The sequence below is a fragment of the Pseudomonas synxantha genome (assembly GCF_900105675.1).
In the GTDB taxonomy this organism is placed as follows: Bacteria; Pseudomonadota; Gammaproteobacteria; order Pseudomonadales; family Pseudomonadaceae; genus Aquipseudomonas; species Aquipseudomonas synxantha.
The window spans coordinates 2436458-2493907 of sequence record NZ_LT629786.1; the positions used below are offsets into that span (position 1 = coordinate 2436458).

The window sequence follows — 57450 nt, forward strand, 5'->3', positions numbered from 1 at the left end:
TGCCGGAACAGACCGACTCGCTGAAATTGTTCCAGATGGCCTTGGCCCAAGGCATCAGCATTGCCCCGGGGCCGATTTTCTCGGCGACCCGACGGTTCAGCAATTGCATTCGCTTGAACTATGGCAGCCCGTGGACCGAGGCGTCGGAAAAGGCCATGGAAACGCTGGGGCGGATTGTGCGGTCGTTTTAACGATGGGATACACAGCCTTAGGAACCCTGCGCCCCAAGGAGACACTCAGGTGTGTGTATCTTCACTTCGAGACCGCCATGCGCATCAACATGCTTCCCGCATCGACCGCCTACCAGCTTGGCGAAGGGCGCCCGGAAAACAACTGGCTTGCGGTGCCTGCAGCGCCCGAAGAACCGCCTTTCGCGGATCGTCGCTCCGCCAGGCAAATCATCAACGCCAATCCAGGGTTGAAACACCTGCTCAGGCGCAGGGACAGCTATCCGGTGACCGACTTGCTCAAGCGACAACTGGGCGACTGGACATCCGCCAACCCTGATGCCAAAGCCAGGGCGCACGCGGCCTATAACCTGGCGCGAGTGATCAATGTCCTCGACAACGTAAATGATCGTCGCGTCGGTAACAGTGAACGGCATGACGGCAAGATCAACGGCTTTTACAACGCGGGCTATTCCACCCGTAAAAATTCCGAGGCGCGCCTACTCGTAGCATTCGCGCAAGACGGCTATGACGTACTGCAAAGCCTGGGGCGCTAGCCAGGAGATTTAACGTCCTCCACCCAGATCCAGGAAGGTTCCGGTGGCGTATGAAGCCTTGTCCGACAGCAGCCAGATAATCGCCTCCGCCACCTCATCCGGGCGCCCACCACGAGCCATGGGAATGCCGGACTCCAGCTTGCTGACCCGGTCCGGGTCACCGCTGAGGGCGTGAAAATCGGTAAAGATGTAGCCGGGGCGTACTGCGTTGACACGAATGCCTTCACCCGCGACCTCTTTCGACAGGCCAATCGTGAAGGTGTCCAGGGCCCCCTTGGACGCAGCATAGTCGACATACTCACCCGGCGATCCCAGGCGCGCCGCCACCGACGATACGTTGACAATGCTGCCACCCTGCCCGCCATGCCGGGGCGACATGCGCAGCACTGCGTGCTTTGCGCACAGGATCGGGCCCAGCACATTGGTCTTCATGATTTTCAGGAGGCGAAATTCGGACATTTCATCGACCCGCGACTTCTGCCCGACGGTGCCAGCGTTATTGACCAGCGCCGTGACACGGCCCAGTTCGGCATCCACGCGATTGAACAACGCGATCACCTCATCTTCGCTGCTGACATCGGCGCGCACCGCAATGGCCTGGGCGCCCAAACCGCGCACCTGTTCAAGCATGCCCTGGGCGGCCTTCTCGTCAGACTGGTAATTAATGCAGATGCGATACCCCTCGCGAGCGGCCAGCAACGCCGTCTCGGCGCCAATTCCACGGCTACCTCCGGTGATGATGACGACTTTATCCATGGCTGCGGTCTCCAGATTCAACCTGATGTTTAGGGTTGGATCCAAGAATACCCGTCACTCATAGCTTTTGTCAGGCGCTACCGTTTGTTCGGCGCTGCGGATATCTGCCATGAAGCTATCGGCTGGCAATGGGTGCCCCAACAAGTAGCCTTGCAACGAATCACATCCCAGGCGAGTGAGAAAATCCTGCTGCACATCGGTTTCCACGCCTTCGGCCACAATCCGCAAGCCCAGGGCCTGGCCGAGCGCCACGATGGCCGAAACGATCGCCGCGTCGTCGCTGTCATGTTCCAGGTCACGCACGAAGCCGCGATCAATCTTCAACTCGTTGGCCGGCAGGCGCTTGAGGTACATCAGGCTGGAGTAGCCGGTGCCAAAGTCATCGATGGACAGGTCGACGCCCATGTCCGAGAGCTGCTGCAACACCGTCATGCTCGCGTCGGCATCGCTCATGGCGGTGGTCTCGGTAATTTCCAGGGTCAGGCTGTTGGCGGGCAATTGGTGACGCTCCAGGGCGGCCGCTACGCTGTTGACCAACCCGGCGTGACAGAACTGCAACGCCGAGAGATTTACGGCAATGCGCCAACTCTCATAACCCTGTGCATACCACAGGCTCATCTGGCGGCAGGCTTCGTTGAGTACCCACTCGCCGATGGGAATGATCAGCCCGGTTTTCTCTGCCAGTGCGATAAAAGTCGCCGGCAGCAACAGGCCCTGCTGCGGGTGCTCCCAACGCAGCAACGCCTCGGCGCCCACCGCAATACCGCTCACTGCGTCGAACTTTGGCTGGTAATACAAGCGAAACTGCCCCTGTTCGAGGGCATTGCGCAGATCCTGCAACAGCTGCAATTGCTTGCGCGCATTGGTATTCATCGATACATCGAAGAAGCTGTAGCCGTTCTTGCCCATGCCCTTGGCGTGGTACATCGCCGCATCGGCGTTCATCAACAATTCCTGAGGGCTGCTGCCGTTGCCCGGGAACAGGGCGATGCCGATGCTGGCAGAGATGTTCAACTCATGCTCGGCGACCTTGAAGGTGCGGTTGATCAGGCCAACCTGTCGTTCGGCCAAGCCCATGGCATCGTCCGGCTGGGTCAATTGCACCAGCAACACAAATTCGTCGCCACCGATACGGGCGAGGGTGTCCTGGCTGCGCAAGTCCTCGCGCAAGCGCAGGCCGACCTCGCGCAGCAACTGATCGCCCATGTGATGACCAAATGCATCATTGACCGGCTTGAAGCCATCCAGGTCGATAAACATTAAGGCAAAGCAGCCGCCCCGCTCATTCACCGCCTGGATACCTTGCTGGATGCGATCCGCCAGCAGCGTGCGATTGGGCAGGCCGGTGAGCATGTCATGCAGCGCCAGATGGGTCAGCTCCCGGTTGGCCAGGGTCAGGGAATCGGCGAGCACGGCAGTGCGCGCTTCCAGGCGTGCGTCGAGCAGCGAGGTCAATAGCGCAATGACCAGCACCGCCAAAGAGGTCACCAAAACCAGGTTATCCAGGCCCCTGCCGCTCAGGCCCGTCAGTGCGGCACCGCAAAAGCTGTCGTCGGCAAAACGCGCCGCGGCCATCCCGGTGTAGTGCATGCCGACGATAGCCACGCCCATCACCACCGCCGCCCCACCCCGTGCCAGGCGCACATAAGGCGTGTTGCGCCGCAGGTTGAAGGCGATCCACAGTGCCGCACCGGAAGCCACCACTGCAATCAATAATGAGGCGCCAAACAAAGTGGGATCGTAGTCGATACCCGGCGTCATGCGCATCGCAGCCATGCCGGTGTAATGCATGCTGGCGATACCGGCGCCCATGATCAACGCACCGAATGCCAACTGCCAGGCCGGCAGGCGTGGCTGACTGACCAGCCACAAGGCGAAGCCACTGGATAACACCGCGATCAACAGCGACAGCGCAGTGATGCCCAGGTCAAACCCGAGGGCAAACGGCAGGCGCAGGGCCAACATGCCGATAAAGTGCATGGACCAGACACCGACGCCCATCGCCAATGCACCGCCGCTGATCCATAGATAAACGGCGCGCCCCTTGGCGGTAGCGATACGCCCGGCCAGGTCCAACGCGGTATAGGACGCCAGTACAGCGACGCACAGGGAAATCACGACAAGGGAGGTTGAATAGCTACCGATCAGCATAGGACTTCTCGCGGGCTACCGGGGTGTAAAAGCCCGTGCCAAGTGGCAAAGCGGGCGATTGTAGCGAGAATGAATCTGGGGCAGGTGATTAATTATCAGAAGGCCATTAGTGATTTTTTTGCGTCAATCGGATGGCCTCATGAGGCATTTTCTGGTCACCACGGAGATCAAAATGTGGGAGAGGCGGTGCTACGATTCGACTCGCCCCCCGAGGGCCATGGGTAGCTACACAGCTGTGTAGCAGCCGACGGTAACCACGATGCGAAGCGAGCCGCTCTTGATCTTGCTTTTGATCTTAGGCGCCCCGTCAAACCACGCTGGCCGGAATTCGACAGGGATTTGGGGGGTAAACCGGCAGGGATGCCGGTTTAGCCGCCCCGCGCCATGGATGGCGCGTGGCGGCGGCCCCCCAAATCCATGGCGGATTACGGGCACACCGAGCCTGGGCGAGGTGCCGAGTGGTGGGGCAAGAGCCTTTTGGTTACTTTTGGGTCTTTTCAAAAGTGACCCGCTGTAAAATAGTGGCCGTTACCGCAGGAATGGATATGTACAGGGTCTGATCCAACATCCTGGGCGGCTGTCAGGCCGCCATCGGGAGCAAGCCCCCTCCCACATTTGGACCGAGACCATCAGTCAAATACTGGTCGGCTGTCAGGCCGCCATCGGGGGCAGGCCCCCTCCCACATTTGGGCCGGGTCACTCCTTTTCGGCCAGGGAGGTCTGGCCGTCCCAGCCGCCCCCGAGTGCGGCAATCAGCTGCACACTTGCCACCAAGCGCGACTGCAGCAAGTTCAACACCGTACGCTCGTTACTCAGGGCCGTCGCTTGCACGGTGACCACGTCCAGGTAGGCAATCAGCCCCGCCTTGTACTGGTTCTCGGTCAGGCGCAACGACTCACGCGCTGACTCCAGCGCTTCATTGCTGACCACCGCCTCGTCCGCCAGTACCTTGAGTTGCACCATGTAGTTTTCCACCTCACGGAAACCATCCAGCACCGTCTGGCGGTACTTGGCCACGGTCTCGTCATAGCTGGCCACGGTGCGGTCGACTTCCGCCGAGCGCTGGCCGCCATCAAAGAGGGTCATCGCCAGTTTGGGCCCCACCGACCAGAAGCGGTTCGGCAGGCTGATCCAATCCTCATAGGTGCTGCTGGAATAGCCGCCCTGCAGGCTCAGGCTGAGGTCCGGGTAGTACGCCGCCTTGGCAACGCCGATATTGGCGTTGGCGGCGATCACCGAGCGCTCCGCCGAAGCAATGTCGGGGCGGCGTTCGAGCAACTGGGATGGCAGGCTCACCGGTATCTGTGGCAGTGCCGGGATTTCCTTGCTCACGGCCAGGTTGAAGTTGTCCGGGGCTTCCCCGATCAATACGGCGATGGCGTTTTCCAGTTGGGCGCGCTGCCAGATCAGGTCGATCAGACTGGCCTGGGTAGTCTTGAGCTGGGTTTGCGCCTGGGCAATGGCGTCCTTGCCGGCTACACCGGCGCGGTATTGGTTTTCGGTCATCTTCAATGAGCGTTGGTAGGTGTCCAGCGTGGCTTGCAGCAGGCGTGTCTGTTCGTCCATGACCCGCAGTTGCAGGTAGCTTTGCACCAGTTCCGATTGTTGGCTCAGGCGCATCGCGGCCAGATCGGCTGAGCTGGCCTCGGCGCTGGCTTCATTGGCCTCCAGACCACGGCGCAACTTGCCCCAGATATCGGCCTCCCAACTCACGCCCAACTGCGCATTGAGGGTGTCGCGAATACCGCTGCTGGAGCTGCTGAGGCTCGCGCTGCTGCTGCCGGTGCCCTGGCTGGCGCGGGTTTTACCGACGCTCAGGTCGACGCTGGGGTAGAACGCCCCGCGTGAACTGCGCACCAGTGCCTGGGCCTGGCGAAAACGTGCTTCGGCCTGGGCGACGGTCTGGTTGGACGTGTTGAGGCGCACCACCAGGTCATTCAGTTGGCGGTCGCCGTACAGCTCCCACCAGGCTCCGCGGGCCAGGGAGTCACTCGGATTAGCCTGACGCCAGCCTTGGGCTTCCTTGAATTGCGCCGGTTCGATGACCTCCGGACGCTGGTAGTCGGGCCCGATGGCACAGGCGCCGAGCATGACTGCGCACACCATTACGGCCAATGACTTCATGCCATTGCCGAAGATTTTATTTGGGGTTGAATCGGTCATAGCGCAGTGTCCAGGGCAGCATCGGTACGCACGCCGCGCCAGGCGTTGAAACGATGGCGTGCGCGGTCGAGATAGAGGTAGACCACCGGAGTGGTGTAGAGGGTCAGGATCTGGCTGAAAACCAGGCCGCCAATGATGGTCAGGCCCAGGGGGCGACGCATTTCCGCACCATCGCCGGTGCCGAGCAACAATGGCAAGGCGCCGAGGATCGCGGCGAGCGTTGTCATCAGGATCGGTCGCAGACGCAGCAGGCAGGCGCTGCGGATTGATTCCAGCGGGCCCATACCGTCGTTGCGTTCCAGTTGCAGCGCCAGGTCGATCATCAGGATCGCGTTCTTCTTCACCACTCCGATCAGCAGGAACAAGCCCAGCAATGAGATCAGGCTGAACTCGCCCCCCGTCAGGTAGATGGCCAGCATGGCGCCCACCCCGGCCGAAGGCAGCGTCGACAGGATCGTCAGCGGATGGATATAGCTTTCATACAAAATGCCCAGCACCAGGTACACCGCGACCAATGCGCCCAGGATCATGAACGGCTGACCCTTCTGCGTGGCCGCAAAGGCATCGGCGGTGCCGGCCATCTTGGCGATCACATCTTCGGGCAAGCCGACCTTGGCAATCGCCCGCTCGATAGCGGCCGTGCCCTGCTCTACCGTGACGCCGGGGGCCATGTCGAAGGCGATATTCTCCGAAGCGAATTGGCCTTCATGGCTGACGCGATCATCTGCGAGACTGTTTTCATAATGGGCGATGGTCGACAACGGCACCCGCGCACCATCGGCAGTGATCACCTGTACCTGATTGAGGGTGATCGGGTCCTGGGCATATTTGGGGTTGACCTCCATTACCACCTGATACTGGTTGAGGCTGTCGTAGATGGTGGAAATCTGCCGCTGGCTGTAGGCGTTGTTCAGCACGGCGGTGACCATGTTCATGTCGATACCCAGGCGCTTGGCCTGGTCACGGTCGACAATCAGCGTGACCTGGGCCGCGCCCCGACCCTCACGGGCGTCGATGGCGGTCAGCTCCGGCAACTCGCGCATGGCCGCAACCACTTTCGGGTACCACAGGCGCAACGCGGCCAAATCACCACTTTGCAGGATGTAGGAGTACTGCGCGCTGGTCTGGTCGCGGCTGCCACCAAACTGCAGGTCCTGGTCGGCCATCAGGAACAGACGCCCGCCCGGCACCAGCGGCACGTCCTTGCGCAAGCGCTCGATTACCGCCTGGGCGGAGATCTTGCGCTCGCTGATCGGCTTGAGGCGCACCAGCATCACCGCATTGTTGGTGCCGTTGTTGCCGCCGATAAATCCGGCTACGCTGAGCACTGCCGGGTCCTTGAGCACCGCCTGGCGGAAGATCTCCATCTTCGGCTGCATCACGCTGAACGACAGGCCATCGTCGCCACGCACGAAACCGATCAGTTGGCCGGTGTCCTGCTGCGGCATAAAGGTCTTTGGCACCACCACGTACAACGCGACGTTCAAACCAATAGTCAGTAACAGGCTGAGCAGGGTCAGACGCCGATGGCGCAAGATCCAATCCAGGCTGATGGCGTAGCCGGCGACCATACGGTCGTTGATCTTCTGGCTCCAGCGCTGCAAACCGGTCTGCTGGTTTTTGTCGTGGGGCTTGAGCCAGCGGGCGCAGAGCATCGGCGTCAGGGTCAACGAGACGATCAGCGAGACAATGATCGCCGCCGACAAGGTGATGGAAAACTCGCGGAACAGGTTGGTGACAATTCCGCCCATGAACAGGATGGACAGGAACACCGCCACCAGCGACACGTTCATCGACAGCAAGGTAAAGCCGACTTCCTGGGCTCCCAGGTACGCGGCCTTCATCGGCGGCACACCTTCATCGATATGCCGGGAAATGTTCTCCAGCACCACAATGGCGTCGTCCACCACGAGCCCGGTGGCCAGGATCAGCGCCATCAGCGAAAAGTTGTTCAGCGAAAAACCGTACAGGTACATCACCGCAAAGGTGCCCACCAGCGACACTGGCACCGCCAGGGTCGGGATCAGCGAAGCGCGGAAGTTGCCCAGGAACAGGTACACCACCAGGATCACCAGGCCTACGGCAATCAGCAAGGTCATCTCGGCTTCGTGCAGGGTGGCGGCGATCACCGGCGAGCGGTCCATGGCCAGGCTGAGCTTGACGCTGGACGGCAGCACCGCCTGCAACGCTGGCAACTGGGCCTTGATCTGCCTGACCGTCTCGATGATGTTGGCGCCGGACTGGCGGTTGATCACCAGCAGCACCGCCGAGTCATTGTTGAAGAAACCGCTGTTGTAGCGGTCCTCCACGCCATCGGTGATCTTCGCTATGTCCCGCAGGCGCAGGGCCGCGCCATCCTGGTAGCGAATCAACAGCGGCTCGTAGTCCTTGGCCTTTTCCAGTTGGTCGTTGGCCTGGATCTGCCAGTTACGCTCACCGTCCTCCAGGGAACCCTTGGGTCGGCGCTGGTTGGCGTTGGCGATGGTGTTGCGCACATCGTCCAGGGCGACGCCGTACTGGTCGAGGGCCTTGGGCTCCAGCTCGATGCGCACCGCCGGCAGCGAACTGCCGCCGATCTGCACTTCGCCTACGCCGGGTACCTGGGACAGGCTCTGGGACAGGATGGTCGAGGCCAGGTCGTACAACTGGCCCTTCTGCAACACGTCAGAGGTCAGCGACAACACCATAATCGGTGCCTGGGACGGGTTGATCTTCTTGTAGGTCGGCATGCTGCGCATGCCGCTGGGCAGCAGGTTGCGCGAAGCGTTGATGGCCGCCTGCACTTCCCGCGCCGCGCCGTTGATATCACGGTCGGAATCGAACGCCAGGATCACTCGCGTGGAACCCTGGCTCGACGAACTGCTCATGGTGGTGATGCCGGCAATCGAACCGAATGAACGCTCCAGCGGCGTCGCTACGCTGGACGCCATCACCTCGGGGCTGGCGCCGGGCAAGCTGGCCGACACCACGATCACCGGGAAGTCGATCTGCGGCAGCGGCGACACCGGCAACAGGTTGAAGCTGACGCCACCGAGCAACATGATCGCCAGGCTCAGCAGCATGGTGGCTACCGGCCGGCGAATGAAAGGTCCGGACAGGTTCATGGTTCAACCGGCTCCAGGCGTTGCGGTTCTTTGCGCCAGCGCCGGCCAAGACGATCGAAGTACAGGTAGATCACCGGCGTGGTGAACAGCGTCAACACCTGGCTCACCAGCAAGCCCCCTACCATCACCAGGCCCAGCGGTTGGCGCAGCTCTGCACCGGAACCGCTGGCGAGCATCAGCGGCACTGCGCCGAACAACGCGGCCAGGGTGGTCATCAGGATCGGCCGGAAGCGCAGCAGTGCCGCCTGGTAGATCGCCGTCTGTGGATCAAGGCCCTGGTTGCGCTCGGCGTCGAGGGCAAAGTCGATCATCATGATCGCGTTCTTTTTCACGATACCGATCAGCAGGATGATGCCGATGATCGCGATCATGCCCAGGTCGTTGCCACTGAGCAGCAACGCGAGCAACGCCCCCACCGCTGCCGACGGCAAGGTCGAGAGGATGGTGATCGGGTGGATATAGCTCTCGTAGAGCACACCGAGCACGATATACATGGTGACCACCGCGGCCAGGATCAGCAGCAAGGTGCTCGACAGCGACGCCTCGAACGCCTGGGCCGCACCCTGGAACTGGGTCTGCACGCCCACCGGCATGCCGATGTCCTTCTGGGTCTGGTTGATCAGCTCCACGCCTTTGCCCAGGGCGACGCCGGGGGCCAGGTTGAACGACATCATCACCGCCGGGAACTGGCCGATATGGGCAATCGCCAGCTGCGCCTGGCGCTGCTCCACATGGGCCAGGCTCGACAGCCGCACCTGGCCGCCATCGGTAGTCTTCACATGGATCTGGTTGAGGGCAGCCGGGCCGAGGGTCTCGCCGGACTGGGCCTGCAACACCACGCGGTATTGGCTGGCCTGGGTGTAGATAGTGGAAATCTGCCGCTGGCCGAAGGCGTCATACAGCGCGTCAGTGATGGTCGCGACGTTGACGCCCAGGCGTGAGGCCGCATCGCGATCGATCACCAGGTACACCTGCAAGCCCTTGTCCTGCAAGTCGCTGGCGACGTCGGTGAGTTCCGGCAACTGGCTGAGGGCATGCACCAGCTTGCCACTCCACAGCGCCAGCAACTCGGCGTCCGGGGACGACATGCTGAACTGGTACTGGGTGCGGCTGACACGGTCTTCGATGGTCAGGTCCTGCACCGGCTGCATGAACAGGCGGATGCCCACCAGCTTGTCGATTTCAGGTTGCAGTCGTGTAATCACCTGCGCTGCGGTCAAATCGCGCTGGCCGTGGGCCTTGAGGTTGATCAACAGGCGGCCGCTGTTGAGGGTGGCGTTATCGCCATCCACGCCAATGTAGGACGACAGGCTTTCCACCGCCGGATCGGCGAGGATGATCTTCGCCAGCTCCTGCTGGCGCTGGCTCATCGCCGCAAACGAAATCGACTGCGGCGCCTCGGAAATCCCCTGGATCACCCCGGTGTCCTGCACCGGGAAAAAGCCCTTGGGCACCACCAGGTACAGCACCACCGTGAGGCCCAGGGTAGCGATGGCCACCAGCAGGGTCAGCGGTTGGTGCTTGAGCACCCATTGCAATTTGCGGCCATAGGCTTCGATCAGCCAATCGATCCAGGCGCCGCTGGCCTTGTAGAAGCGCCCCTGCTCTTCTTCCTTGGGTTCACGTTTGAGCAGGCGTGCACACATCATTGGCGTCAGGGTCAGGGACACCACCAGGGAAATCAGGATCGCCACCGCCAGGGTGATGGCAAATTCACGGAACAGCCGCCCGACCACGTCGGCCATGAACAGCAGCGGAATCAACACCGCGATCAACGACAGGGTCAGGGACACCAGGGTAAAGCCAATCTGCTTGGCGCCCTTGAGCGCGGCCGCCATCGGCGTCTCACCCTCCTCGATATAGCGGGAGATGTTTTCCAGCATGACGATGGCGTCATCCACCACAAAGCCGGTGGCAATGGTCAGGGCCATCAGCGTCAGGTTATTGATGGAGAACCCCGCCAGGTACATCACGCCAAAGGTGCCGACCAGGGACAGCGGCACGGCGATAGACGGAATGATGGTGGCGCTGACCCGACGCAGGAACAGGAAGGTCACCATCACCACCAGGGCAATGGCGATCAGCAGTTCATGCTGCACATCCTTGACCGAGGCGCGAATGGTCTGGGTACGGTCGGTGAGCACGGTCACATCGAGCCCGGCCGGCAGGTTGTCGGTGATGCTCGGCAGCAGCGCCTTGATGCGATCGACCACCTCGATCACGTTGGCGCCGGGTTGGCGCTGGATATTCAACAGCACCGCCTGGTTCTCATTGGCCCAGGCCGCGAGGCGTTCGTTTTCGGCGCCGTCGACGATCTGCGCCACATCCTTGAGGCGCAGCGGTGCGCCATTGTTGTAGGCCAGGATCAGTTCGGCATATTGCTCGGGCGAGACCAACTGGTCGTTGGCATCGAGCATCGACACGCGAGTGGGACCGTCAAAGTTGCCCTTGGGCTGGTTGACGTTGGAAGCGGCGATCAGGCTGCGCACATCCGACAGGTTCAAACCATTGGCCGCCAGGGCCTCGGGGTTGACCTTGATGCGCACAGCCTGGCGCTGGCCACCGGCGATGCTGACCATGCCGACGCCGCTGATCTGCGCGATTTTCTGCGCCATACGCGTGTCGACCAGGTCATTGAGCTTGGGCAACAGCATGGTCTTGGAAGTGATTGCCAGGGTCAGCACCGGGGTATCAGCCGGGTTGACCTTGTTGTACACCGGCGGTGCCGGCAAATCCTTGGGCAGCAGGTTGGTGGCCGCGTTGATCGCGGCTTGCACCTGTTGCTCGGCGACATCCATATTGATGTCGAGATTGAAACGCAGGGTCAGCACCGAGGCGCCGCCGGAGCTGGTGGACGCCATCTGGGTCAGCCCGGGCATCTGCCCGAACTGGCGCTCAAGGGGTGCGGTGACCGCGCTGGTCATCACATCAGGGCTGGCGCCGGGGTACAGGGTCATCACCCGGATCGTCGGGTAGTCCACCTGAGGCAAGGCCGACACCGGCAGCAAGCGGTACGAAATGATACCGGCCAGCACAATGGCCAGCATGCTCAGCGTGGTGGCGACCGGGCGAAGGATGAACAGGCGTGACAGGTTCATGAACCGACCTTTTGCGCCTTGCCGGCGTCAGCGCCGGTCTCCCCTTTTGCCGCAGGTTTGCCTTGTAGGTGTTCGGTCGGCGTGGTCGGCACTTCGCTGCTGTCATTGACCACTTCGATTTCGCTGCCGTCCTTGAGGCGGTCGGTGCCTTCCAGTACCACGCGGTCGCCGGCGACCAGGCCCTCCTTGATCACGGTGTTGTCGCCGTCGGTGTCACCGAGCACCAAAGGCTGGACCTTGACCTTATTGTCGCCGTCGAGCTTGTAGACAAAGGTGCCGGTATTGCCGAACTGGATCGCCGCAGACGGTGCCAGCACCACGTTATGCAGGGTGTCGGCGAGCAAGTGCACATTGACGAACTGGTTGGGGAACAGCGCCTGGTCCTTGTTATCGAAGCGCGCCTTGAATTTCAGGGTGCCGGTGGTGACATCGATCTGGTTGTCCAGGCTCTGCAGCACGCCGACGGCCTGCTTTTTCGTGTCGCCACGGTCCCAGGCTTCCACCGGCAGCCTGTTGCCAGCGTGGTAACGAGCGAGCACGGTTTCCAGGGTATTTTCCGGCAGGGTGAAGGCCACGCTGATCGGCTGGGTCTGGGTGATCACCGCCAGGGCCGTGGTGTCGTTGGCGGCGACCAGGTTGCCGACGTCAAGCTGGCGCAAGCCGACGCGGCCGCTGATCGGAGCGCGGATCTTGGTGAATTCAAGGTTGAGCTTGGCGTCGTCTACCGCGCCCTGGTTGGTCTTGACCGTGCCCTGGTATTGCAAGACCAGCGCTTCGGCGGTGTCCAGCGTCTGCTTGGCGATACTGTCCTGGGCATACAGGCCGCGATAACGCTCGACGTCGACCTGGGCGTTTTTCAGCTGGGCCTGGTTCTGCAGCAGCGTGCCCTGGGCCTGGAGCAAGGCGTTCTGGTAGCTGCGCGGGTCGATTTCCGCCAGCAGGTCGCCGGCCTTGACCATCTGCCCTTCTTCAAAGGCGATCTTCATCAGCTCACCGCCCACCCGGCTGCGCACATTAATAGTGTTGAGCGCCGTGACCGTGCCCAGGGCCTTGTAGTACACCGGGAACTCCCCCAGCACCGCTGGCGCCACACGCACCGGCACCGGGCCGGTGGAACCGCCGAAGCCCGGGCGTGCCATGCCGGTTTTACCGGTGTGCCCGGCCGGCGCGTCTTTATGGGCCGCGCCGCTGGGCCAGAATTTCCAGCACAGGCCGGCGATAACCAGCAGCACGAGCAGGCCAAACAGCCAGCGACGGGAGTTGCGGGGGGAGGATTGCATGGAGTGATCAACCATTGGGCGCGAGAGCTTCTACTTGGGGAGGCTGAAAGATAAGCACTGGGATGCGTTAAGAAAAGCACCTTTACCGGCTATTTACCTTGGGCTTACAACTTTTAACTTCTATGGCTTAGTCCGACGGCTGTTTCGCTAAGCATTTGAGCTGCAAATAAAAACGGCCTGGACTAGGCCAGGCCGCAATCATGCATCATACGTGTTACTGCCAAACGACAGTTACGCGCAGAAACAGTTACTTCAACACAGCCAGGGCTGCATCGTAGTTCGGTTCTTCAGCGATTTCCTTGACCAACTCGCTGTGCAGCACGTTGTCGTTTTCGTCCAGCACTACGACAGCACGAGCGGTCAGGCCCTGCAGCGGGCCGTCGGCGATGGAAACACCATAGTCAACGGCGAAGTCGGCGTTGCGGAAGTCCGACAGGTTCTTCACGTTTTCCAGGCCTTCGGAACCACAGAAGCGTGCCTGGGCGAATGGCAGGTCGGAGGAGATGCACAGCACCACGGTGTTGGCCACATCGTTGGCCTGGGCGTTGAACTTGCGCACGGAAGTGGCGCAGGTTGGGGTGTCAACGCTTGGGAAGATGTTCAGCACTTTGCGCTTGCCGGCAAAGGTAGCCAGGGTGGCGTTGGACAGGTCGCCGGCGGTCAGGGTGAAGTCTGCGGCTTTGGCGCCGACTTTCGGCAGTTCGCCTTCAACCTGGACCGGGTTGCCTTTAAGGGTGACTTGAGCCATGAACGGAATCCTTATGCTGGTTTTTGGTTAAACGAATTCGAGAGGCCGAAGTTAACCACAAAGTGCCGATGCTACCTACCGCCAGACACAAATTGTCATGTCGCCAGGTTGTGGTTTAATTGCGCGCTTTTCGCCTGCCCTTCAAGGAAACCGTCGTCGATGAATCAGCCTGCCACCAAAGTCCTGGTCATTGGTTACGTCTGGCCGGAGCCCCGCTCCTCGGCCGCAGGCGGGCATATGATGCAAATCCTTGAGAGTTTTCTTACGCAAGGTTGGGACATTACCTTCAGCAGCCCGGCGACCATCGGCGAACACAAGTCCGACTTGCCGGCACTTGGCATCGCCGAATGTGCCATTGAACTGAATAACAGCAGTTTCGATGACTTTATCCGCGAACTGGCCCCGGATATCGTACTGTTCGACCGCTTCATGATGGAGGAGCAATTCGGCTGGCGCGTGGAGCAATGCTGCCCCGACGCCCTGCGCGTGCTGGAAACCTCCGACCTGCAAAGCCTGCGCGACGCCCGCCACCAGCGTTTCAAGGAGCAGGTGAAAGCCAACCCCGACAGCGACGACTTCAGCGCCCTGTTCGCGCCGGCGCTTCAGGACGAGTTCCAGCGCATGGCCGATACCGACCTGGCCAAGCGCGAAATCGCCGCGATTTACCGCTGTGACATCAGCCTGGTGATCTCCGACATGGAAATCCGCCTGCTCACCGAACAGTTCAAGGTGCCTGCCGCGCTGCTGCACTGGTGCCCGCTGATGCTGCAGCCGCCCACCCGCGCTTTTGCGCCCTTTGAAGACCGTGCGCACTTTCTCAGCATCGGCAACTTCCGCCATGCACCCAACTGGGATGCGGTGCTATGGATGAAGAACAGCCTATGGCCGCTGATCCGCCAGCAACTGCCGGGCGCCCAGTTGCATATCTATGGCGCCTACACGCCGCCCAAGGCTACTGCCCTGCACAACCCGGCCCAGGGTTTCCATGTGATGAACTGGGCCGAAGATGCCCTGCAAGTGATGACGGCGGCGCGTATCTGCCTGGCGCCCCTGCGCTTTGGTGCGGGGATCAAGGGCAAGCTGGTCGACGCGATGTTGTGCGGCACACCCAATGTCACCACCCCCATCGGCGCCGAAGCCATGGGCGATGATCAACCCTGGCCCGGCGCGATCGAGCACAACGCCCCGGCCCTGGCTGCCGCTGCCGTGGCCCTCTATCAGGACCGCGAGCGGTGGACCCAAGCCCAGGAACGTGGGCGTCAGCTGCTGGCTCGGCGTTATGACCAGGCCTTCCACGGGCCAGCCTTGGTCGAATGCCTGGAGCAATGCCGCCGCAACCTTGCCACCCACCGCCGGGACAACTTTACCGGCAGCATGCTGCGCCATCATGCGCATAAAAGTACCCAGTACATGTCGCAGTGGATCGAGGCGAAAAATCGCAACATCTAGGCAATCGAGCAACGCAAGGCGCATGAAAAGCGTGATTCAGACTTGTCGCCGCTGCGCGGCAAGTCTAATCGGACATCCCTGAGCCTTAACGGCAATGCTATTTGCATCGCTGGAACGTGCATCACGAATCATGACTAAGCCCTCACCCGTGCCTGTTTCAGATAAAAATCGTCTGTAATCCTACTCGTACAGGATGCAGCGGCGCACGCTCAGACGCTTGATGCTGGCAGGGTCGTGCACAACGGGGCATTATTCGGGTCGCAACCACAATAAAGCGACGGCAGCATGACCCGAGCAACGCGTATCACCGACCCTTCCTACGAGCTGATGGACGACCACAACGGCCTGTCCATCATCTATCGCCAGCACGGCTTCCCCTGCCCGCTGGTGCGCTGGCACTTCCACAAGGAATACGAGCTGCACCTTATCGTCGCCAGCTCGGGCAAGGTGTTTATCGGCGACTACATCGGTAACTTCTACCCCGAAAGCCTGTTCCTCACCGGCCCCAACCTGCCCCACAACTGGATCAGCCAGGTAGAGGAAGGCGAAGTCGTGCCCAAGCGCGACATGCTGGTGAACTTCACCGATGAGCTGTTCGAGCAAGGCAGCCATACGTTTGCCGAACTCAAGAGCCTGGCGCCGTTGCTGGAACGTGCGCAATACGGCATCGAATTCCGCAGCAAAAAAACCATCGCCCAGGCCATGGCCCTGATGCAGCGCATTGAAGAGGCCCAAGGCATGGCGCGCCTGGGGCACTTTTTCATTTTGCTGGAAGTGCTGAGCGCCTGTGACGACTACCAACTGCTCTCCGGCGTCACCACGCCACAGCAAGCCGACGAACACAGCATCGACCGCACCAACCGCGCGGTGGACTACATCTTTGCCCACTACGCCCGAGAGTTGCCGCTGGAAGAAGTGGCGGAGTACCTGGGGATGAAGCCAACGTATTTTTCCAGGGTGTTCAAACAGGCGACCGGGCGCACTTTTATTGAATTCGTCAATCGGCTGCGCATCAGCAAGTCCTGTGAATTGCTGGCCGATGGGGACAAGGCGGTGACGGATGTGTGCTTTGAGTCGGGGTTCAATAATATTTCCAACTTCAATCGGCGGTTTCAGCAGCTCAAGGGGATGACGCCGTCTCACTATCGGCGGTTGGCGGTGCAGCGGTTGACGGAGCAGAATTTGGCTTGAAATAAATTGAACTAGCTGGCTCATTCCTCGTAGTTCGACGCTGTATGGCTGGGCAAGACCCTCCTCATTAATCAACGAAAAACTGATGTTATTCACAGCATAATTTTCAAGATAACCAATTATAACTTTGCATTCGGATGCCATTCGCTAAACAGCTTATATGCGTCCCATCCCCCTCGTATACCCAGCCCGCCCGGAAGCCTTGCACGACCTCTCGAATCCATAGGTTCTCCCAGAGCACTACGCACACTTTGCTGATTAATCATCAGGGAAAAGGGACTGGGTAACCCTCCAGCATAAACCGGTTGCCCGACCGTCGGGATGAGTGTGATCAGGATCTGTTTCAAGGACGTGGTCGTGTCACTGAAGAGCAACTCCACGCCTTCTACTGGTTGCATGGTTGGCCAATTGCTGTCCTCAAACGATTTCACCAGCGGCTGGTTGGGAATTTTCCCTTCGGCTACAAGCTCGGTGAAACCAAGCCCTAAATTCTTTACCCACAACTTAATCGCTAACGCATCCATCATTACCACCCCTGAACTGGGTTAACGCCATGTAATTATCGGCGAGCGGCCCCAATATTGAACTAAGCACCCCACTCTCGACAGTTAGCAGAGCAATGGTTAACCGAACAGAATCTGGCTTGAAGTGATTACTCCCACGCGCTGCGGGTGTGAACATTACTACTTAGTCGAATTTAATTTTCAGAGCATGTTCAATTACGGTGTACATTGCCCAAATAGAAGCCCATGCTACATACCATACCGTCATTACGATATTGAAGTCCGACGTGAACAGCTGGATAACCAAAATCATCCATGCGGTAGATGTCGCAACCACCGTACCCTCGATATCTTAAAATTTTAACCGGCTCCTTCGACTCACAAGGTGCTCCAAGGATTTTACGGACAGTGATCCGACTCATACTGGCTGTCATCGATAAAGGTAATTCGCCACTGTAAGGGCGGGCACCATCAACCATACTTATTAGTGAAAAAAGAACTTTTTCGAGAGCCGCATCTTTTGATCGAAACCATAGCTCAACTCCCTCCTCCGGCTTCTGTATCAAGTATTCATTATCACAATCTACTATCGATGATTTAAAGGCATCATTAGTAACCACACCATCAGCGCAGAGCTCAGCATGGGCAAAGCCTATCCTCGCAATCAGACGATTAACCATTACGACATCCATTCACCCTCCTTCATATCAGTCTCACGCTCGCAGACGGGAAAGACCATATTTATGAGTCACTCATCGTAAAGAGTGAAAACCAGCGTATTAACCTTATAGTCCTGCGCATATTTAAATATCATTTTGGCACGTGGATGTATCGTTGAGTCGAGCTTGTATGCATCCCATCCGCCCGTTTTTCTATTTAGGGGAAGCTCTGTCGGACCTTTCGACTCTAGAGGCATTCCGAACAACTCCTGTATGTCAGCCTTATTCATCGATAGCGCTAGCGGCGGTGGCAGCTTACCTCTATAAACCGGCTGCCCCTCGACGGTTTGAGCAAGAATAACGTATAGCGTTTCCAAACATCTGGAATCAGTCGCAAAGCTCAACTCCACTCCGTCCTCTGGCTCTATATCTAGCCAGTCCCTTCCCTTGTAAAGTTCCTGCAGTGGCATATTGGGGATAACCCCCTCTGAAACCAACACTTCATAAGGGCGCCCCAGATTTTTTATCCAGAGCGTGATAGTTGAGGTATTCATCAGTACCAACCTTGTTTCTGGCTAAGTTTATGCAATTGTTCTCGGGCCGCCTCAATTTCTGCTTCAGGATAGCCTTCCTCGAGTAATCCACGTTTGATAGCATCAACATTACTGTTTATCGCCGCCCGTAGGTCAGCAGCATCTTTATTTTGTTTGGCTCTGGAACTGCGCCCTCCATAGGTTTCACTATACTTCCGATGTACCCCTGAAGGAATCGCAATGCCTGGAGCGTTCTTTAGATAATCTAACACTTGCCGACGCGGTATTTTGGAATCCCACTGAAGTAGTGTTACTTCCAGTACCTTTTGCGCAGGAATATGGTCAATATCCAGCCCATCCTTACGGCTACGACTCATCAAATCAGCTGCCTGCCCAACCTCCAACGGCCTGACCGCCGGCTTGGCAAACACCAAATACAACGGCGCCACACCCGAATCAGCCGGAAACGAAATGATCGTATCCTGCCAGGTGATGTTTTCTGCATCCCGCCCTGGATAGTGACTGATCGCCGAATCTTGCCCCACGGCAATCGGATGAACAAACACGTTATCCAAGCGTTCCGGTGTTCCGGGATACGGGCTCGGCACGCTGACAACCGGGCCGTGGTTCGGCGTCCATGTGATGCTGATGCCATCCAGCACCGCGACCATCGCGCTGTGGTCCTCATTCCACCGGGCTTGCGCAACGGGTACGCGGTCGGCGCCACTGCCAGGTTGGGTATGTAGGCCGTAAACACGCAGTTCACCGAACTCATCCTGGCGAAACTGGAAACGCACTCGCGTACTGGCCAAACGCATCCCCTCCAACTGCTCCGGGGTGTACAGCGTTGAGTCACCGATATCCCGCGGCCAGAATGCCAGCAGCACGAGGTTGAGGGCCGAACTGGCGCCGGCCAAGCCTCGTACAGCCCAGGCACCGAGGTCGCTGCCGAGTGTGCCGGCTACCCTGCCGACGGCGCCCGTGCTACCGGTTGAAGCCATGAGGGCGGTGGTGCCGAAGTTTTTGGCGTTTTCCGGGGCGGTGCCCGCAGCTGTAGAACCGGCCGGTACCGAAACGCAGGACTTGGCGAAAACGCAGGCATCAGCGGCACGATTCGACGCAGCGGGCGCGGCATAATTCGCAGGGGGCGAGGCGGATGCAGTCGGCCTCATTACAATCGGGGTGACACGTTGAGGTTGGGGACCGAACTCCTGAGATTTGGAACTCTGATTGGCAATCAACTCCGGCGGCGGATCGCATTTGCAGATGCACAGATCACCCTCCAGCGCCGCTTGTTTGCCGTTCCACTCTTCGTGCAAATGAGGGCCGGTAAGCGCGATGAAGCCTTCAGTGCCGCATGCCGGACAAGCGACCCGGTCACCCTCCCTCGAGATCATTTCGCCGTTGAAACTGGTGCCCTCACAACCGCTGGTTACCTTGCCACCCACCGTGGTGGTTGAACCGGTGGTGATGTTGTAGCGCCTCACATCTGACTCTCCACGCGATATCCAGGCTTTAGAAGGCCAGGAATACCCTCGCCGTCCGCGTACTCCACCACCTGAGCCAGGTTTTGCAGGCTGCTCGTCACGGTGTCGCCGTTGTCGGTAGCGCTGCCGACAATGGCGATGGGCAGACCTTTGTAGGTGGCCGCGAAACCTGCTCCCGAGACAATTTCGCTCTCTTTGCCATCGGGGTAGCGCACTCGGTCGCCGACGCACGCGATGCGCAAGTCATGGATCTCTAGGCTGGTGCTTGCAGTGATAATTTCTCCGCCCATACGCGTTCTCGAGCCGAGTGTCGCGTAGTCGTAGATGGCTTTGATTGGGCGAGTTGATTGTTGGATTTCAGTATCGGTGTCTTTCATGCTTCGTCCTTTTTTAGCGTGCAGGGGTGCTCAAACGCGGTCTTGGCGTTGAGTTATGCAGAGGGATGGCGCCGAAATGGCGCAAGGAAGATGGTGCTGACTAGTACAAAGCCAAACAACTGACCGTTCGGCTAGGTATTGGGAAACGCAGAAACGTCTGACAAGGATTTGAGGTTGTCCCTAGGACACTCAATCTCTAGTCTCCGTACACCGCTGCACACTCAGCGGTTGGGCGTCGCGGCCCGGTGTAATCAGGCGCAAAGTGCCATTTCTGCTTTCAGTTGACGCCTTTTTATCGTCTACTGTGCGGCCTTATGGTGGCTGTGCGCGGGATACCTCCGGGTATGCCGGTTTCCTGATTCCGGTCCGCGAACCTGCGTACAGCTACCACCCAATCGCGTCGCGGCGATCAGTGGTAGCTCCACTTAAATCAGGAGTTTCACCATGATCAAACCCACCCCAAATCCCCCAATCGATCCAGCACCCAGCGTGCTATTCACCGTGAAAGACGGTATCTCCACTCAAGACCTACTGGTCAACCTCAGCGAATCACTCGCCTCCGCCCACGCCTTGACCTGCGATTTTGCCTTTGATCTCGACGGCTCGCGGCGAGAAGGCGCGCTGGGTATTGCCCAGTTGATCGAGGTGTCTCGATTGCTGGCTGAGCGGGTACTGGCTGATATCGAGCATTAAACCCAGCACTGATCGTTCCCACGCTCAGCGTGGGCATGCATACCGTGACGCTCTGCGTCACCAGGGACGCAGAGCGTCCCGGGCGGCGTTACCACGCGGAGCGTGGGAACGATCATGTCGAGTGCAAAAAAGTATCAGTCCCAGTGTTCCCAAGGATTTGTCACAGGCGCATTTGAAGGCTGTAATCAACGCACACTCTTCCTGGCTACCTGTAGGAAGACACAACAACAATAACTGTCCTTCCGTAGCCCCTGGGCGCGGAAATGGAGTGCGCGATGAAGTTCACAGCAAAAGTACTGCTTGCCTCGACCTGCATGACAGCATGCATGACCCTCAGCGCCGTCAGCTTTGGCGCGCAAACCCTGACCATTGCCACCGTCAATAACAGCGACATGATCCGCATGCAGAAGCTCTCGAAAACCTTCGAGGCCGAGCATCCGGAGATCAAGTTGAACTGGGTGGTGCTCGAAGAAAACGTACTGCGCCAACGCCTGACCACTGACATTGCCACCCAGGGCGGGCAGTTCGATGTGTTGACCATCGGCATGTACGAAGCCGCACTCTGGGGTGCCAAGGGTTGGCTGGAGCCGATGAAGGACCTGCCGGCCTCCTACGACCTCGACGATGTGTTCCCTTCGGTGCGTGACGGTTTGTCGGTCAAGGGCTCGCTATACGCCCTGCCGTTCTACGCTGAAAGCTCGATCACCTATTACCGCACCGACCTGTTCAAGGACGCCGGGCTGAGCATGCCTGAGCACCCGACCTGGACCCAGATCGGCGAATACGCGGCCAAACTCACCGACAAATCCAAAGAGCAATACGGCCTGTGCCTGCGCGGCAAAGCCGGTTGGGGTGAGAATATGGCGCTGATCACCACCCTGGCCAACGGCTACGGTGCGCGCTGGTTCGATGAGAAATGGCAGCCGCAATTCAACGGCCCGGAGTGGAAGGATGCGCTGAACTTCTACGTCGACAACATGAAGAAATCCGGCCCACCGGGTGCTTCCAGCAACGGCTTCAACGAGAACCTGGCGCTGTTCAACAGCGGCAAGTGTGCGATCTGGGTGGATGCCAGCGTGGCGGGCTCGTTTGTTACCGACAAGAGCCAGAGCAAGGTCTCTGAGCATGTCGGTTTCACCTTCGCGCCCCACGAGAAGACCGACAAGGGCACGTCGTGGCTGTACTCCTGGTCCCTGGCGATCCCGACCAGCTCCAAGGCCAAGGATGCCGCCAAGGTGTTCACCACCTGGGCCACGTCCAAGGAATACGGCCAGCTTGTGGCCAAGACCGACGGCATTGCCAATGTGCCGCCAGGTACGCGCAAATCCACCTACAGCGACGAGTACATGCAGGCCGCGCCGTTTGCCAAGGTGACCCTGGAATCGCTGAAAGTGGCCGACCCGACCAAGCCGACCGAGAAGCCCGTGCCGTACATCGGTATCCAACTGGTGACCATTCCGGAGTTCCAGGCGATTGGTACTCAGGTGGGCAAGTTCTTCTCGGGTGCGTTGACCGGTCAGCAAACGGTGGATGCTGCACTGACCGCTGCGCAGACCACCACCGAGCGTGAAATGAAGCGGGCTGGTTACCCCAAGTAATTCCGGCCTTCACCACAGTCAAATGTGGGAGGGGGCTTGCTCCCGATAGCAATCTACCAGTTGATGCATCTGTGACTGATACACCGCTATCGGGGGCAAGTCGAATCGTCGCACCGCCCCTCCCACATTGACCGCACTTCGAACCTTGCTCAGCACTGGCCTTGATTACCATGAATACACCCGCCAAAAACCGCCTGGCCAACCCCGGCTGGTTCCTTGTCAGCCCCTCGGTGGCCTTGTTGCTGCTGTGGATGATCGTGCCCCTGGGCATGACCCTGTACTTTTCGCTGATCCGCTACAACCTGCTCTACCCCGGTGAAAACCAATTCGTGGGGCTGGAGAACTTCACCTACTTCATCACCGATTCGGGCTTCCTGCCCGGCGCCACCAATACGCTGTTGCTGGTGGGCAGCGTATTGCTGATCAGCGTGGTCTTTGGTGTGCTGATCAGTGCCCTGCTGGAGGCCAGTGAATTCCTCGGGCGCGGCATAGTGCGGGTGCTGTTGATTTCGCCGTTCTTCATCATGCCCACCGTCGGGGCGCTGATCTGGAAGAACCTGATTTTCCACCCGGTGTCGGGGATTCTCGCCGCGGTGTGGAAGTTCTTCGGTGCCGAGCCGGTGGACTGGCTGGCGCATTACCCGCTGCTGTCGATCATCATCATTGTCTCGTGGCAATGGCTGCCCTTCGCGATCCTGCTGCTGATGACCGCCATGCAGTCCCTGGACCAGGAACAGAAGGAAGCCGCACGCCTGGACGGTGCCGGCGCCATCGCGATCTTCTGGCACCTGACCCTGCCCCACCTGGCCCGCCCGATTGCCGTGGTGGTGATGATCGAAACCATCTTCCTGCTCTCGGTGTTTGCCGAAATCTTCACCACCACCAACGGTGGCCCGGGCTACGCCTCGACCAACCTCGCCTACCTGATCTACAACCAGGCGCTGGTGCAGTTCGACGTGGGCATGGCCTCGGCCGGCGGCTTGATTGCCGTGGTCATCGCCAATATCGCGGCGATCATCCTGGTGCGGATGATCGGCAAAAACCTGACTGACAAGCCTTGAGGGCCGCGCCATGACACTTCAACAATCCCGCCGCCTGCAAAGCCTGCTGCTCGGTACGTTGGCCTGGGCCATCGCGATCCTGATTTTCTTCCCGATCTTCTGGATGGTGCTGACCAGCTTCAAGACTGAAATCGACGCGTTCGCCACCCCGCCGCAGTTCATCTTCACGCCGACGCTGGAGAACTACCTGCACATCAACGAACGCAGCAACTACTTCGCCTACGCCTGGAACTCGGTAGTGATTTCCTTCAGCGCCACTGCCCTGTGCCTGCTGATCTCGGTGCCGGCCGCCTACTCCATGGCGTTCTACGAAACCCAGCGCACCAAGGGCACGCTGTTGTGGATGCTGTCGACCAAGATGCTGCCACCGGTGGGCGTGCTGATGCCGATCTACCTGCTGGCCAAGAGCTTTGGCCTGCTGGATACGCGCATCGCGCTGATCATCATCTACACCCTGATCAACCTGCCGATTGTGGTGTGGATGGTGTACACCTACTTCAAGGACATCCCCAAGGACATCCTCGAAGCCGCACGCCTGGACGGCGCCACCCTGTGGCAGGAAATGGTCCGCGTGCTGCTGCCGATTGCCAAGGGTGGCCTGGCCTCCACGGTGTTGCTGTCGTTGATCCTGTGCTGGAACGAGGCGTTCTGGTCGCTGAACCTGACCTCGTCGAGCGCCGCGCCGCTGACCGCACTGATCGCCTCCTACTCAAGCCCCGAAGGTTTGTTCTGGGCCAAGTTGTCCGCCGTCTCGACCCTGGCCTGCGCGCCGATCCTGATCTTTGGCTGGATCAGCCAGAAACAGCTGGTGCGCGGCTTGTCCTTTGGCGCCGTCAAATAATAATTCGAAAAGGAGGCCCATCATGGCCAACCTCAAAATCAAGAATCTGCAAAAAGGCTTCGAAGGATTTTCCATCATCAAGGGCATTGACCTGGAAGTGAACGACAAGGAATTCGTGGTGTTCGTCGGGCCATCGGGCTGCGGTAAATCCACCCTGCTGCGGCTGATCGCAGGCCTTGAGGAAGTCAGCGACGGCACCATCGAACTCGATGGCCGCGACATCACCGAAGTGACCCCGGCCAAGCGCGACCTGGCGATGGTGTTCCAAACCTACGCCCTGTACCCGCACATGAGCGTGCGCAAGAACATGTCGTTTGCCCTTGACCTGGCCGGCGTCGACAAGAAGCTGGTGGACAGCAAAGTCAGCGAAGCGGCGCGCATCCTCGAGCTGGGTCCGCTGCTGGAGCGTAAGCCCAAGCAACTGTCCGGCGGCCAGCGCCAGCGCGTGGCGATCGGCCGGGCGATTGTGCGCAACCCGAAGATCTTCCTGTTCGACGAGCCGCTGTCCAACCTCGACGCCGCGCTGCGTGTGCAGATGCGCCTGGAACTGGCGCGTCTGCATAAAGAACTGCAAGCCACCATGATCTACGTGACCCACGACCAGGTTGAAGCCATGACCCTGGCCGACAAGGTGGTGGTGCTCAACAGTGGCCGTATCGAACAGGTCGGCTCGCCGCTGGAGCTGTATCACCAGCCGGCCAACCTGTTTGTGGCCGGGTTTCTCGGCACGCCGAAGATGGGTTTCCTCAAGGGCAAGGTCACCCGCATCGAGACCCAGGGCTGCGAAGTTCAACTGGACGCCGGCACCCTGATCAGCCTGCCGTTGAGCGGCGCCACCTTGAGCGTCGGCAGTGAGGTGACCCTGGGGATCCGTCCGGAGCACCTGGAAATCGCTGCGCCGGGGCAAACCACCCTGACCGTCACCGCCGACGTCGGCGAGCGCCTGGGCAGCGATACCTTCTGCCACGTCATCACTGCCAATGGCGAGCCGCTGACCATGCGCATTCGCGGCGACATGGCCAGCCAGTACGGTGAGACGCTGCAGCTGCACCTGGACCCGGCGCACTGCCATCTGTTCGACACAAACGGTGTAGCCGTGGCCCGCCCACTGCGCGCTGCCGCCTGATCCCGAGTATTTCCCGATGAAACTGAATAAAGCCAACCTCACGCAGCTGGCGCCGGAAGTGAAAACCCCGGCCTACGCGATTGCCGACACCCGCCAGGGTATTGCCCACATCGGCGTCGGCGGCTTCCACCGTGCGCACCAGGCGTATTACACCGATGCCCTGATGAATACCGGAGACGGCCTGGACTGGAGCATTTGCGGCGTCGGCCTGCGTGCCGAAGACCGCAGGGCCCGCGACGATCTGGCCGGCCAGGACTACCTGTTCACCCTGTACGAACTGGGCGATACCGACGACACCGAAGTACGTGTGATCGGCGCCATCAGCGACATGCTGCTCGCCGAAGACGGTGCCCAGGCGCTGATCGATAAACTGGCCGACCCGGCTATCCGCATCGTCTCGCTGACCATCACCGAGGGCGGCTACTGCATCGACGACAGCAACGGCGAGTTCATGGCCCACCTGCCACAGATCCAGCATGACCTGGCGCACCCCACGGCGCCGAAAACCGTGTTCGGTTTCATCTGCGCCGCCCTGACCCAGCGCCGCGCCGCCGGCACTCCGGCGTTCACAGTGATGTCCTGCGATAACCTGCCCCACAACGGCGCCGTCACCCGCAAGGCACTGCTGGCCTTCGCCGCCCTGCATAATGCCGAGCTGCATGACTGGATCAAGGCCAACGTCAGCTTCCCGAATGCCATGGTCGACCGCATCACACCCATGACCAGCACCGCTCACCGCCTGCAATTGCATGACGAACACGGCATCGACGATGCCTGGCCGGTGGTGTGCGAGCCGTTTGTGCAGTGGGTGCTGGAAGACAAGTTTGTCAGCGGCCGCCCGGCCTGGGAAAAGGTCGGCGTGCAATTCACCGATGACGTCACGCCTTACGAAGAGATGAAGATCGGCTTGCTCAACGGCAGCCACCTGGCGCTCACCTACCTGGGGTTTCTCAAGGGTTATCGGTTTGTCCACGAGACCATGAACGACCCGCTGTTCGTGGCGTATATGCGTGCGTACATGGACCTGGACGTCACCCCAAACCTGGCGCCGGTGCCAGGCATCGACCTGACCGCCTACAAGCAGACATTGGTGGAGCGCTTTTCCAACCAGGCGATTGCCGACCAGCTGGAGCGCGTGTGTTCCGATGGCTCGTCGAAGTTTCCCAAGTTCACCGTGCCGACCATCAACCGTTTGATTGCCGGTGGCCGCGAGACCGAACGCGCCGCACTGGTGGTCGCGGCCTGGGCCTTGTATTTGAAGGGCGTGGATGAGAATGGCGTGAGCTACAAGATCCCCGACCCACGGGCCGAATTCTGCCAGGGGCTGGTGACGGATGACGCACTGATCAGTCAGCGCTTGTTGGGCGTGGAGGAGATTTTTGGTACGGCTATTCCCAAGTCGGCGGCGTTTGTGGCAGCGTTTGAGTGGTGCTATGCAAGCCTGCGCGACAAAGGCGTCACCGAAACCCTGCAACAACTCCTGAACAAACCGGATTAAAACTGTGGGAGGGGGCTTGCTCCCGATGAGAGTGTATCAGTAAATGCATCTGTAACTGACTCACCGCCATCGGGAGCAAGCCCCCTCCCACACTTGACCGGGTTACCAATCCAAAAATAATACTGCTGAGCAAATCCTCATGACCCAGCAAAACCTGTTTCTCGGCATCGACTGCGGCACCCAAGGCACCAAGGCCATCGTCCTCGACGCTTCCAGCGGCAAGGTACTGGGCCTGGGCGCCGCCGCGCATACGCTGATCAGCGGCGCCAATGGCCGCCGTGAGCAGCACACCCAGGAATGGCTCGACGCCTTTACCGAAGCCACCCACCGCGCCCTGCAACAGTCCGGCGTGGATGGCCAGGACATCCTCGGCATCGGCGTTTCCGGCCAGCAACATGGCCTGGTGCTGCTGGATGAGCAAGGTGCAGTACTGCGCCCGGCCAAGCTGTGGTGCGACACCGAAACTACCCCCGAGAATGACCGCCTGCTGCACCACCTGGGCGGCGAAAGCGGCTCCCTGGAGCGCTTGGGCGTGGCGATCGCACCGGGCTACACCGTCTCCAAACTGCTCTGGACCCGCGAGCAGCATCCGGATGTCTTCGCACGCATCGCCCATATCCTGTTGCCCCACGATTACCTCAACTACTGGCTCACCGGCCGTGCCTGCGCCGAGTACGGCGACGCTTCCGGCACCGGCTATTTCGATGTGCGCAGCCGCACATGGGATGTGGCGCTGCTCCAGCACATCGACCCCAGCGGTCGCCTTGAAGCCGCCTTGCCACAGTTGATCGAAGCCAACCAAGCAGTGGGCACGATCCTGCCGGCCATCGCCGAACGCCTGGGCATCAACCCCAAGGCCGTGGTGTCCAGCGGCGGCGGCGACAATATGATGGGTGCCATCGGCACCGGCAATATCGCCCCGGGCGTGATCACCATGAGCCTGGGTTCATCGGGCACCGTCTATGCCTTTGCCGATCAGCCCAACGTCAGCCCGCAGGCCTCGGTAGCGACGTTTTGCTCATCGACTGGTGGCTGGCTGCCGTTGATCTGCACCATGAACCTGACCAATGCCACCGGCGTGATTCGCGAACTGTTCGAGCTGGACCTGAACGCGTTCAACGCCTTGGTCGAGCAAGCGCCGATCGGTGCCGATGGCGTGAGCATGCTGCCGTTCCTCAATGGCGAACGCGTGCCCGCCCTGCCCCACGCCACCGGCAGCCTGCATGGCCTGACCATGACCAACCTGACCCGCGCCAATCTGTGCCGCGCCGTGGTTGAAGGCACCACGTTCGGCCTGCGTTACGGTCTGGACCTGCTGCGCCACACCGGCCTGCAAAGCCAGAGCATCCGCCTGATCGGCGGCGGCTCGAAAAGCCCGGTGTGGCGGCAGATGGTCGCCGATATCATGCACACCGAAGTGGTCTGTACCGAACAAAGCGAGGCCGCTGCCCTGGGCGCGGCGATCCAGGCGGCCTGGTGCCAGAGCGGCGAATCCCTGGCCAGCCTGTGCGAAAAATGCGTGAGCATCGACCCGGCCAGCCGCACCCTGCCAATGTCAGCCAATGTCAGTGCCTATCAACAGGCGTATGAGCGTTATCAACAGCACGTGGCATCCCTTTAAGAGCGAACGACTATGTACCTGGTTTGTGGTGAAGCGCTGTTTGATTTTTTCAGCGAGGAAGATGCCAGTGGGCAGCCGGCCAAGCTCAATTACAAGGCCATTGCCGGTGGCTCGCCATTCAACGTGGCGGTGGGCCTGCGTCGCCTGGGCATCGAGTCGGGATTCTTTGCCGGCGTGTCCACCGATTACCTCGGTCGCCGCTTGCTGCAGGTGCTCAAGGACGAAGGCGTCAGCGAACGCTTCCTGGTGGAATTCGACGCGCCGACCACCCTGGCGATGGTGGCCGTGGGTGCCAATGGTTCGCCGCAGTACAGCTTCCGTGGCGAAGGCTGCGCCGACCGCCAACTGCAAACGGCGCATCTGCCAACCTTGGGTGATGAGGTGCGTGGGCTGCATATCGGGTCGTTTTGCCTGGTGGTGCAGCCGGTTGGCGACACCCTGCTGAACCTGGTCAAGCGCGAGAGCGGCAAGCGCCTGATCAGCCTCGACCCGAATGTGCGCCTTAACCCGCAGCCGGATATCCAGCTGTGGCGCGAGCGCGTGGCGCAACTGGTGCAGCATGCTGACCTGATCAAGGTCAGCGACGAAGATTTGCATCTGCTCTACCCCAGCCAGTCACCGGAAAGCGTAGTACAAGGCTGGCTGCAGCATCGTTGCCAATTGGTGTTTCTCACCCGTGGCGGCGACGGCGCTTCGGTATTCAGTCGCCAGCACGGCAACTGGTCTCAGCCGGCGGTCAAGGTGGTGATGGCCGATACGGTGGGTGCCGGCGATACCTTCCAGGCGGCACTGATTGCCTGGCTGACCGAGCAGCAGCTGGATTCACTGGAGGGTCTGCAGCAGCTGACGCGCACACAAATTGACAGCATGCTCGGCTTTGCGATTCGCGCGGCTGCGTTGACCTGTACCAAGACCGGACCCGACCTGCCGTACCGTCATCAGCTGGGCTGACGCGCATAGCAACGGGCCCGGCGAATGCCAGGCCCTGGGTCAACTTAAATTCAAGCCTTAACTAAAAATAACCGCGCGCTCCTGCTCGACGCAGGGCGGGGGTGTGGGTCTGGGTGTGTTTGAGGTCTTCACGCAAACCGGCGATCAGGTTACAAATGGCTCGACTGCTGTCGAGTTTGTCAGCGTTTATACCTTTGACTTCCAAGTCCACCCGGTCACGGTCACGGTCGTCATACACCTTGATCGTCAACGAAGCATCCTCGGCTTTGGTGCATTCGCACCGTTTAGGCAGAAAACTTCCTTCAATAATGCTGCGAAGTTCAAGTTCCGAAAGCATGGCCAACCTCTCCTTTTTTGAGACTGCCAATCAGTTTCTTATGGGCTTGGCAGGCGCTGGCCTGCCCCGTCTTGCCAACCCTGGCAGACGCCTGTACTCACCAAGCCTACTCGGCAAATCCCGGCGTTGTTGTAACTTTTCCTCATAAGCAACCTACCGTTTAATATGAAGCAGATTGCAGCCTTGAAATAATCGTCGAACCACTTCGATTAAACGTTTAACCCTGCACATCAGGGTAAACAGCAAAGTGAGCCGAAGCTCTTTTCGGCAACATGTAGCAACTATCAGGCGGGTAATCTGGCCCGTGGGGTTTACTTGAAACATACGAAACGTATACGCTTTGTATATCAACCCCCGAACAGTGAAACCTCATGGGCATCGTCAAGATCACCGACCAACTGCACGAACAGCTTCGCCTGGCCAGCGCCGCCATGGATCGCTCCATCAACGCCCAGGCCGAGTTCTGGATCAAGATCGGCCTGCTCGCCGAACTCAACCCGCACCTGCCCTACAACGAGCTGATCAACAAGCTGTTGCTGGACAAGCCCGATCTGATCCGGGGGCGCAGCTGATGGTCAAGACCGCCGCGCAATTGGCCGTGATGCGTGAATCCGGGCGCCTGTTGGCCCAGGTGTTCGACATGCTCGACGGCTTCGTCGCCGCCGGCCGCTCAACCCTGGAACTGGACAGCGCCGTCGAAGCCTTCATCCGCCACGAACTCAAGGCCCGCCCCGCCAGCCTGGGCCAGTACGACTACCCCTTTTCCATCAATACCTCGATCAACGAAGTGGTGTGCCACGGCATGCCCAGCGCCAAGCAGTTCCTCAAGGACGGCGACATCATCAACATCGACATCACCCTGGAAAAAGGCGGTTTTATTGCCGACTCCAGCAAGATGTACATGATCGGTAACGTGGCGCCCAAGGCCAAACGCTTGGTGGAAATGACCTTCGAAGCCATGTGGGCCGGTATCCGCCAGGTCAAGCCTGGCGCGCGCCTGGGTGACATCGGTCATGCGATCCAGAGCCACGCCCAGGCCAACGGCTACAGCGTGGTGCGCGAATACTGCGGCCATGGCATCGGCCGGCAGATGCATGAAGAACCGCAAATCCTGCACTTCGGCCGCCCCGGCACTGGCCTGGAGTTGCGCGAGGGCATGGTGTTTACCATCGAACCGATGCTTAACCAGGGCAGCGCCAAGGTGCGCAGCCTGAAGGACGGCTGGACGGTGGTGACCAAGGACAACAGCCTGTCGGCGCAATGGGAGCATACGGTGGCGGTAACGTCAGATGGGTTTGAGGTGCTGACCCTGCAAACCAACGCTTGAGTCCACCACACCTGCGTGGACACTGGCTTGCCTGCCATAGACAAAGGTCTCTACACAACTTTGAGTATGCCGCTGGACCCTGTGGGAGGGGGCTTGCTCCCGATGAGGGAGTGCAAGTAAATACATCTGGGGCTGACTCACCGCATCGGGGGCAAGCCCCCTCCCACAGATCCAGTGGCGTACCCACGTTGTGTCGATACCCATGCTGCGATAGGCATGGGTATGACAACTCCAGCGCCACGTCGACAAGTGACCTCAGGCCACCCGCTGGACCCCAGCCTCGGCTTCCAATTCGCGCACCAGCGGCAATACACGTGTGCCGAAGTACTCCACCTCTTCCTGAAAGTGCAGGAAGCCTGCGAGCACCAGGTCCACACCCACGGCCTTGAGCGCGACGATACGCTCGGCGACCTGTTGTGGTGTGCCGATCAGGTTGGTCTTGAAGCCGTCGTTGTACTGCACCAGGTCCTCAAAGCTGGACTTGGCCCAGTTGCCCTCACCCTCCGGTGATGCCCTGCCCGCTTGTTTGGCGGCATCCCCAAAGGCGTTGACGGCCTCCGGGTCGGCCTTGTCGATGATTTCTGCCAGCACGGCCCGCGCTTCTTCTTCGGTATCGCGGGCGATCACAAAGGCGTTCACGCCGACCTTGACCGAATGGTGGTTGGCAGCGGCCTTGGCGCGGATATCATCGACCTGGGCCTTGATGCCTTCGGGGGTGTTGCCATTGGTGAAATACCAGTCCGACACCCGCGCCGCCATGTCCCGCGCCGCCCGTGAGCTGCCCCCCTGGAAAACCTCCGGATGGCCCAACGGCTTGGGCTTGAGGGTGTAGTTGTTGAAGCGGTAGAAGTCGCCCTTGAAGGTAAAATCGTCCTGGGTCCAGATGCCTTTCAGGGCGCGGATGAATTCTTCGGAACGACGGTAGCGTTCATCGTGCTCCAGCCAGGGTTCGCCAATGGCCTGGAACTCGCCCTTGAACCAGCCGCTGACGATATTCACCGCAATCCTGCCGTTGGTGAGCTGGTCGATGGTCGCCAATTGCTTGGCCGCCAGCGCCGGTTGCCAGGGACCTGGCAGGATCGCCGCGATCACTTTGAGCGTGGTGGTTGCCGCCAGCAACGCATGGCTGAACGCTACGGACTCGTGCTGGTTTTCGGCGCCGTAACCGGCGGTGAAACGAATCTGCGTCAGGCCATACTCGAAGCCGGCGGCTTCGGCCAGTTGCGCCAGCTTGCGGTTGTAGTCGATGCCCCAATGGGTACGTTGCTCAATTTTGCTCACCACCAGCCCACCGCTGACGTTGGGTACCCAATAGGCAAATTTCACGGCTTGCTGGCTCATCGAACACTACCTCACACAAAGGGATGTAAGGCTGCTGGAGCAGCAAGCGTGCCAGACTCAGGCAAAGGCCCACGCTATGGGTGTTGCAGTAGAAATGCCGACTTGGATCATCCGGCGGCTAATGTCGGGGATCACAGTGATTTGTCGATAGGCTGTTGCTGGAGCAACACTTACTGGGGCAAATGTGCAGCTTAGAACGCCAGCTTGTAGCCCACGGCCATCAACATCACCGCCAGGCACGGGCGCAGCACGCCGTCAGGAATTCGGCCGGTCATATGGCTGCCAAAATAGATCCCCGGCAACGACCCCATCAGCAAAAAGCCCAGCAGGTGCCAATCCATATTGCCCATGCTCGCGTGGCCCAGGCCCGCCACCAGGGTCAGGGGCACGGCGTGGGCAATCTCGGTGCCTACCAGCCGCCGCGTGGCGAGGAACGGGTAGAGGATAAACAGCGCCACCGTGCCCAGGGCGCCGGCGCCGATGGAGGTCAGGGCCACCATGGTGCCAAGGATCGCACCGGTGACCACGGTCAGTGCGTTCAGGTTGCGCGGGCGCATATGGTAGTCGTCGCCGGCATGACGCTGGGCAAAGGCCAACAGGCTTTTCTTGAACAGGATCGCCAGGGCCGTGAGCAGCAACACCACGCCGAGGGCCTGCTTGATCACGGCGTTCATTGCGCTGGGGTCGGTGTGCAGGCTGGCGAGGAACCATAAGGTCAACAACACCGCCGGCACGCTGCCCAAGGTCAGCCAGCCGGTGATGCTCCAATCGATGTTCTTGTTCTTGCCGTGCACCAACACGCCACCGGACTTGGTGATGGCGGCATATAACAAGTCGGTGCCAACCGCAGTGGCCGGGTTGATACCGAACCACAACAGGATCGGCGTCATCAGCGAGCCCCCACCGACACCGGTCATGCCCACGATAAAACCCACGATCAGGCCGGCCACCACGAAACCAAAATTACCTGCATCCATTACAACTACCTGCGGCCTTATAAATTTCTGGCCGCAGGATAGCGATTTTTCTTATAACCACTTATACCAATGTGATCTGACTTTATGCCTTTTAGCTCAGTCGCTCACACAGGTAAGCCTGGGTCTGGTACGGGAAGGCTACGGTATCGCGGCCTTGCAGGGCGGGATGGGTATCGATCAAGGTGCGCAATTGCGCGGTGACCTTGGCTTTTTCCGCAGGGGGCAGCGCCGCGATAAAGCTCACCGACAGGAATCGATCCATAATCACTTCCTGGGGACTGCCCACGTGCTGGTAGGCAAAACAGGTCACTTGCGGAGCGCCAAAGTACTCACCGGTGAAAGCTTCGCGCCAACGCCCGGTGTGAAAGCGCGGGGTGTCGCCCTCATACGGGGTGATGATCTCAGTGATCGCCGCCACCCAGTCCACCGACTCATCGCGCACATTCCACACCAACCCCAGTCGCCCGCCAGGCTTGAGCACACGGTGGATTTCCGCCAGGGCAGCGTGGGTGGAGAACCAGTGAAATGCCTGGGCACACACCAGGGCATCGACGCTGGCGGACGCCAAGGGGATGGACTCGGCGGTGCCGTCGAGCAGGCGGACATCCGGCAATAGCTTGGCCAACTGCGCGCCCATCTCTGCCACTGGCTCGACCGCAATCAGCGTCGGCGCCAGGCTGCTGAGCAAGCGGGTGAACTTGCCAGTGCCGGCGCCGAGGTCGACCACCGTCGATTGTGAATTGATCTGCAGCGCCTCGGCCAGCCAGGCGGTCAGTTGGCGCGGATAGTCCGGTCGGCCTTGGGCGTAAGTGACGGCCTGGGTCGAGAAACCCTGTTGAGCAGACGTGTGAACACCAGTCATTGCCAATCTCTCCTCGGGTAAAGCGGGGCGCACAGTGTGCGCCCTTCCCCGCGGTTTTTCTAATCGGTTCGAGTGGGCAACCACACCCGAAACCGCGCGCCACCCAGGGGCGACGCCAGGGCCGTCAAGGTGCCGCCTTGGGCTTCCAGGGCACGCCGGCTGATCGCCAGGCCCAGGCCGAAACCGCCGGTGGCGCGGTCACGACTGCGATCCAGGCGGTAGAACGGCTCGAAGATGCGCTCGCGTTGATCCGCCGGAATGCCGATGCCATCGTCATCCACCCAGATTTCACAGCCGTTGGGGCACACCTTGACGCCCACCTGGATGCGCTTGTCGCAGTAACGCGTAGCGTTGCGCAGCAAATTCTGCAACGCCCGGGCAGTAAGGCGCGGGTCGAGGCTGAAACGCTCAACCGTGCAGTCGAGCACCACATCGATGACGATCTCCGGGTTTTCCAGCTCGTCGTCGACACTGCCCAGCACGCTGTCGATAAACTCGTCCAGCGCCACTTCTACTCGCTCGGGCAATTGCGCCGGGTTTTGCAGGCGACTGTAGGACAGCAATTCCAGCACCAGTTCGTCCAGCTCGCGAATATGCGCCACCAGACTTTGCAAGCGTTCGCGGCTGGCCTCGGGCAAGTCTTCAGAAAGCGCCAGGGCCAGGCCGAAGTCCAGGCGTGTGAGCGGCGTGCGCAGTTCATGGGAGACCGCATTGAGCAAGTCACGCTGCTGGTTGAGCAGGTGCTCGATATCGTCTGCCATGGTATCGAACACAGCCGCCAGGCTGCCGATGCTGGAACTGGGCGGCAGTCGCGTGCGCTCCCCCAGGTGGCCCTTGCCCAACAGTGCGGCAGTGCTTTTCAGGCGTTCCAGGTCACGCCAGTGCGGGCGCAGCCAGACCAGCAGGCACGCCAACAGTGCCGCGCCGATCAGCACGTTCATCGACCAATACAGCAGGTTCATGTCCAGCGGATCCGGCGGCACGGTGAGCTTGACCGCGAACTGCTGGTTGATCGGCGAGCTGATTTCTTCCATCCAGCCCCACTCGCCCAGGCGGATCACCGGCTTGCCTTGCTCCAGCAGCTGTTCTTCCTGGGGTGTGTAGCGGGCGTCCTGGCGCAGCAGCAGCTCGACCTTCAACGGCGCGAAATCCTGGCTCAACTGGTCGGTGACCTGGGACCAGCGCTCCACCGGCGCGCGCTGGTATTGCTTGACCATCAGTTTTTGCAGGCCACGGGACTGCTCGACGTTGTAGTCCATGTAGCGGTGTTCGAACAGCTGGATCACCAGCTTGGGAATCAGGAAGATCGCCGCGCTATAAGTAACGATGGTGATCAGGTAGAGGCGTAGCAGCACACGGAACATGGTTCAGCATTCCCACTCGGAACGGCTGAACAGATAGCCCTTGCCCCACACAGTCTTGATCTTGCGCGCCTCGCCGGCGTGGTCGTCGAACTTGCGGCGCAGCTTGGAGATCGCCACGTCCACCGAGCGATCGGTGCCGTTGAACTCGATACCGCGCAGGCGCTGCAGGATCTGGTCGCGGCTGAGCACTTCGCCGGCATGCCGGGCCAGCACCACCAGCAGGTTGTATTCACCGCTGGACAGCTCCACTGCCTGCTCGCGCCAGGTCACGGTGCGCTCCGACAGGTCGATGCACAGGTTGCCCATGATGATCCGGTCGTTGGCCACCTGGGGTTCGGACAGGCTGCTGCGGCGCAGCAGCGTGCGCACCCGGGCCAGCAGCACACGCGGCTCGCAGGGCTTGGTGACATAGTCGTCGGCGCCCATCTCCAGGCCCAGTACCTGGTCATGGCTGTCGTCGCGGGCGGTCAGCATCAGGATCGGCAGGCCCGCCGAGTCGGCGCGCAACAGGCGGCAGACCTGCAGGCCGTCGAGGCCCGGCAACATCAGGTCGAGGATCACCAGGTCCGGCGGGTTCAGGCGCGCACGTTCGCGCACATGGTCGCCACGGCTGAGCACGCAGACGTGGTAGCCGTTGCGTTCCAGGTAGCTGGCAATCAGCTCGGAGAGTGCGGCGTCGTCTTCGACCAGGAGGATGTTGGGCATGAAGGTGTTTCCAATAAATACTGTTTGCTGGGTGTACAGGGATCCAATGTGGGAGGGGGCTTGCCCCCGATAGCGGTGTGTCAGCTATAGATAAGCTGACTGAAACACTGCAATCGGGGGCAAGCCCCCTCCCACATTGAACCTTCAATAATTGCAGGATTGTGCAAGGATATACGCCCCCTGCCTACTATGGGCCGTACCTTACACTTCTTCACACACGACCTACACAGCTTCACAGCACCACGGCGCAGGTGTCCTTAGGATGCGCCAGTCAATATTGGGATAAGAGCATGTCGAAGAATCTATTTGCGCCGTTTTGCCTGCTGGCCCTCACACTGGCGCTGAGCGCGTGTGGCCAGTCAGCAGACGAGGCGCCACAAATGCCCCTGGCCAAAGTGCGCATTGAAACCCTGCAGGCCAAGCCCCTGTCCATCACCAACGAACTGAGCGGGCGTATCGCCGCGCCACGGATTGCCGAAGTGCGCGCCCGGGTCGCCGGGGTGGTCATGCAGCGGGTGTTCAACGAAGGGCGCGATGTGAAACAGGGCGACGTGCTGTTCCGTATTGACCCCGCGCCGTTCAAGGCTGATCTGGACAGCGCCCAGGCCAACCTGAGCAAGGCCGAGGCCAATGCCTTCCAGGCACGCTTGCAGGAGCAGCGTTACAGCCAGTTGGTCGAAGGCAACGCCATCAGCGGCCAGGAATACGACAACGCCCGTGCTGCCTTGCGCCAGGCCAACGCCGAAATCGCCGCCAACAAGGCCGCCGTCGAGCGTGCCAAGTTGAACCTGGGCTATGCCACCGTGACTGCGCCGATTTCCGGGCGCATCGGCCGCGCCCTGGTCACCGAGGGCGCGCTGGTCGGCCAGAACGAAGCCACGCCGCTGGCGATCATCCAGCAACTGGACCCGATCCACGCTGACCTCACCCAGTCCACCCGAGAGTTGAATGACCTGCGCCGCGCCTTTCGCGCCGGCAGCTTGAAGCAGGTCGGCCAGGACCAGGCCAAGGCCACCCTGATCGAGGATGACGGCGGCCTGTACCCGTTGCCGGGCAAATTGCTGTTCGCCGAGATCAGCGTCGACCCTGGCACCGGGCAGATCACGCTGCGCAGCGAGTTCCCCAACCCGGACCTCGACCTGTTGCCCGGCAGTTTCGTCCGGGTGCGCCTGGAGCAGGCCGTGGACAAGCAAGGCATCAGTGTGCCGCAACGCGCCATCACCCGTGACAGTGCCGGCATCCCGATGGTGCTGCTGCTGGACGCCGAGCAGACCGTCAGCCAGCAACCGGTGGAATTGGGTGCGGTGATCGAGGATCGCTGGATCGTCACCAGCGGCCTCAAGCCCGGCGACCGCATCATCGTCGAGGGCCTGCAACACGCGCGCCCCGGTGAAAAAGTTGAAGTGGACGACAGCCCGCTCGTAAAGGAATAACCCGTCATGCCGCAGTTCTTTATTGACCGCCCGATTTTTGCCTGGGTGGTGGCCCTGTTTATCCTGCTTGCTGGCTTCCTGGCGATCCCGCAGTTGCCGGTAGCCCAGTACCCCAACGTCGCGCCACCGAAGGTGGAAATCTACGCGGTGTACCCAGGTGCTTCGGCCCAGACCCTGGATGAAAGCGTGGTCAGCCTGATCGAGCAGGAGCTCAACGGTGCCGATCACCTGCTGTATTTCGAATCCCAGAGCAGCCTGGGTTCGGCGACGATCACCGCGACCTTCCAGCCGGGCACCGACCCGGAAATGGCCCAGGTGGATGTGCAGAACCGCCTCAAGGTGGTCGAGCCGCGACTGCCGCAAGCCGTGACCCAACAAGGCTTGCAGGTGGAAAAAGTCTCCGCCGGCTTCCTGCTGCTGGTGACCTTGACCTCCAACGACGGCAAGCTTGACGACGTGGCGCTAAGCGATTACCTGGCGCGCAACGTGATGAACGAACTCAAACGCCTGGACGGCGTCGGCAAGGCCCAATTGTATGGCGCCGAACGCGCCATGCGCATCTGGATCGACCCGCAGAAGCTGATCGGTTTCAATCTCACGCCGGCTGACGTCAGCGCCGCGATCAGCGCGCAGAACGCCCAGGTCTCGGCGGGCAGCATCGGTGACTTGCCAGGCACCAATACTCAGGAAATCACCGCGGCGATCCTGGTCAAGGGCCAATTGTCGACCCCTGCGGAGTTCGCCGACATCGTGCTCAAGGCCAACCCCGACGGCTCGACCGTGCGCATCGGTGATGTGGCGCGGGTCGAAGTCGGCAGCCAGGAATACCAGTTCTCTACTCGCCTGAACGGCAAGCCCTCCACCGCCGTCAGCGTGCAATTGTCGCCGGGCGCCAACGCGCTGAGCACCGCTACCCTGGTGCGGGCAAAGATGGACGAACTGTCGCGCTATTTCCCGGCCAATGTGGAATACAAGATCCCCTACGACACCTCGCCGTTCGTCAAGGTCTCGATCACCAAGGTGGTCTACACCTTGCTTGAGGCCATGGCGCTGGTGTTTGCGGTGATGTTCCTGTTCCTGCAGAACGTGCGCTACACCTTGATCCCTACCCTGGTGGTGCCGATTGCGCTGATGGGCACCTTTGCCACCATGCTGTTGCTGGGTTTCTCGATCAACGTACTGACCATGTTCGGCATGGTGCTGGCCATCGGCATCCTGGTGGACGATGCCATCGTGGTGGTGGAAAACGTCGAGCGCATCATGGCCACCGAGGGTCTGTCGCCCAAGGACGCGACGAAAAAAGCCATGGGCCAGATCACCGGGGCCATCATCGGTATCACCCTGGTGCTGGTGGCGGTGTTCCTGCCGATGGCGTTCATGCCAGGTTCCGTGGGGGTGATCTACCAGCAGTTCTCGCTGTCGATGGCCACCTCGATCCTGTTCTCGGCGTTCCTCGCCCTGACCTTGACCCCGGCCCTGTGCGCCACCTTGCTCAAACCGATTGCCAAGGGCGAGCACCACGCCAAGGGCGGTTTCTTCGGCTGGTTCAACAAGCGCTTTGACCAACTCACCAATCGCTATGAAGGTTGGGTGGCGTACGCCCTCAAGCGCAGCGGCCGCTACCTGCTGATCTACCTGGTATTGCTGGTGGGTATGGGGCTGCTGTTCAGCCGCCTGCCCTCCTCGTTCCTGCCAGTGGAAGACCAGGGCTACACCATCACCGATATCCAGTTGCCGCCAGGGGCCAGCAAGAACCGTACGGTGCGGGTTGCCGAGCAGATCGAGGCGCATAACGCCGAGGAGCCGGGGGTGGGTGATACCACCATGATCATGGGCTTCAGTTTCTCCGGCGCCGGGCAGAACGCGGCGCTGGCGTTCACCACGCTCAAAGACTGGTCGGAACGCGGCAGCGATGACTCGGCGGCGTCGATTGCCGACCGCGCCAATATGGCCTTCAGCGAACTCAAGGATGCGATTGCCTATGCAGTCCTGCCACCGCCGGTGGACGGCCTCGGCACCTCCAGCGGGTTCGAGTTCCGCTTACAGGATCGCGGTGGCGTCGGCCATGCCGGGTTGATGGCCGCACGTACCGAATTGCTGGACGCGGCGGCGAAAAGCCCGATCCTGGCCAACGTGCGCGAAAGCGCCCTGGCCGAAGCGCCACAAGTGCAGCTGGAAGTCGACCGCAAGCAGGCCAATGCCCTGGGTGTTTCGTTTGCCGACGTCGGCAATGTGCTCTCCTCGGCAATTGGTTCGGCGTATATCAATGACTTCCCCAACCAGGGCCGCATGCAGCGCGTGGTGGTGCAAGCCGAAGGCGACCAGCGCAGCCAGGTCGCCGACCTGATGAAGATCAACGTGCGCAACAACGCCGGCAAGATGGTGCCGCTGTCGGCCTTTGTCGAAGCCAAGTGGACCCAAGGCCCGACACAGCTGACCCGTTACAACGGCTACCCGGCCATCGCCATCAGCGGTGAAGCGGCGCCGGGGCACAGCACCGGCGAGGCCATGGAGGAAATCCAGCGCCTGGTCAGCCAGTTGCCTGCGGGCCTGGGCCAGGAATGGACCGGCTTGTCCTTGCAGGAACGCCTGTCCGGTTCCCAGGCACCGTTGCTGCTGGTGCTGTCGCTGCTGATCGTGTTCCTATGCCTGGCAGCGCTGTATGAAAGCTGGTCGATACCCACCTCGGTGTTGCTGGTGGTGCCCCTGGGTGTGCTGGGTGCGGTCCTGGCCGTGTCCTTGCGTGGCATGCCTAACGATGTGTTCTTCAAGGTCGGCCTGATCACCATCATCGGCCTGTCGGCGAAGAACGCGATCCTGATCATCGAGTTCGCCAAGGACCTGTATGACCAGGGTGAGGACTTGATCGAAGCCACCTTGAAGGCAGCACGGCTGCGGCTGCGGCCGATCATCATGACCTCGCTGGCGTTTATCCTCGGCGTGGTACCGCTGGCGATTGCCACCGGGGCCAGCTCGGCGAGCCAGCAGGCGATTGGTACGGGGGTGATCGGCGGGATGATCACGGCGACGTTGGCAGTGGTGTTCGTGCCGGTGTTTTTTGTGGTGGTGATGAAGTTGGTGCGCAGGCGTCGATAAGGTATTTATGATCTAAGGAATCAAGCTTTTAGACTGTCAATTCTGACAGTATGCAAGAGATTTCTTCCGCGCTAGATTGAGGGTGAATCAACGTTTCTGCACAACAGAAATATCCCTCGATCCAGTCAAGGAGATTGATCATGCTGGGTAAAAATAAGTTTCGACGCACAACGGGCAAGTACGAAAGCGATACTTCGTTAAACCAATCTTACAAATACAGATCAACCAAGGTCAGCATGAAGACCACTGATATCTATCAGGTAAGGGTAGAGACCGAGGACAGTAACTTCTCCGCAGGCCTCCTGAAGGTTTACTTGCTTCTTAGTGCGGACGCTCCCTCACAGGCTGACGCAGCGCCGGTCGGCGATAACGAATTGTTTCAAGTACTCGTCTGGTATCCAGTAGGGAATGATTTCTATCGACTTGACAGCGCGGACAGTGGCCGCGTCACTTATGACTTTAACAGCAACGAGCAAACGTTCAGCGCAACCATCAGTTTTGAAGTTAAAGGTAATAGCTCCGAACCGGGTTATAGCTTTACCAATGGAGCGGTGGAGGTTAGAGGCATAGACTCTGACTATTAAAATACTGCAAACATTTGGCTTATCAGGCTGCATTTGGCGCTTTCAAGCACGCACGCGTTCGAATAGGCTTGGGCACTCAGTCCCCCGTGTGTTTTGAGTGCCTATGCCCTTCCTCGCCCGCACCCACCCTCGCCTCTCATCCGCCGCCGTATTGGGCCTCGCCGTCGGCCTCCTGGCCCCGGCCGACACCGTCGCGAGCAAAATCCTCATCGGCTGGAACGCCGGGGTCTGGACTTACCTGGTACTGATGCTGTCGCTGACCATTCGCGCCAAGGCCGAGGACGTCAAGCGCATCGCCGAAATCGAAGACGAGAACGCCGGCCTGGTGCTGTTCATGGTATGCATCGCCGCCATCGCCAGTCTGGCGACCATCACCTTCGAATTGGTGGGGAGCAAGGACCTGGCCAGCTCCGAGCGTTTGTTGCATTACGGCTTTACCGGCTTGACGGTGATCGGCTCATGGTTGCTGATCGGGGTGATTTTCAGCGTGCACTACGCCAGGCTCTATTACACCTGGCAGGGCAAGGAGCCGGCACTGCGCTTTGCCGAAGGCTTGCTCACCCCCAATTACTGGGATTTCCTGTATTTCTCTTTTACCATCGGCGTGGCGGTGCAGACCTCGGACGTGGGCGTTGCGACCCGTGGCCTGCGCAAAGTTGTGCTGGGGCAGTCGTTGATCGGGTTTCTATTCAATACCGCCATCCTGGGGTTTTCGATCAACATCGCCGCCGGGCTGTTCGGCTAGGGCTGCACAAACCTTCTAGACGCTCACACAACCGCCGAGCATGAATACGCTTAACTTTTCCATCTCGGTGGTTTATGGCCGCGCACAATTGGATCGACCTGTCCCAGGACGCCGACACCGGCATCGAGACGTTGCGCGCGCATTTCGAAGGCCACGCCTACGACCCCCATTGGCACGATAGCTACCTGATCGGCGTCACCGAACAAGGCGTGCAGCAGTTCAATTGCCGCCGCACCCGCCATAACAGTGTACCCGGCCAGGTGTTCCTACTGGAGCCCGGCGAGTTGCATGACGGCGACGCACCAACCGTAGATGGCTTCACCTATCACATGCTCTACCTCGACCCGCAATGGCTGGCGCGGGAAGTGAGTGCGGTATTTGAAGAGGCACCTGCCAACAGCCAGTTGAGCTTTGCCAATACCTTGATCTGCGACCCACGCCTGGCGTTGGCCACCAGTCAAGCGTTCCAGTCGCTGCACAGCAGCGAATTGCGCATCGTGCGCCAGCGTGCGATGGACCAGTTGCTGGAGCTCATCACCGGCCAACTTTACTGGCGCACCCGTTATCACCCAGACCCGCGTCTGCCACAGGTGGCCCACAAGGCCCGGGAATATCTGCATGCACATCTGCATCACGACGTGGGTATGGATGAACTGGCGCGGGCCTGCAACGTCGACCGCTTCCGCCTGACCCGTGCCTTCAAGAGCGCCTTCGGCTTGGCACCCCATGCTTATCTGGTGCAACTGCGCCTGGCGCGTGCCCGGCACTTGTTGGCTAAAGGCGAGCCGCCAGCGCAAGTGGCCACTCTGCTGGGCTTTGCCGACCAGAGCCACCTGGGTCGCTGGTTTATGCGCGCCTACGGCCTGACCCCGGCGGCCTATCGCAAACGTTGCTCAAATCTTCCAGACAGGTAGCGCGTGGGTTTGTGAAGCTCGACTCCATCGATTGGTTCATCGGAGTCTCCCCGCCATGCAGTCCGCTTTGTTCCCTTTCATGCTGTTTGCATTCGTCGCCTCCATTACCCCCGGGCCCACCAATATCCTGGTGCTGAGCAATAGCGCCCGTTACGGTTTCAAGGCTGCGCTGCCGATCATTTTCGGTGCCTGCGCGGGAGCTGCGGGGATCGTGCTGCTGGTGGGCTGCGGGATCGGCCAGTCGCTGGTGCAAATGCCCAAGGTGCAAACCGCGATGCAATGGGTCGGCGTAGCCTGGCTGAGTGTCCTGGCCTGGCGAATCTTCAGCGCCCCGGCTCAAGCCATCCAGGCCGATGCCAGGCAGGAACCCTTGGGCCTGTCCGGTGCCGCGGCGTTGCAATTGGTCAACCCTAAGACCTGGGTGATGGCGCTGGCAGTGGTGAGCGTATTTGCGGGTACTGGCGCGCAACGCGAGAGCCAGGTGATGTACCTGTCTTTGGTGTTTTTTCTGATTTCACTCCCCTGCCTGGGTCTGTGGGCACTGCTGGGCTCGGGTTCAGCCCGGATACTGCGGTCGGCCCAAGCCATGCAATGGTTCAATCGCGCGATGGCGCTAGTGCTGCTGGCTGCAACCTGGGTGAGCGTGTTTCGCTGAATACCCGGTCATCCGGTCACGTCCTACAATTTCTTGACGACTTTCCTACTTTAATGGTTTCCTGAAACCGGTTTCAGTCATTCCAATAAGAACAGAAGGTCAATGACCGTGAACAACTTTTCCGCTGCCCAGCGCAGCCGCGTGACCATGCTCGACGTCGCCGAGCGCGCTGGCGTGTCCAAGGCCAGCGTCTCGCGCTTCATCGGCGATGACCGCGCCCTGCTCTCCGATGCCATCGCCCTGCGTATCGAACAGGCCATCGATGAACTCGGCTACCGCCCCAACCAGATGGCCCGCGGCCTCAAGCGGGGGCGCACGCGCCTGATCGGTATGCTGGTGGCCGATATCCGTAACCCCTATTCCATTGCCGTTATGCACGGCGTCGAAACCGCCTGCCGCCAGCACGGCTACAGCCTGGTGGTGTGTAACACCGACCGCGATGACGAGCAGGAGCGCCAGCACCTGGCGGCGTTGCGTTCGTACAACATCGAAGGGCTGATCGTGAACACCCTCGGCCACCACCTCGACCAGCTATTGGAACTGCAACGGGAAATGCCCCTGGTGCTGGTCGACCGCAAGGTCGAGCCCTTGCACAGCGACCTGGTGGGCCTGGATAACCCGGCGGCGGTGTGTATCGCGGTGGAACATCTTGAACAGCAGGGCTACCGCGATGTACTGCTGGTGAGCGAGGCCACCGATGGCACCAGCTCGCGGTTGGAGCGCCTGGAGAGTTTCAAGGCCGAGATTGCCCGGCGCCCAGGCTTGACCGGTGCCGTGGTTGAATTGGATGACGAACTGGAAAGCCGTTTGCAGACCTTTTTGGCCAAGCCCGGCCCCAAGGCGCTTTTTTGCGCCAACGGTGTTGCTGCGCTGGCCTGCACACGTGCGCTCAAGGCATTGGGCTGCGAGCTGTTCAACGATGTCGGTCTGATCGCCCTGGATGACCTGGACTGGTACCCGCTGGTGGGCACCGGCATCACCGCCCTCGCCCAGCCGACACAAGCGATTGGCGCCAGTGCTTTCGACTGCTTGCTCAAGCGCCTGCGCGGCGACACGGCACCAGCCCGCACCCTGGATTTCTTGCCCGAGCTGATTATCCGCGGCTCCACCCAGCTCCCTGTGGGAGGGGGCTTGCTCCCGATGGCGGTATGTCCGTCAGCTTATCTTTAGCTGACCCACTGCTATCGGGAGCAAGCACCCTCTCACATTTGTTCTGTACACGAAAATGAAACCGGTTTCAGAGGTAAACAACAATGCATAAATACCCCGTCTCCATCAGCCTTTCCAGCTACGGCGCCGAGCTTGTGCGCCAGCAGGGCCAATTGAGTTTTGTCGCCTTGCTCAGCGCCGCCGGCGCCCAGCGCATCGAATGGCGTGAAGAGCTGCTGACCAACGAACACCCCGCCACTTTGGCCCAGGCCGCCGCCGAGCAAGGCTTGAACAGCGTGTTTTCGTCGCCCCTGGAACTCTGGGTCGCCGGCCGTGCCCAGCCCAATGCCGAACTCGCTGCAACCCTGGACCGCGCCCAGGCGTTCGGGTCGGGCTGGCTGAAAGTCTCCCTCGGCTACTTCACCGACACCAACGATCTGGAAAGCCTGCACGCCCTGCTCAATCGCCACCCGGTCAAGCTGCTGGTGGAAAACGACCAGACCCTGCACGGCGGGCGCATCGAACCGATACAGCGGTTTTTCACCGAAGTCGAACGCCTGGGCCTGCCGGTGAAGATGACCTTCGACATCGGCAACTGGCAGTGGCAGGACCAATCCGCGCTCACCGCCGCACGCCTGCTGGGCCGGCATGTGGATTACCTGCACTGCAAGGCCGTGGCCCGCCGCCCGGACGGCAAGCTGGTGGCCTTGCCGCCCGGCGCCACCGACCTGCACCTGTGGGAACAACTGCTCAAGCACATGACTCAAGGTATTACCCGGGCGGTGGAATTTCCGTTGCAGGGCGATGACTTGATCGAGGTCACCGCGCAGCAGGTCGCCACCCTCGCCCACCTTGGCCAACCCCGTGTGGAGAATGCCCATGTCTGAGATCGATATCCTGTCGTTTGGTGAAACCATGGCGATGTTTGTCGCCGAGCAGACCGGCGACCTGGCCCAGGTCGGGCAGTTCCACAAGCACATTGCCGGCGCCGACAGCAATGTCGCCATTGGTTTGTCGCGCCTGGGGTTCAACGTCGCCTGGCTGAGCCGGGTGGGTAACGATTCCCTTGGGCGTTTTGTGGTCGAGACGCTGAGCAAGGAGGGGCTCGATTGCCGTCATGTCGCGGTCGATCCGCTGCACCCCACCGGTTTTCAACTCAAGTCCCGTGAAGAAGCCGGCGCAGATCCCCAGGTGGAGTACTTCCGCAAAGGCTCGGCGGCCAGTCATTTGTCCATCGCCGATATCAGCCCCGCACTGCTTCAAGCCCGTCATCTGCACGCCACCGGGATTCCACCGGCATTGTCGGATGCCACCCGTGAACTGTCCTTCGAGCTGATGACGCAGATGCGCAAGGCCGGACGCAGCGTGTCGTTCGACCCAAACCTGCGTCCCTCCCTGTGGGCCAGCCAGGCGCAGATGGTCCGTGAAATCAACGCCCTCGCCGGCCTGGCTGACTGGGTATTGCCCGGCCTTGGTGAAGGTCGCTTGCTCACCGGCTTCGACGACCCAGCCGACATCGCCGCGTTCTACCTCGACCAGGGTGCTGAAGCCGTGGCGATCAAGCTCGGTCCCGACGGCGCCTATTACCGCACCCACATGGACCAGGGTTTTGTTGCCGCAGTAAAGGTCGAAACAGTCGTGGACACCGTCGGCGCCGGCGATGGTTTTGCTGTAGGCATGATCAGCGCCCTGCTGGAAAACTCAAGCTTCCCCGACGCGGTGCAGCGCGGTAACTGGATCGGCAGCCGCGCCGTGCAGAGTCGTGGCGATATGGAAGGCTTGCCCAGCCGCAGCGAACTGCCCACACGATCCGTTGCTTGACCCATTACCTGTTGCCACAACTACAACAAGCTCAGGAGCAACCCCATGGAAACCGTGAAACTCGCCACCCGCCGTTGGTGGTACATCATGCCCATCGTTTTTATCACCTACAGCCTGGCCTACCTGGACCGCGCCAACTACGGCTTTGCCGCCGCCTCCGGGATGGCCGAAGACCTGATGATCACCCCGGGCATGTCCTCGCTGCTCGGCGCGCTGTTTTTCCTTGGCTACTTTTTCTTCCAGGTGCCGGGGGCGATCTACGCGCAAAAGCGCAGCGTCAAGAAACTGATTTTCGTCAGCCTGATCCTCTGGGGCGGCCTGGCGACCCTGACCGGCGTGGTGTCCAACGCCTATATGCTGATCGTCATCCGCTTCATGCTCGGGGTGGTCGAAGCGGCGGTGATGCCGGCGATGCTGGTGTACCTGTGCCATTGGTTCACCCGTGCCGAACGCTCGCGGGCCAATACCTTCCTGATCCTCGGCAACCCGGTGACCATGCTGTGGATGTCGGTGGTCTCGGGCTACCTGGTGCAGCATTTCAGCTGGCGCTGGATGTTTATCATCGAGGGTCTGCCGGCGGTGTTGTGGGCGTTTATCTGGTGGAAACTGGCGGATGAAAAACCCGCCGATGCCAAGTGGCTCAGTGAACAGCATAAAAAAGACCTGGAAACCGCCCTCGCCGCCGAACAGGTGGGGATCAAGGCGGTGAAGAATTACGCCGAGGCCTTCCGTTCACCCAAGGTGATCATCCTCGCCCTGCAATTCTTCTGCTGGAGCATCGGCGTGTATGGCTTCGTGCTGTGGCTGCCCTCGATCCTCAAGGCCGGTTTGCAGATGGACATGGTCGAAGCCGGCTGGCTCTCGGCGCTACCCTACCTGGCGGCGGTGATCGGCATGCTGGTGGTGTCGTGGGGCTCGGACAAGCTGCAAAAGCGTAAGCGTTTTGTGTGGCCGCCGTTGCTGATTGCGTCCATCGCCTTCTACGCGTCCTACGTGTTGGGCGCTGAACATTTCTGGTGGTCCTACACCCTGCTGGTGATCGCCGGGGCATGCATGTATGCACCCTACGGCCCGTTCTTCGCCATCGTCCCGGAAATCCTGCCGGCCAACGTCGCCGGTGGCGCCATGGCGCTGATCAACAGCATGGGCGCGCTGGGCTCGTTTGGCGGCTCGTATCTGGTGGGCTACCTCAACAGCAGCACCGGTTCGCCCGGCGCTTCGTATCTGTTGATGAGCGGCGCGCTGCTGCTGTCGGTGGTGCTGACGATTTTCCTCAAGCCCGGCGCCAGTGACCGCTCGCCGGCGCCAACCCTGGAGTTGAAGGTAAAAACCTCATGAAAAAGTCCGTTGTGTTGTACAAGAAGCTCTCCGCGCCGCTGATGGCTCGCCTGCATGAGCAGGCCGAGGTCACGCTGATCGATGCACTGGATGAGACCGGCCTGGCCAAACTGCGCGATGCGCTGCCCGGCGCCCATGGCCTGTTGGGTGCAAGCCTGCGCCTGGACGCCCAGTTGCTCGACCTGGCACCCAAGCTGGAAGCAGTGGCCAGCGTTTCGGTCGGGGTCGACAACTACGACATCGATTACCTGACCCAACGCGGCATCCTGCTCAGCAACACCCCGGATGTGCTCACCGAAACCACCGCCGACACCGGCTTTGCGCTGATCCTGGCGACTGCCCGACGTGTGGTCGAGCTGGCCGACATGGTGCGTGCCGGCCAATGGAACAAGAACATCGGCCCGGCCCACTTCGGCAGCGATGTGCATGGCAAGACATTGGGCATCATCGGCATGGGCCGCATCGGCGAAGCCTTGGCCCAGCGCGGGCATTTTGGCTTCGGCATGCCGGTGATCTACCACAGCCATGCACCCAAGCCGGCCGTGGAGGCGCGCTTTGGCGCGCAGTACCGAAGCCTCCAGGACTTGCTCAAAGAGGCGGATTTTGTCTGCCTGACCCTGCCGCTGACCGCTGAAACCGAGAAGTTGATTGGCACGGAAGAATTCGCGCTGATGGGGCCGGAGACGATCTTTATCAATATTTCACGCGGCAAGGTGGTGGACGAGGCTGCGCTGGTCGAAGCGTTGCAGCAACGCACCATCCGGGCGGCGGGGTTAGATGTGTTCGAGAAGGAACCGCTCAGCCACGACTCGCCGTTGCTGCGCTTGAACAACGTGGTGGCGACGCCGCATATCGGCTCGGCCACCCATGAGACGCGGGAGGCGATGGCCAAGTGTGCGGTGGATAATCTGCTGCAGGCCTTGTCGGGTGAGCGGCCGCAAAACCTGGTGAACGCGGCTGTCTGGAAACAGTGAACCCATGTGGGAGGGGCGGTGCGACGATTCGACTTGCCCCCGATGGCGGTGGGTCAGCCAGCTTATCTGTCACTGCCCCACTGCCATCGAGGGCAAGCCCTCTCCCACATTTGCCCTGCGTCGCCTGATCGATATGGCCTAACCGCGCACTGGTTTGCCTTTGCCCAAACCCACTGACACGCCATGCCCCCTGTGGGAGGGAGCCCACTCCCACATTCGACCGCGTTTCAAATCAGGTCAGATTACAAACCGCGCCACCATCCCATTCAAATCCACCGCCAACCTCGACAGCTCATGGCTGGCTGCGCTGGTCTGGTTGGCGCCCGCCGCCGACTGGGTGGCCAGGTCGCGGATGTTGACGAGGTTGCGGTCCACCTCGCGGGAGACCTGGGCCTGTTCTTCCGAAGCGCTGGCAATCACCAGGTTACGTTCGTTGATCAGGCTGATGGACTGGGTGATCTGCTCCAGGGCCACGCCGGCAGCACGGGCCATTTCCAGGGTGGCCTGGGTACGTTGGTTGCTTTGCTGCATGGACTGCACAGCTTCACCGGTGCCGTTCTGGATGCCGGCGACCATCTTCTCGATTTCCTGGGTCGATTGCGCGGTGCGATGGGCCAGTGCCCGCACTTCATCGGCAACCACCGCAAAGCCACGCCCGGCTTCCCCGGCACGGGCCGCTTCAATCGCGGCGTTGAGCGCCAGCAAATTGGTCTGCTCGGCAATCGCCCGGATCACGTCGAGGACCTTGCCGATATCCCGGCCTTGAGTCGCCAGGCCTTCGATCATCACGGCGGTGTTTTGCACATCCTGGGTCATGGTCTGGATCGCGCCGACGGTGTCCATCACCCGGTCGCGGCCTTCGCGTGCCGCCTGGTTGGACTGCCCGGAGGCCTCGGAAGTGGAGACAGCATTACGCGCCACTTCTTCTACCGCTGCGGTCATCTCGTTGACCGCCGTGGCGGCCTGGTCGATCTCATTGTTCTGTTGTTGCAGGCCGCGGGAGGCTTCCTCGGTGACGGCGCTCAACTCTTCCGCTGCTGACGCCAGCTGCGTGGCTGAGCCGGCGATATGCTGGATGGTCTGGCGCAGGTTGGCCTGCATGCTCGACAGGGCACTGAGCAAGCGCGCAGGTTCATCCTTGCCATCGTCCGCGAAGGTTTTGCTGAGGTTGCCGGCGGCAATGGTTTCGGCGACTTCCACGGCCTTGCGCAACGGCGTAACGATGCTGCGGGTCAGCAGCCAGGCCAACAGCACGGTGAGCAATGCGGCCACCACCGACACCGCCACCACGCCGGTGATTGCGCCCTCGTAACTTTGCCCGGCCGCCGCGTCAGCGGTTTTCGCATCGGCGGCATTGAGGGCGATCAGCTTGTTCAACTGCTCGCCCATCTGGTCGGTGCCGTCCTTGATGCGGCTGTTGATCAGCGTGCGCATTTCATCGACCTTGCCTTGCTTGGACAGCATCAGCATGTCGGCCTGAGCCTTCAGGTAGTTATCCAGCGTCACGCTGAAGGTCTTGTACAACACTGCCTCTTGCTCGCCCATCGGCAACTGGACGTAATGGGCCTGGGCAGCCTTGACCTTGTCGGTCAGCACGCCGATGCGAGTTTCGGCTTCCTGCAGGGCAGCCGGTTCGCGGTTGACCAACACCCTAAACGACAGGATGCGCATGCGCAGTACGTTTTCAGTGATGTTGCCCAGGGACGTCACGCTGGGCAGCTGGGTCGCGCTCATGTCCACGGAAGACTGCCGGATCTGCGTCATGCGGTTGACCGCAAACACCCCCAGGATGACCACTAACACTGCAATGAAGGCGAAACCGAGAAACGCTCGAGGGGCGATATTCAGATGACGAAGGGACATAGGGCTGTTCTCAGAAGTAGTGTTTGCGAGCATCCCTGCCGCGAAACGATCCGTCAGCGTCAACGCGCTGGCCAGACCTTGGTCACCACTGTTGTCGTTTTAATGTGGGCCTATATTTACTATCGGCCGGGGCCGGGGTTTTGCGCAGGGGCTTTATTAATATTTTTTTACACTTCTGACGGCTGGCGGTTTCTGGCATTCTTCGCCTCCATTTTCCGACCCGAGCCATCATTTTGTCTGACGCTCAAGCCCCCCGCCCGCGCTATAAATCCGACCTGATCTATGGCCTGGAAGACCGCCCGCACTTCACCGCCGCGATATTTGCCGCCCTGCAGCACGTCTTGGCCAGTTTCGTCGGCATCATCACCCCGACCCTGATCGTCGGCGGCGTACTCGGCCTGGAAAGCGAGGTGCCATATCTGGTGAGCATGGCGTTGTTTGTCTCAGGGCTCGGCACCTTCGTGCAGGCGCGTACATTCGGGCCGGTGGGCTCGGGCCTGTTGTGCCTGCAAGGCACCAGTTTTTCGTTCATCAGCGTGATTCTCAGCGCCGGCTTCATGGTTAAGGCCCGGGGCGGCGGCACCGATGAAATCCTGTCGACGATCTTTGGCATCTGCTTTTTCGCCGCGTTTATCGAGGTAGTGCTGAGCCAATTCATCGGCAAGCTGCGCAAGCTGATCACCCCGGTGGTCACCGGCACCATCATTACCCTGATGGGTCTGTCGCTGATCAAGGTGGCAGTCACCGACATGGCCGGTGGCTATGGCGCCGGCGACCTGGGCGCCGCGGGCAATATGGGCCTGGCGGCGCTGGTGCTGCTGACCATCGTGGTTCTCAACCGGTTCAGCAACCCGTTCCTGCGCCTGGGTTCGATCGTGATCGGCCTGAGCCTGGGTTTCTTTGTCGCGTGGTGGCTGGGCCGGGTCGACATGGCCGCCCTGCCCCAGGTGCCGCTGATCAGCGTGCCGGTGCCGTTCAAGTACGGTTTCTCGTTCGACTGGGTGGCGTTTATCCCAGTGGCGGTGATCTTCCTGATTTCGCCCCTGGAAGCCGCCGGTGACCTGACTGCCAACTCGATGATTTCCCAACAGCCGGTCAAGGGCCCGCTGTATATCAAGCGCATCAAGTCCGGCCTGCTGGCCGACGGCCTCAACTCGGCGATGGCTGCAACTTTCAACAGCCTGCCGATGGTGACCTTCGCCCAGAACAATGGCGTGATCCAATTGACCGGTGTGGCCAGCCGCTACGTCGCCTATTTTATTGCCGGCCTGCTGGTGCTGCTGGGGCTGTTCCCGATGATCGGCGCGGTGCTGCAACTGATGCCCAAGCCGGTACTGGGCGGCGCCACCCTGATCATGTTCGGCACTGTGGCCGTGGCCGGGATCAAGATCCTCGCCGAAGCCGGCCTGCACCGGCGCAATGTACTGATCGTGGCAATCTCCCTGGGCATGGGCCTGGGCGTTGCCGCCGTACCGGAAGTACTGCGCGACCTGCCCAAGGCGCTGCACAACATCTTCGAGTCGCCGATCACCGTGGGCGCGTTCTGTGCAATCCTGCTGAACATTTTCCTGCCCGAAGAGTTCATAGAGCTGGAAGAAGATGAATTCGATCCGGAGTCTTCTACCCTCAAGGTCATGCAAGACCCCGACGTCACGAAACAATAGGAGCACCTTTCATATGCGCAAGCTCATGGTTCTATCGCTGTTGCTGCTGACCTTGAGCGCCTGCGCGCTGTTCCCCAACCGTGACCCGGTCAACATCAACGTAGTGGGCATCGAGCCGCTGCAAAGCCAGGACCTGGAAGTGCGCTTCGCGGTGAAGCTGCGGGTGCAGAACCCCAATGAAACCGCGATCGACTACAACGGCGTGGCCCTGGACCTGGAAGTCAATGGCCGGCCGTTGGCCTCAGGCGTGAGTGACCAGGCCGGCAGCATCCCACGTTTCTCCGAGACGGTGCTGATGGTGCCGGTCAGCGTTTCGGCGTTTTCGGTGTTGCGTCAGACCCTGGGCCTGAGCCAGACCCAAAGCCTGAATAACCTGCCCTACGTGCTGCGTGGCAAACTGGCGGGTGGATTGTTCGGCACCATGCGTTTCGTAGAGCGCGGCACCCTGGACTTGCCCAACACCGCCACCTGGTGATGCGAGAAAGATCTGATCCAAATCCGCGAAATGCTGAAGATCAACTGTAGGAGCGAGCTTGCTCGCGAAAAACGTCAACGATAACGCGTGTTTCCTGAACAAACGCGGCGCCTATGGGTTTTTCGCGAGCAAGCTCGCTCCTACAAAAGCTTTGGTTTGACCCGGTTCAGTCAGTGATGAAGCGAACGCCGGGCTTGGCGCGCTCGTCCACGGCCAGTTCAAAAATATCCGGCCGGGCGTAGTGCCCCACCACGTCATAGTCATAGCGTGCCCGCACCAGATCATCCGTATCGATCCGCGCCGTCAACAATCCCGCCTGTCCCAGCAACGGCCCGGCCAGAATGTCGCCCATGGGCCCGACAATCACGCTGCCGCCGGCAATCAACGGCCGATCTGCGGGCCAGTTGGCAACCTCGACACCCAACGCCTCTGGCGATGCCTGCACCTGGCAGGCACTCACGACAAAACAGCGCCCTTCATGGGCGACATGGCGCATGCTCACCTGCCACATCTCGCGCTCGTCCACCGTGGGCGCACACCACACCTCCACCCCTTTGGCGTACATCGCGGTACGCAGCAGCGGCATCATGTTTTCCCAGCACACCGCGCCGCCGATACGTCCAACTGCCGCGTCGATCACCGGCAGCGTCGAGCCATCGCCTTTGCCCCAGATCAGCCGTTCGGTACCGGTCGGCATCAACTTGCGGTGCTTGGCGACCAGACCGCTTGAGGGTTCGAAGTACAGCACAGTGCAATACAGCGTGCTGCCACTGCGCTCGATCACCCCGAGCACCAGGCTGGCACCGGTACGCGCCGACAACCCCGCCAGCGCCTCGGTCTCCATGCCCGGCACGTCGATGGCATTGGCAAAATACCGCGCAAACGCTTCACGCCCTTGGGGCAGGCGATAGCCCAACTGCGTACCGAAGCTTTCGCCCTTGGGGTAGCCGCCCAGCAACGCCTCGGGCATGACCACCAATTGCGCGCCACTGCGCAAAATCTCATCTTCAAAAGTCAGGATCTGCGCGAGGGTTTCAGCCTTGCCACTGGGCAAGGCACCGATTTGCAAGGCAGCGACGATAGAAACAGGCATCAGGATCACTCCGATAGTGGGGGTTGCCCATTCTCCGGCCAAGCTCGATCATGAATAAAGCCCACTCCAGTGCTAAATGATATGAGCCAAATGAATATCGCCCAGGTCGACCTCAATCTGCTGAAAACCTTCGAAGCCCTGCACGATGAATCCAGCGCCAGCCGCGCAGCGTTGCGCCTGGGGGTGACGCAGTCGGCGATCAGTGCCGGCTTGCGGCGTTTGCGCGAGGTGTATGGCGACCCATTGTTCATCCGCACTGGCCGCGGCCTGGCGCCGACATTGCGCGCCAATCAGTTGAAACCAGTGATCAGCGAGGCACTGGATCGCTGCCGGCAGAGCCTGGCGATGATCAACCCGGATAACCTGCACTACGAGGGGCGCTCGGTGGTCCTGGGGCTGTCCGACGACTTCGAGATTGCCTACGGCCGTCGACTGATGGACGCCATCGCTCAGCGCCTGCCAAAACTGCGGGTAATCTTTCGCCAGACCCACAGCCAGATCGTCGCTGGCGCCCTGCTTGACCGCAACCTGGACCTGGCTGTCACCGCTGGCGGTTTTGCCGAGCGCAGGCTGAGTCGGCAGGTACTGGGGGAAGGTGATTATCGCTGCCTGGTGGACCCATCCAGCCTGGCGCCCGGCCAGCAAAGTATTGACCTTGAGGAGTTCGTCGCACGGGAGCATGTGCTGGTGTCGTCGGGCGGGTTTATCGGCATTACTGACGAAGGCTTGGCGGCGCAGGGCTTGAGACGCCAGGTGTGCGCGTCCACCAGCCACTTCGCCGCGCTGCCGTACCTGCTCAAAGGCAGCGCGGCAGTGGCGACGATCCCCGGGCATGCGGCCCAGGCCATCGCGCAGATGACCGGCCTGCAGGTGTTGCCCTGCCCGTTAGCGCTGCCTCGCTACCCGGTGGAGTTGGGCTGGCGCACCCAAACCCAGCTTGATCCGCTGTTGCTCAAGGTGCGCGAGGCGGTTGTGGCGTGCTTTACTTCGCCGCCGCCATCAGCTTGTTGACCTCGCTGCGCACCATGTTGGAAAACTCCGGCGGCGACATGCCGTCCAGTTCGGCACGCACCCATTCGGCCCACTTGCCCTTGCGCTTGGCACGTTCGCCGAACAACCGCGCGGCTTCGCCCTTGGCCTTGCCCAGATTGGTTTGCCACAGGTCGTAGAGGCGGGACTTTTCATCTTCCAGCTCGGCGCGTTCGGCGAGAGTCTTGTTGGCGAGATTGAAGCTCATATTGAATTACCTGCTGCACAAATAAGTGACATCTTACACTGTAGGTATAAAGTTCCCGATCCGGATTTTGCCCCAGATGAACGCCCGGGAAAATAACTGCAACTTTTGCCGCTGCCCGACACTCCATTGTTCACTGTCACATTCACCTGCAAGGAGTCACCCCAATGGCCCGCAAAACCGCCGCCCAAGCTGCCGAAGAACAAATCAAGGACCAAGCCTTCAGCGAATTGACCGCGCTGATCGAGGAGTCGGACAAGTTGCTCAAAAGCAGCGCATCCCTGGTGGGCGAAGAAGGTGAAACCCTGCGTGAGCAGGTCGCCATCAAGCTCAAGCAAGCCCTGGACTCGCTGTCCAGCGTGCGTGAACGCAGCAAACCTGTGGTCGATGCCACCGAGACCTATATCGGTGGTCACCCTTGGCAGACCGTGGCGATCTCCGCCGGTTTCGGCCTGGTGGTCGGCCTGTTGCTGGGTCGCCGCAACTGACCCATTGCGTGGCAGCGGCCTGCCGCTGCCACGCCATTATTTCAACCCGCCAGCTCGCGCAACTGCTGCAGTACCTCCACCTCCAACACGATCCCCTCCTGCAACGACTTCTCTCGCGTACGATGCCGCCGATCTCCCGGCAGCCGCCGCAGCCCCGCCGCGTGCATCTGCCGCACCAGTTCCTGGCTGCGCTCGGCGAAGCCCTGCCCTGCCGTTTTTGCCGGATCGATGACAATCAGCAACTGGCCGGTCCAGGGTGTGCGGGCGCCAGGGTGGTTGGACCAATCAAACTCAAAGGAAAAATTGCCGCCAGTCAGGGCCGCCGCCAAGAGTTCGACCATCATCGACAGCGCTGAGCCCTTGTGCCCGCCAAACGGCAACAACGCGCCGCCCTCAAGGATGGCCTTGGGGTCCTGGGTCGGCTGGCCCAGGCTGTCGACCCCAGTGCCCAGGGGCAAGCGCTCGCCCTTGCGTGCGGCAATCTGCACATCGCCATGGGCGATGGCGCTGGTGGCCAGGTCGAACACAATCGGCGGGCCATCGGCGCGGGGCGCAGCAAACGCAATCGGGTTGGTACCGAACAGCGGCCGATCCGCGCCGTGGGGCACTACGCAGGTCATGCTGTTGACCACGCTCAGAGCTACCAGGCCTTCCTCGGCGAATGGCTCCACATCCGGCCACAGCGCGGCGAAGTGGTGGGAGTTGCGAATCGCCAGCAAGGCGATTCCGGCGCTGCGGGCCTTCTCCACCAGCAGGCTGCGCGCTGCCGCCAGGGCCGGTTGGGCGAAGCCGTTATCGGCGTCCACGCGTACAAACCCGGAGGCGACATCCTCGACCACCGGCACCGCCTTGCCGCTGACCCAGCCACTGCCGAGCGTCGAGACATACCCGGGAATACGGAACACCCCATGGCTATGGGCACCATCGCGTTCAGCGCTGGCACAATTGTGCGCGAGCACCAAAGCCACCTCGGGCGACGTGCCATGCCGGACAAATACCTGTTGCAGCAAGGTCACCAGTTCGGTGAACGGGATCGAGGTCGAAGCCGGGGCGACTGTCGGAGACTGTGCAGACATTTGAAGCTCCGTTTTTATGATTGGAAGGGGCAACGAATGGACATCCAGACCGTCGATTAGACACCACGCACAGCGCCCGCTGTCAACTTCCCCGCGTGGCTCAATAGTTACCCCCGCCTGGCACAAAGGCCTGCCTACCCTGTGTTTCCTAATTGACCCTGGAGCCAGGCCATGAACCGCGTCACCCCGCCATATTTTTTCGACGAATTCCTGCGACCCGTCAATCGTTCGACGCTGAGCGAGCGCGAACGCGCCCTGGGGCTTACGGTCAAGGACCTGGAATGGCTGCATGGCGTGTATTACGCCAGCGATGCCAACCGCCG

At 60.7% G+C, this 57450-nt stretch carries 52 protein-coding genes (2 of these 52 only partly in view); 30 read left to right on the forward strand and 22 right to left on the reverse strand.

Annotated elements, in window-relative coordinates; genetic code table 11:
• Positions 1–191 carry the 3' portion of a GntR family transcriptional regulator MpaR gene (gene mapR / locus BLU48_RS11565; protein ID WP_057022452.1) on the forward strand. 1219 nt of this gene lie to the left of the window's left edge, so the window shows 191 of its 1410 coding nt (coding positions 1220–1410); its start codon lies off the left edge, out of view; the stop codon is at positions 189–191.
• 53 nt (positions 192–244) lie between these two features.
• A complete protein-coding gene (locus BLU48_RS11570) occupies positions 245–724 on the forward strand; it encodes a hypothetical protein (protein WP_231989035.1) in 480 nt (159 codons plus the stop codon).
• 9 nt (positions 725–733) lie between these two features.
• Here BLU48_RS11570 and BLU48_RS11575 read toward each other — a convergent pair whose 3' ends face one another.
• The 7 genes from BLU48_RS11575 to tpx form a co-directional block, all read right to left on the reverse strand.
• Positions 734–1480 carry an SDR family oxidoreductase gene (locus tag BLU48_RS11575; RefSeq protein ID WP_057022453.1) on the reverse strand — a complete coding sequence of 249 codons (747 nt, stop codon included), beginning with the start codon at positions 1478–1480 and terminating at the stop codon, positions 734–736.
• Between the two features lie 54 nt (positions 1481–1534).
• On the reverse strand, positions 1535–3631 hold the full coding sequence (locus BLU48_RS11580) for a putative bifunctional diguanylate cyclase/phosphodiesterase (RefSeq protein WP_057022454.1): 2097 nt from the start codon (positions 3629–3631) through the stop codon (positions 1535–1537).
• Positions 3632–4327: 696 nt separating this feature from the next.
• The gene (locus BLU48_RS11590; protein WP_231989058.1) at positions 4328–5755 is read right to left on the reverse strand and encodes an efflux transporter outer membrane subunit; all 1428 of its coding nucleotides are present in this window, start codon (positions 5753–5755) and stop codon (positions 4328–4330) included.
• Positions 5756–5790: 35 nt separating this feature from the next.
• Positions 5791–8898 carry an efflux RND transporter permease subunit gene (locus tag BLU48_RS11595; RefSeq protein WP_057022456.1) on the reverse strand — a complete coding sequence of 1036 codons (3108 nt, stop codon included), beginning with the start codon at positions 8896–8898 and terminating at the stop codon, positions 5791–5793.
• On the reverse strand, positions 8895–11996 hold the full coding sequence (locus BLU48_RS11600; protein ID WP_057022457.1) for an MdtB/MuxB family multidrug efflux RND transporter permease subunit: 3102 nt from the start codon (positions 11994–11996) through the stop codon (positions 8895–8897). Before BLU48_RS11600 ends, BLU48_RS11595 begins: the two co-directional genes overlap by 4 nt.
• Positions 11993–13291, reverse strand: coding sequence for an MdtA/MuxA family multidrug efflux RND transporter periplasmic adaptor subunit (locus BLU48_RS11605; RefSeq protein WP_057022458.1), 1299 nt, complete (start codon positions 13289–13291; stop codon positions 11993–11995). The genes BLU48_RS11600 and BLU48_RS11605 overlap by 4 nt, the downstream gene beginning before the upstream one ends.
• 232 nt (positions 13292–13523) lie before the next feature.
• The gene (gene tpx / locus BLU48_RS11610) at positions 13524–14024 is read right to left on the reverse strand and encodes a thiol peroxidase (protein ID WP_003190967.1); all 501 of its coding nucleotides are present in this window, start codon (positions 14022–14024) and stop codon (positions 13524–13526) included.
• A 159-nt stretch (positions 14025–14183) separates the two neighbouring features.
• Here tpx and BLU48_RS11615 point away from each other — a divergent pair, with 159 nt between their 5' ends.
• Together BLU48_RS11615 and BLU48_RS11620 are read left to right on the forward strand one after the other, a co-directional pair.
• Positions 14184–15473 (forward strand): glycosyltransferase, encoded by a 1290-nt coding sequence (locus BLU48_RS11615; RefSeq protein ID WP_057022459.1) that lies wholly within the window; start codon positions 14184–14186, stop codon positions 15471–15473.
• 285 nt (positions 15474–15758) lie between these two features.
• On the forward strand, positions 15759–16664 hold the full coding sequence (locus BLU48_RS11620; protein ID WP_057022460.1) for an AraC family transcriptional regulator: 906 nt from the start codon (positions 15759–15761) through the stop codon (positions 16662–16664).
• A 119-nt stretch (positions 16665–16783) separates the two neighbouring features.
• Here the strand turns inward: BLU48_RS11620 and BLU48_RS11625 are convergent, their stop codons facing one another.
• From BLU48_RS11625 to BLU48_RS11640, 5 genes are all read right to left on the reverse strand, one after another.
• Entirely contained in the window at positions 16784–17191 is a 408-nt protein-coding gene (locus BLU48_RS11625) for a DUF6392 family protein (protein ID WP_057022461.1), read from the reverse strand.
• Positions 17192–17379: 188 nt separating this feature from the next.
• Entirely contained in the window at positions 17380–17859 is a 480-nt protein-coding gene (locus BLU48_RS31700) for a DUF6392 family protein (RefSeq protein WP_124356117.1), read from the reverse strand.
• 56 nt (positions 17860–17915) lie between these two features.
• Positions 17916–18380 carry a DUF6392 family protein gene (locus tag BLU48_RS11630; protein ID WP_057022462.1) on the reverse strand — a complete coding sequence of 155 codons (465 nt, stop codon included), beginning with the start codon at positions 18378–18380 and terminating at the stop codon, positions 17916–17918.
• The gene (locus BLU48_RS11635) at positions 18380–19846 is read right to left on the reverse strand and encodes an S-type pyocin domain-containing protein (protein ID WP_057022463.1); all 1467 of its coding nucleotides are present in this window, start codon (positions 19844–19846) and stop codon (positions 18380–18382) included. The genes BLU48_RS11630 and BLU48_RS11635 overlap by 1 nt, the downstream gene beginning before the upstream one ends.
• Complete coding sequence (locus tag BLU48_RS11640; RefSeq protein ID WP_057022464.1) at positions 19843–20223, reverse strand: PAAR domain-containing protein; 381 nt, start codon at positions 20221–20223, stop codon at positions 19843–19845. Before BLU48_RS11640 ends, BLU48_RS11635 begins: the two co-directional genes overlap by 4 nt.
• A gap of 444 nt (positions 20224–20667) precedes the next feature.
• Here BLU48_RS11640 and BLU48_RS11645 point away from each other — a divergent pair, with 444 nt between their 5' ends.
• The 8 genes from BLU48_RS11645 (at position 20668) to BLU48_RS11680 (ending at position 29612) form a co-directional block, all read left to right on the forward strand.
• Entirely contained in the window at positions 20668–20916 is a 249-nt protein-coding gene (locus BLU48_RS11645) for a DUF6124 family protein (RefSeq protein WP_057022465.1), read from the forward strand.
• Positions 20917–21191: 275 nt separating this feature from the next.
• Positions 21192–22514 carry an ABC transporter substrate-binding protein gene (locus BLU48_RS11650; protein WP_057022466.1) on the forward strand — a complete coding sequence of 441 codons (1323 nt, stop codon included), beginning with the start codon at positions 21192–21194 and terminating at the stop codon, positions 22512–22514.
• A 170-nt stretch (positions 22515–22684) separates the two neighbouring features.
• Entirely contained in the window at positions 22685–23575 is an 891-nt protein-coding gene (locus BLU48_RS11655; protein WP_043051067.1) for a carbohydrate ABC transporter permease, read from the forward strand.
• A gap of 10 nt (positions 23576–23585) precedes the next feature.
• Entirely contained in the window at positions 23586–24416 is an 831-nt protein-coding gene (locus BLU48_RS11660) for a carbohydrate ABC transporter permease (protein ID WP_005788583.1), read from the forward strand.
• A gap of 22 nt (positions 24417–24438) precedes the next feature.
• A complete protein-coding gene (locus BLU48_RS11665) occupies positions 24439–25542 on the forward strand; it encodes an ABC transporter ATP-binding protein (protein WP_057022467.1) in 1104 nt (367 codons plus the stop codon).
• Positions 25543–25558: 16 nt separating this feature from the next.
• Positions 25559–27040, forward strand: coding sequence for a mannitol dehydrogenase family protein (locus tag BLU48_RS11670; protein WP_057022468.1), 1482 nt, complete (start codon positions 25559–25561; stop codon positions 27038–27040).
• A gap of 139 nt (positions 27041–27179) precedes the next feature.
• Complete coding sequence (gene xylB / locus BLU48_RS11675) at positions 27180–28661, forward strand: xylulokinase (RefSeq protein ID WP_057022469.1); 1482 nt, start codon at positions 27180–27182, stop codon at positions 28659–28661.
• 12 nt (positions 28662–28673) lie between these two features.
• Positions 28674–29612 carry a carbohydrate kinase family protein gene (locus tag BLU48_RS11680; protein WP_057022470.1) on the forward strand — a complete coding sequence of 313 codons (939 nt, stop codon included), beginning with the start codon at positions 28674–28676 and terminating at the stop codon, positions 29610–29612.
• 61 nt (positions 29613–29673) lie between these two features.
• Here BLU48_RS11680 and BLU48_RS11685 read toward each other — a convergent pair whose 3' ends face one another.
• Complete coding sequence (locus BLU48_RS11685) at positions 29674–29949, reverse strand: DUF1652 domain-containing protein (protein ID WP_046067938.1); 276 nt, start codon at positions 29947–29949, stop codon at positions 29674–29676.
• 371 nt (positions 29950–30320) lie between these two features.
• Here BLU48_RS11685 and BLU48_RS11690 point away from each other — a divergent pair, with 371 nt between their 5' ends.
• Positions 30321–30521 carry a ParD-like family protein gene (locus BLU48_RS11690; protein WP_003190946.1) on the forward strand — a complete coding sequence of 67 codons (201 nt, stop codon included), beginning with the start codon at positions 30321–30323 and terminating at the stop codon, positions 30519–30521.
• Complete coding sequence (gene map, locus BLU48_RS11695; protein ID WP_057022471.1) at positions 30521–31276, forward strand: type I methionyl aminopeptidase; 756 nt, start codon at positions 30521–30523, stop codon at positions 31274–31276. The genes BLU48_RS11690 and map overlap by 1 nt, the downstream gene beginning before the upstream one ends.
• Positions 31277–31531: 255 nt before the next feature.
• On the opposite strand, the gene sfnG is transcribed toward map, so the two are convergent.
• The 5 genes from sfnG to BLU48_RS11720 all read right to left on the reverse strand — a co-directional run bounded on the left by sfnG (position 31532) and on the right by BLU48_RS11720 (position 36525).
• Complete coding sequence (gene sfnG, locus BLU48_RS11700) at positions 31532–32617, reverse strand: dimethylsulfone monooxygenase SfnG (RefSeq protein ID WP_057022472.1); 1086 nt, start codon at positions 32615–32617, stop codon at positions 31532–31534.
• Between the two features lie 191 nt (positions 32618–32808).
• Positions 32809–33594: a sulfite exporter TauE/SafE family protein gene (locus tag BLU48_RS11705; protein WP_057022473.1), complete on the reverse strand. Its 786-nt coding sequence runs from the start codon at positions 33592–33594 to the stop codon at positions 32809–32811.
• A 91-nt stretch (positions 33595–33685) separates the two neighbouring features.
• Positions 33686–34456, reverse strand: coding sequence for a class I SAM-dependent methyltransferase (locus tag BLU48_RS11710; RefSeq protein WP_057022474.1), 771 nt, complete (start codon positions 34454–34456; stop codon positions 33686–33688).
• A 59-nt stretch (positions 34457–34515) separates the two neighbouring features.
• Positions 34516–35820 (reverse strand): ATP-binding protein, encoded by a 1305-nt coding sequence (locus BLU48_RS11715; protein ID WP_046067931.1) that lies wholly within the window; start codon positions 35818–35820, stop codon positions 34516–34518.
• Between the two features lie 3 nt (positions 35821–35823).
• The gene (locus BLU48_RS11720) at positions 35824–36525 is read right to left on the reverse strand and encodes a response regulator (protein ID WP_043051055.1); all 702 of its coding nucleotides are present in this window, start codon (positions 36523–36525) and stop codon (positions 35824–35826) included.
• Between the two features lie 290 nt (positions 36526–36815).
• On the opposite strand from BLU48_RS11720, the gene BLU48_RS11725 reads away from it, so the two are divergent.
• The 11 genes from BLU48_RS11725 (at position 36816) to BLU48_RS11775 (ending at position 49234) form a co-directional block, all read left to right on the forward strand.
• Entirely contained in the window at positions 36816–37958 is a 1143-nt protein-coding gene (locus BLU48_RS11725; protein ID WP_057022475.1) for an efflux RND transporter periplasmic adaptor subunit, read from the forward strand.
• 6 nt (positions 37959–37964) lie between these two features.
• On the forward strand, positions 37965–41054 hold the full coding sequence (locus tag BLU48_RS11730) for an efflux RND transporter permease subunit (RefSeq protein ID WP_057022476.1): 3090 nt from the start codon (positions 37965–37967) through the stop codon (positions 41052–41054).
• 140 nt (positions 41055–41194) lie between these two features.
• Positions 41195–41638, forward strand: coding sequence for a hypothetical protein (locus tag BLU48_RS11735; protein WP_057022477.1), 444 nt, complete (start codon positions 41195–41197; stop codon positions 41636–41638).
• Positions 41639–41741: 103 nt separating this feature from the next.
• Positions 41742–42383, forward strand: a complete 642-nt coding sequence (locus BLU48_RS11740; protein WP_057022478.1) for a DUF1345 domain-containing protein — start codon at positions 41742–41744, stop codon at positions 42381–42383.
• A 74-nt stretch (positions 42384–42457) separates the two neighbouring features.
• Positions 42458–43297, forward strand: a complete 840-nt coding sequence (locus tag BLU48_RS11745; protein WP_057022479.1) for an AraC family transcriptional regulator — start codon at positions 42458–42460, stop codon at positions 43295–43297.
• A 55-nt stretch (positions 43298–43352) separates the two neighbouring features.
• The gene (locus BLU48_RS11750) at positions 43353–43952 is read left to right on the forward strand and encodes a LysE family translocator (RefSeq protein ID WP_057022480.1); all 600 of its coding nucleotides are present in this window, start codon (positions 43353–43355) and stop codon (positions 43950–43952) included.
• Positions 43953–44060: 108 nt separating this feature from the next.
• Positions 44061–45122, forward strand: a complete 1062-nt coding sequence (locus BLU48_RS11755; RefSeq protein ID WP_124356115.1) for a LacI family DNA-binding transcriptional regulator — start codon at positions 44061–44063, stop codon at positions 45120–45122.
• A gap of 83 nt (positions 45123–45205) precedes the next feature.
• Complete coding sequence (locus BLU48_RS11760; protein WP_057022482.1) at positions 45206–45988, forward strand: sugar phosphate isomerase/epimerase family protein; 783 nt, start codon at positions 45206–45208, stop codon at positions 45986–45988.
• A complete protein-coding gene (locus BLU48_RS11765) occupies positions 45981–46922 on the forward strand; it encodes a sugar kinase (RefSeq protein WP_057022483.1) in 942 nt (313 codons plus the stop codon). Before BLU48_RS11760 ends, BLU48_RS11765 begins: the two co-directional genes overlap by 8 nt.
• Before the next feature lie 45 nt (positions 46923–46967).
• Complete coding sequence (locus BLU48_RS11770; protein ID WP_057022484.1) at positions 46968–48260, forward strand: MFS transporter; 1293 nt, start codon at positions 46968–46970, stop codon at positions 48258–48260.
• Positions 48257–49234, forward strand: a complete 978-nt coding sequence (locus BLU48_RS11775; RefSeq protein WP_057022485.1) for an NAD(P)-dependent oxidoreductase — start codon at positions 48257–48259, stop codon at positions 49232–49234. Before BLU48_RS11770 ends, BLU48_RS11775 begins: the two co-directional genes overlap by 4 nt.
• 237 nt (positions 49235–49471) lie before the next feature.
• Here the strand turns inward: BLU48_RS11775 and BLU48_RS11780 are convergent, their stop codons facing one another.
• Positions 49472–51097, reverse strand: coding sequence for a methyl-accepting chemotaxis protein (locus BLU48_RS11780; protein ID WP_057022486.1), 1626 nt, complete (start codon positions 51095–51097; stop codon positions 49472–49474).
• Positions 51098–51330: 233 nt separating this feature from the next.
• Here BLU48_RS11780 and BLU48_RS11785 point away from each other — a divergent pair, with 233 nt between their 5' ends.
• Together BLU48_RS11785 and BLU48_RS11790 are read left to right on the forward strand one after the other, a co-directional pair.
• The gene (locus BLU48_RS11785; protein ID WP_043050714.1) at positions 51331–52761 is read left to right on the forward strand and encodes a nucleobase:cation symporter-2 family protein; all 1431 of its coding nucleotides are present in this window, start codon (positions 51331–51333) and stop codon (positions 52759–52761) included.
• Positions 52762–52774: 13 nt separating this feature from the next.
• Positions 52775–53236 carry an LEA/WHy family protein gene (locus BLU48_RS11790; protein WP_043050713.1) on the forward strand — a complete coding sequence of 154 codons (462 nt, stop codon included), beginning with the start codon at positions 52775–52777 and terminating at the stop codon, positions 53234–53236.
• A 166-nt stretch (positions 53237–53402) separates the two neighbouring features.
• On the opposite strand, the gene BLU48_RS11795 is transcribed toward BLU48_RS11790, so the two are convergent.
• A complete protein-coding gene (locus tag BLU48_RS11795) occupies positions 53403–54329 on the reverse strand; it encodes a carbon-nitrogen hydrolase family protein (RefSeq protein ID WP_057022487.1) in 927 nt (308 codons plus the stop codon).
• Between the two features lie 90 nt (positions 54330–54419).
• Here BLU48_RS11795 and BLU48_RS11800 point away from each other — a divergent pair, with 90 nt between their 5' ends.
• A complete protein-coding gene (locus BLU48_RS11800; protein WP_057022488.1) occupies positions 54420–55340 on the forward strand; it encodes a LysR family transcriptional regulator in 921 nt (306 codons plus the stop codon).
• Here BLU48_RS11800 and BLU48_RS11805 read toward each other — a convergent pair.
• Positions 55312–55566 carry a hypothetical protein gene (locus tag BLU48_RS11805; protein ID WP_003190904.1) on the reverse strand — a complete coding sequence of 85 codons (255 nt, stop codon included), beginning with the start codon at positions 55564–55566 and terminating at the stop codon, positions 55312–55314. The genes BLU48_RS11800 and BLU48_RS11805 overlap by 29 nt on opposite strands.
• A gap of 164 nt (positions 55567–55730) precedes the next feature.
• On the opposite strand from BLU48_RS11805, the gene BLU48_RS11810 reads away from it, so the two are divergent.
• Positions 55731–56051, forward strand: coding sequence for an ElaB/YgaM/YqjD family protein (locus tag BLU48_RS11810; RefSeq protein ID WP_057022489.1), 321 nt, complete (start codon positions 55731–55733; stop codon positions 56049–56051).
• A 41-nt stretch (positions 56052–56092) separates the two neighbouring features.
• On the opposite strand, the gene BLU48_RS11815 is transcribed toward BLU48_RS11810, so the two are convergent.
• The gene (locus tag BLU48_RS11815) at positions 56093–57127 is read right to left on the reverse strand and encodes an Ldh family oxidoreductase (RefSeq protein WP_057022490.1); all 1035 of its coding nucleotides are present in this window, start codon (positions 57125–57127) and stop codon (positions 56093–56095) included.
• A gap of 171 nt (positions 57128–57298) precedes the next feature.
• On the opposite strand from BLU48_RS11815, the gene BLU48_RS11820 reads away from it, so the two are divergent.
• A protein-coding gene (locus BLU48_RS11820; protein WP_057022491.1) for a dermonecrotic toxin domain-containing protein crosses the window boundary here: on the forward strand, positions 57299–57450 show its beginning. Its footprint extends 4987 nt past the window's final position; only the first 152 of its 5139 coding nucleotides appear in the window; its start codon is at positions 57299–57301; its stop codon lies beyond the right edge, outside the window.

What these genes read in the sequence shown, in the direction of transcription:
- BLU48_RS11575 (WP_057022453.1), bottom strand. Translation starts at nt 1,480, where the DNA reads ATGGATAAAGTCGTCATCATCACCGGAGGTAGCCGTGGAATTGGCGCC.
- BLU48_RS11580 (WP_057022454.1), bottom strand. Translation starts at nt 3,631, where the DNA reads ATGCTGATCGGTAGCTATTCAACCTCCCTTGTCGTGATTTCCCTGTGC.
- BLU48_RS11590 (WP_231989058.1), bottom strand. Translation starts at nt 5,755, where the DNA reads ATGAAGTCATTGGCCGTAATGGTGTGCGCAGTCATGCTCGGCGCCTGT.
- BLU48_RS11595 (WP_057022456.1), bottom strand. Translation starts at nt 8,898, where the DNA reads ATGAACCTGTCCGGACCTTTCATTCGCCGGCCGGTAGCCACCATGCTG.
- BLU48_RS11600 (WP_057022457.1), bottom strand. Translation starts at nt 11,996, where the DNA reads ATGAACCTGTCACGCCTGTTCATCCTTCGCCCGGTCGCCACCACGCTG.
- BLU48_RS11605 (WP_057022458.1), bottom strand. Translation starts at nt 13,291, where the DNA reads ATGGTTGATCACTCCATGCAATCCTCCCCCCGCAACTCCCGTCGCTGG.
- tpx (WP_003190967.1), bottom strand. Translation starts at nt 14,024, where the DNA reads ATGGCTCAAGTCACCCTTAAAGGCAACCCGGTCCAGGTTGAAGGCGAA.
- BLU48_RS11615 (WP_057022459.1), top strand. Translation starts at nt 14,184, where the DNA reads ATGAATCAGCCTGCCACCAAAGTCCTGGTCATTGGTTACGTCTGGCCG.
- BLU48_RS11620 (WP_057022460.1), top strand. Translation starts at nt 15,759, where the DNA reads ATGACCCGAGCAACGCGTATCACCGACCCTTCCTACGAGCTGATGGAC.
- BLU48_RS11625 (WP_057022461.1), bottom strand. Translation starts at nt 17,191, where the DNA reads ATGATGGATGCGTTAGCGATTAAGTTGTGGGTAAAGAATTTAGGGCTT.
- BLU48_RS31700 (WP_124356117.1), bottom strand. Translation starts at nt 17,859, where the DNA reads ATGGATGTCGTAATGGTTAATCGTCTGATTGCGAGGATAGGCTTTGCC.
- BLU48_RS11630 (WP_057022462.1), bottom strand. Translation starts at nt 18,380, where the DNA reads ATGAATACCTCAACTATCACGCTCTGGATAAAAAATCTGGGGCGCCCT.
- BLU48_RS11640 (WP_057022464.1), bottom strand. Translation starts at nt 20,223, where the DNA reads ATGAAAGACACCGATACTGAAATCCAACAATCAACTCGCCCAATCAAA.
- BLU48_RS11645 (WP_057022465.1), top strand. Translation starts at nt 20,668, where the DNA reads ATGATCAAACCCACCCCAAATCCCCCAATCGATCCAGCACCCAGCGTG.
- BLU48_RS11650 (WP_057022466.1), top strand. Translation starts at nt 21,192, where the DNA reads ATGAAGTTCACAGCAAAAGTACTGCTTGCCTCGACCTGCATGACAGCA.
- BLU48_RS11655 (WP_043051067.1), top strand. Translation starts at nt 22,685, where the DNA reads ATGAATACACCCGCCAAAAACCGCCTGGCCAACCCCGGCTGGTTCCTT.
- BLU48_RS11660 (WP_005788583.1), top strand. Translation starts at nt 23,586, where the DNA reads ATGACACTTCAACAATCCCGCCGCCTGCAAAGCCTGCTGCTCGGTACG.
- BLU48_RS11665 (WP_057022467.1), top strand. Translation starts at nt 24,439, where the DNA reads ATGGCCAACCTCAAAATCAAGAATCTGCAAAAAGGCTTCGAAGGATTT.
- BLU48_RS11670 (WP_057022468.1), top strand. Translation starts at nt 25,559, where the DNA reads ATGAAACTGAATAAAGCCAACCTCACGCAGCTGGCGCCGGAAGTGAAA.
- xylB (WP_057022469.1), top strand. Translation starts at nt 27,180, where the DNA reads ATGACCCAGCAAAACCTGTTTCTCGGCATCGACTGCGGCACCCAAGGC.
- BLU48_RS11680 (WP_057022470.1), top strand. Translation starts at nt 28,674, where the DNA reads ATGTACCTGGTTTGTGGTGAAGCGCTGTTTGATTTTTTCAGCGAGGAA.
- BLU48_RS11685 (WP_046067938.1), bottom strand. Translation starts at nt 29,949, where the DNA reads ATGCTTTCGGAACTTGAACTTCGCAGCATTATTGAAGGAAGTTTTCTG.
- BLU48_RS11690 (WP_003190946.1), top strand. Translation starts at nt 30,321, where the DNA reads ATGGGCATCGTCAAGATCACCGACCAACTGCACGAACAGCTTCGCCTG.
- map (WP_057022471.1), top strand. Translation starts at nt 30,521, where the DNA reads ATGGTCAAGACCGCCGCGCAATTGGCCGTGATGCGTGAATCCGGGCGC.
- sfnG (WP_057022472.1), bottom strand. Translation starts at nt 32,617, where the DNA reads ATGAGCCAGCAAGCCGTGAAATTTGCCTATTGGGTACCCAACGTCAGC.
- BLU48_RS11705 (WP_057022473.1), bottom strand. Translation starts at nt 33,594, where the DNA reads ATGGATGCAGGTAATTTTGGTTTCGTGGTGGCCGGCCTGATCGTGGGT.
- BLU48_RS11710 (WP_057022474.1), bottom strand. Translation starts at nt 34,456, where the DNA reads ATGACTGGTGTTCACACGTCTGCTCAACAGGGTTTCTCGACCCAGGCC.
- BLU48_RS11715 (WP_046067931.1), bottom strand. Translation starts at nt 35,820, where the DNA reads ATGTTCCGTGTGCTGCTACGCCTCTACCTGATCACCATCGTTACTTAT.
- BLU48_RS11720 (WP_043051055.1), bottom strand. Translation starts at nt 36,525, where the DNA reads ATGCCCAACATCCTCCTGGTCGAAGACGACGCCGCACTCTCCGAGCTG.
- BLU48_RS11725 (WP_057022475.1), top strand. Translation starts at nt 36,816, where the DNA reads ATGTCGAAGAATCTATTTGCGCCGTTTTGCCTGCTGGCCCTCACACTG.
- BLU48_RS11730 (WP_057022476.1), top strand. Translation starts at nt 37,965, where the DNA reads ATGCCGCAGTTCTTTATTGACCGCCCGATTTTTGCCTGGGTGGTGGCC.
- BLU48_RS11735 (WP_057022477.1), top strand. Translation starts at nt 41,195, where the DNA reads ATGCTGGGTAAAAATAAGTTTCGACGCACAACGGGCAAGTACGAAAGC.
- BLU48_RS11740 (WP_057022478.1), top strand. Translation starts at nt 41,742, where the DNA reads ATGCCCTTCCTCGCCCGCACCCACCCTCGCCTCTCATCCGCCGCCGTA.
- BLU48_RS11745 (WP_057022479.1), top strand. Translation starts at nt 42,458, where the DNA reads ATGGCCGCGCACAATTGGATCGACCTGTCCCAGGACGCCGACACCGGC.
- BLU48_RS11750 (WP_057022480.1), top strand. Translation starts at nt 43,353, where the DNA reads ATGCAGTCCGCTTTGTTCCCTTTCATGCTGTTTGCATTCGTCGCCTCC.
- BLU48_RS11760 (WP_057022482.1), top strand. Translation starts at nt 45,206, where the DNA reads ATGCATAAATACCCCGTCTCCATCAGCCTTTCCAGCTACGGCGCCGAG.
- BLU48_RS11765 (WP_057022483.1), top strand. Translation starts at nt 45,981, where the DNA reads ATGTCTGAGATCGATATCCTGTCGTTTGGTGAAACCATGGCGATGTTT.
- BLU48_RS11770 (WP_057022484.1), top strand. Translation starts at nt 46,968, where the DNA reads ATGGAAACCGTGAAACTCGCCACCCGCCGTTGGTGGTACATCATGCCC.
- BLU48_RS11775 (WP_057022485.1), top strand. Translation starts at nt 48,257, where the DNA reads ATGAAAAAGTCCGTTGTGTTGTACAAGAAGCTCTCCGCGCCGCTGATG.
- BLU48_RS11780 (WP_057022486.1), bottom strand. Translation starts at nt 51,097, where the DNA reads ATGTCCCTTCGTCATCTGAATATCGCCCCTCGAGCGTTTCTCGGTTTC.
- BLU48_RS11790 (WP_043050713.1), top strand. Translation starts at nt 52,775, where the DNA reads ATGCGCAAGCTCATGGTTCTATCGCTGTTGCTGCTGACCTTGAGCGCC.
- BLU48_RS11795 (WP_057022487.1), bottom strand. Translation starts at nt 54,329, where the DNA reads ATGCCTGTTTCTATCGTCGCTGCCTTGCAAATCGGTGCCTTGCCCAGT.
- BLU48_RS11800 (WP_057022488.1), top strand. Translation starts at nt 54,420, where the DNA reads ATGAATATCGCCCAGGTCGACCTCAATCTGCTGAAAACCTTCGAAGCC.
- BLU48_RS11805 (WP_003190904.1), bottom strand. Translation starts at nt 55,566, where the DNA reads ATGAGCTTCAATCTCGCCAACAAGACTCTCGCCGAACGCGCCGAGCTG.
- BLU48_RS11810 (WP_057022489.1), top strand. Translation starts at nt 55,731, where the DNA reads ATGGCCCGCAAAACCGCCGCCCAAGCTGCCGAAGAACAAATCAAGGAC.
- BLU48_RS11815 (WP_057022490.1), bottom strand. Translation starts at nt 57,127, where the DNA reads ATGTCTGCACAGTCTCCGACAGTCGCCCCGGCTTCGACCTCGATCCCG.